Genomic DNA, 48472 nt, shown 5'->3' with positions numbered 1-48472 from the left:
CGCCAGTTCACGCGCCAGGCGCAGCTTGACCACGCGCGGGTTCAGGCCGCCATTGGCCACCTGCTCGCGCAGCTGCATGGCTTCGGCCTGGCTGATGTCGAAGGACAGCAGCTCGATCCAGCGCCACATCAGGGTGTCGTCCACCTTCATTGTCTTGGTGACGATGTCGATGGCCGGCTCGCTGATACCAATGTAGTTGCCCAGCGACTTGGACATCTTGTTGACGCCGTCCAGGCCCTCCAGCAGCGGCATGGTCAGCACCACCTGCGGCTTCTGGCCATGGTGCTCCTGCAGGCCACGGCCCATCAGCAGGTTGAACTTCTGGTCGGTACCGCCGAGCTCGACGTCGGCCTCCAGGGCCACCGAGTCGTAACCCTGCACCAGCGGGTACAGGAACTCGTGGATGGCGATGGACTGCTGGGCGGCATAACGCTTGGCGAAGTCGTCGCGCTCGAGCATGCGCGCCACGGTGTGCTGACCGGCCAGGCGGATCATGTCGGCCGCGCCCATCTTGCCGAACCACTCCGAGTTGAAGCGGACTTCGGTACGGCTGCGGTCCAGCACCTTGAACACCTGCTCCTCATAGGTACGGGCGTTGGCCAGCACGTCGTCGCGGCTGAGCGGCTTGCGGGTCAGGCTCTTGCCGGACGGGTCGCCGATCATGCCGGTGAAGTCGCCGATCAGGAAAATGACCTGGTGGCCGAGGTCCTGGAACTGGCGCATCTTGTTCAGCAGCACCGTATGGCCCAGGTGCAGGTCGGGCGCGGTGGGGTCGAAGCCGGCCTTGATCCGCAGCGGACGGCCTTCCTGCAGGCGCGCACGCAGATCCTCGAGCTTGAGGATCTCGTCGGCACCGCGGCCGATCAGGGCAAGGGCTTCTTCAATCGAGGACACGTGACTACTCCCGGCAACGCCGATTCTTGTGTGGGGTGTTAAAGCAAAGTTAACCCGATTGGCTTCACAAAAGCCAATGGGCACAAGGGTTTGACGCGGTTTTCTCAGGTGTCTATGGTAACCGGCGATCAGGCCCGCGCTCCCGGGCCGCCAGGAAAAAACCGCCGATGCACAATTCCGAACAAGGGCGCGCACGCAAGCAGCGCTTCCAGGAACGCCTCCACGTCCTGCACGACAACGCCCTGCATCGGAAGCTCAGGCAACACCTTCCCGCCGCCTTCAATGAGCGCTGGACGCGCCGCCATTGGATGCACGCCAGCCTGTTCGCGACCATCGGCGCCCTGGTGGCGACGATCGTCCCCGGTTTCTCGCACACCATCGATGCGCCTTACGCCGACAGCCACACCAGCCTGGCGCTGCCGTTGCCGCCGCTGACCATGGCCCGCCAGCAGCAGGTGCCTGGCGACAGCTGGCAGGTGCTGCGCGTGCAGCGTGGCCAGACTCTGAGCGACCTGTTCGACAAGGCCGGCATTCCGGCCACCACCCTGCACCGGGTACTGGACCATCCCGGCGCACGCGAGGCGCTGACCAAGCTGCGCCCCGGCGCCGAGATCGCCTTCGACATGCCGCTGTCCGGCGACCTGCGCAGCATCCGCTTCGACCGGGATGCCGACAACCGGGTGGAACTGAGCCTGGCCGGCGACGACATCAAGGAAAAGGTGACCAGGCGCGAGACCTCCACGCGCACCGTGGTCACCAGCGGCGAGATCACCAGTTCGCTGTATGCCGCGGCCCGACGGGCCGGGCTGTCGCCGTCGGCGATCGCGACGATGACCGACGACATCTTCAAGTACGACATCGACTTCTCCAAGGACCTGCAGCCGGGCGACCGCTTCAGCGTGGTGATGGATGAAACCTGGCGCGAAGGCGAGAAGGTGGACACCAGCAAGATCCTGGCGGCGACCTTCACCACCGGCGGCAAGACCTACTCCGGCTTCCGCTTCGATCGCAACGGCAAGTCCGAGTACTACGACATCAACGGCCGCTCGCTGAAGAAGAGCTTCATCCGCATGCCGATCCCGTTCGCGCGGCTGAGCTCGACCTTCGGCGCGCGCAAGCACCCGGTGCTTGGCAAGATGCGCATGCACAAGGGCGTGGACTACGCCGCGCGCACCGGTACCCCGATCATGGCCGCCGGCGACGCCCGCGTGCAGTTCGCCGGCGTGCAGAACGGCTACGGCAATGTGGTGATCCTCGACCATGGCCGCGGCCACACCACCCTGTACGGCCACATGTCGCGCTTTGCGAACATCAGGACCGGCCAGCGCGTGGCCCAGGGCACGGTGATCGGCTATGTCGGCTCGACCGGCCTGGCAACCGGCCCGCACCTGCACTACGAATTCCGCGTCAACGGCGAGCACCGCAACCCGCTGACCGTGACCATGCCGCCGCCGGAACCGCTGAAGGGTGCCGAGCTGGTCGCCTTCCGCGCGCAGACCGCGCCGGCCATGGCGCGCATCCAGGGCATGGAGAAGCTGATCTACGCCGATGCCAGCCCGGCACCTACCAGCCGCGACGAGGCCGCCCCCGAAGTGGCCAGCGCCAAGGACAAGCAGGCGACCGGCCGCAAGCGCGGCTGAGCCCCTGCGTTGACGAGGAAGGACGCGGCAGCCCAAGCTTGCCGCGTCCTTTTTTTATGCCTGCCATGAACACGACTGCCGACGCTGACGCCCCCCTGTACCTTGGCCTGATGTCGGGCACCAGCGCCGACGGCATCGACGCCGCGCTGGTGCAGTTCCCCGCCGGCGGTGGCTGCCGCTTCGTGCACGGCCTGACCGCCCGCTGGGAGCCGGTGCTGCGCGCGCGGCTGGTGGCGCTGGGCGAAGGTGGCCCGCTGGATTCGCTGGAGGAGCTGGGCGAGCTGGACGCGCGGATCGCGATCAACTTTGCCGGGGCCGCCAACCAGCTGCTGGCCGAGGCCGGCGTGGATCGCAGCCAGGTGCGCGCGATCGGCTCGCACGGCCAGACCGTGCGCCACCGCCCGCTGGCCAATCCCGCCTTCACCGTGCAGCTGGGCGACGGCAACCGCATCGCCGAACTGACCGGGATCACCACGGTGTCCGACTTCCGCCGCCGCGACGTGGCAGCCGGTGGCCATGGCGCGCCGCTGATGCCAGCCTTCCACCTGGGCATGCTGGGCACCGCCGATGAAGACCGCGCGGTGCTCAATCTGGGCGGCATCGCCAACCTGACCCTGATCCCGCGCGAAGGCGCGGTGCGGGGCTTGGATACCGGCCCGGCCAATGCGCTGATGGATGCCTGGTGCCAGCGCCACACCGGCCGCACCTTCGATGCCGATGGCGCGTATGCCGCCAGTGGCGCGGTGGACGAGGGGCTGTTGGCGGGCTGGCGTTCGGACCCGTGGTTCGCGCTGCCGCCGCCGAAGAGCACCGGGCGCGAGCAGTTCCACCTGGCTTGGGCCGAGGCACACATGGGGGAAGGCGAGTACGCCGCTGCCGATGTGCAGGCCACCCTGCTGGAGCTGACCGTGGCGACCGTGGCCGATGCACTGCTGGCGCAGCAGCCGCAGACCCGGCGCCTGCTGGTCTGTGGCGGCGGGGTGCGCAACCGGCAGCTGATGAAGCGACTGGCGGCGCGGCTGCCGGAGGTGCAGGTGGAGTCCAGCGCGGTGCATGGGCTGGACCCGGAGTACGTGGAGGCGATGGGCTTCGCCTGGCTGGCGCAGCGGACGATGGACGGGCTGGCGGGCAACCTGCCGAGCGTGACCGGGGCGAAGGGGCCGCGGATACTGGGTGCGATCCACCTGGCGTGAGGTGGTCATCCACGCATGGCGTGGATCTACCGGGAACGGCAGTCGAGCATGGCTCGACGCTACAAAGGCGCTAATCGAAGCCCTGCCCTGCGGGCAGGGCCTGCAGGGCGGCGATGGCGTCGGAGAGCGCGTCCACTTCGGGATCACCGAAGCCGGAGCGAACCTCCAGTTCACTGCTGAACAGGCCCTGCTCCAGCAAGGCGGCGCAGGTCTGTTCGTGGGTCCAGCCGCGGGCGACCGCGACTCGTCGGATACGTTCCAGCAGCAGCGGGTCCAGGTCCCGCAGCACAACGTCGGCCATGCTCACTTCCCCGTTCGCAAGGCACCGCCCCCTCGGCGCGTCGGGGGCGATGATCCCGCAGTCCGGGCGCGCAGGCAATCAGGCGACCGGCGGCGGCCCGCGGTCGGCGATCCGCGGCCACAGCCAGGCCAGCAGCAGCAGGGTCGGCACCACGGTGACCGAGCTGAGGATGAAGAACGTGCTGTAGGACGTGGCTTCGACGATGTAGCCGGAGACACCGCCGACGAACTTGCCGGGCAGGTTGGCCAGCGACACCAGCAGCGCGTACTGGGTGGCGGTGAAGTTGCGGTCGGTCAGCGACGACATGAAGGCGACCAGCACGGTGCCGGCAAAGCCCTGGAACAGGTTGTCGGCACTGAGTGCGGCATAGAACGCCCACAGCTTGCCCGGGTTGTGCGCCATCAGCAGGAAGGCCAGGTTGGACAGCGCTACGCCCAGTGCGGCCACCAGCAGCATGCGGCGGAAGCCGAATGCGGCCACCGCGATACCGCCCAGGAACGCACCGCCGATCCCCATCCACACGCCGAACAGCTTGGACACGGTGGCGATGTCAGCCTTGTCGAACCCCGAATCGAGATAGAACGGCCCGGCCATCACGCCGATCACCTGATCAGGGAACTTGAACAGGCCGACGAAGGCCAACAGCACCAGTGCCAGCGCCACGCCGTTGCGGCTGAAGAAACTGGAGATGGGTTGGATGAAGGCTTCGGCGATATCGATGCGGCGCTGCACGGCGGTGGCCGGGCGCTCCGGTTCGGCGCACAGCAGAGTGGTGACGATCGGCAGCAGCATCAGTGCCGCCATCGCCAGGTAGGCGACGATCCAGCCTTCGAACTGGGCCAGGTAGAGCGCGCCTGCACCGGCCAGGATCAGGCCGATCCGGTAGCCCAGCGTATAGGTGGCCGCCAGCGCCGCCTGGGCGGCCTGCGGTGCGATCTCGATGCGATAGGCATCGACGGCGGAGTCCTGGGTGGCGCCGGCGAACGACGCCACCAGCACCCACATCACCAGCGGCCAGACACCCTGTTCGGGCCGCACGAAGGCCAGTGCGACCAGGCCGACCAGTACCAGGGCCTGCGACACCAGCAGCCACGAACGGCGGCGGCCGAGCCCGCCCAGCAGCGGGAAGGCATAGCGGTCCAGCAGCGGTGCCCACAGGAACTTGAGCAGGTAGAAGAAGCTGGCCAGGCTGATCAGACCGATGCTGCCCAGGTCCAGGCCGACGTCGCGCAGGCGCGTGGACAGCGTCTGCGAAGCGATCAGCAGGAACGGCAGGCCACTGCCGAAGCCAAGCATGGCCATGGTCAGCGCCGACGGGGTACCGAAGGCGCGCTTGATTCCGGCCCAGCCCTTGTAGCTGACCGGCGTGGCAGCCTCGGTCACAGGTCGTAGTCCACGATGAACGGGGCGTGGTCGGAGAAGCGCTCGTCGCGGTAGATCGAGCAGCTGCGCAGTCGGTCACGCAGGCCCGGGGTGATGAACTGGTAGTCGATGCGCCAACCGACATTGTTGGCGCGGGCTGCGCCGCGGTTGCTCCACCAGGTGTAGTCCTCGCCGGTGGGGTTGAGCAGGCGGTAGGCATCGGCCCAGCCACGGCCGGCGCCGACATCGGTGGCCTGGCCATGGTCGGCGCACAGGGCGTTGAGCCAGTCGCGCTCTTCCGGCAGGCAGCCGGAGTTCTTCTGGTTGGACTTCCAGTTCTTGATGTCCAGCGCCGAACGCACGATGTTCCAGTCGCCGCACAGCACGTAGTCGCGGCCGCTGCGCGCCCACTCCTCGAGGATCGGCCGCAGCCATTCCATCACTTCGAACTTGAAGCCCTGGCGCAGGTCGCCCGAGCTGCCCGACGGGATATAGAAGGAGACCACGCTGAGGTTGCCGTAGCGCGCCTCGATGTAGCGGCCTTCGTCGTCGAACGGGGCCCAGCCCAGCGAGGTGATGACCTGGTCCGGCTCGCGCTTGCTGTAGATCGCCACGCCGCTGTAGCCCTTCTTGGTGATGGCGTCGCGGTAGAAGCAGTGGTGGCCGTCCGGACGGAACATCGGGTCGGTCAGCTGGTCTTCCTGGGCCTTGGTTTCCTGGATGCACAGGACGTCGGCGTCCTGGGCACGGAACCAGTCGAGGAAGCCCTTGGTCGCGGCGGAACGGATGCCATTGGCGTTGAAACTGATGATGCGCATGCGGGGGACCTGCGGCGGGAAACCGGGCAAGCATACCGGTTGCCCGCAGGGCTGCGCAGTCCGCCGGGGCGGGCCCGGACGCCTTTCACATGGCGCTGGACGAGCGCGAAACGCCCAGCTGGATTAGGATTTGTGCTCCAAATGAAGATGAATCGAGTTTTGATGAGCGACCACCGCCACCGTTTCCTGCAGCTGGCCCTGACCGCCGACGCCCTGCGCTTCGGCCAGTTCACCCTCAAGTCCGGCCGCCTGAGCCCCTATTTCTTCAACGCCGGTCGTTTCGACTCCGGTTCGCTGCTGTCGCAGCTCGGCGCGTGCTACGCCGATGCCATCGATGCCACCGGGATCAAGTACGACGTGGTGTTCGGCCCGGCCTACAAGGGCATTCCGCTGGCGACCGCGATGGCCTGCGAGCTGGCCCAGCGTGGCCGCGACCTGCCGCTGTCGTTCAACCGCAAGGAAGCCAAGGACCATGGCGAGGGCGGCCAGCTGATCGGCGCCGACATGAACGGCAAGCGCGTGCTGATCGTCGATGACGTGATCACTGCCGGTACTGCGATCCGCGAAGCGCTGGGCATCATCCGCGCCGCCGGCGGCACCCCGGCCGGCATCGTGGTGGCCCTGGATCGCCAGGAGATCGCCTCGGAAACCGACCGCCGTTCGGCGGCGCAGTCGGTGGCCGAAGAGGCCGGCATTCCGGTGATCGCCGTGGCATCGCTGGCCGATCTGCTTGATTTTGCCTCCGGCAATCCGGAACTTGTCGGTTACCGGCAGCCGCTGGAAGCCTACCGGGCCCAGTACGGCGTCCGTTCGATCCGCTGACCGACCAGGGGAAAGGTCATGTCCCGAGTTCCTGCTGTTCTCTTTGCCGGCCTGCTGCTGGCCGTGCCGTTCACCGTGCCGGCGCAGTCGCGCGACGGCGGCAAGGTGGAAAAGAAGCTGTACTGCTGGAACGAGGGCAAGGAGCGGATCTGCAGTGATTCGCTGCCGGCCGATGCGGTCAATCATGCCCGCGAGGAATTCAACGCGAAGAGTGGCCTGCGCAATGCGCAGGTCCAGCGCGCGTTGACCGACGAGGAGCGCGCCGCGGCCAGCACCGTGGCGCAGCAGCAGCAGCTGGACCTGATGGCCGAGCAGACCCGCCAGCGTACCGAGCAGGCGATGCTGTCCACCTATGGCAGCGAGGACGACCTGCGCCGGGTGTTCGCCGAACGCCAGGAAGTGCTGGACAACAACCTGAAGACCGCCGAGTACAACGTCACCAGCCTGCGCGAATCGCTGGTGGCGCTGCTGTCGGCGGCCGGTGACCGTGAACTGGCCGGTGGCAAGGTGGCCGACAAGCAGGCCGAGGCGATCCGCCAGCGGCACGTGCAGCTGCAGGCGCAACAGCGACTGCAGGCCGGGTTCCTGCAGCAGCAGCAGGCGCTGAAGGCCGAGATCGACAGCACCCTGCAGCGCTATCGCGAGCTGAAGGGCGTGGCGCAGGCGGCGGTCCCGGCGGGCTGACCCCGCTTCCGTCGCCGGGCATGGCCCGGCGCTACCCGGGGCCTGGTTACGGGTTGGCCCACGGAATTTATGCACTCTTTACGCGTCGGCCCGGTCCGGCGCGTAGTGCGTTTATGGGCGGCAGGACGACGATGACGGCCTGAGGTGGAGGGGTTCCACCAGGACGCTATTGCAATGTCCCCCTGGCTGTCGTTGTTGTGTGGCGTGCTGGTGCTGGTCGCCGCCGCCTATCTTCTTTATGTCGTGCTGCGGCCCGAGTTGTTCTGAGCGGAGCCGGCCATGACTGAGATGCTTGTGATTATTGCCGCCAGCCTCCTGCTGGCGTGGCCGCTGGGCCTGTACCTGGCCCGCGTGATGCGTGGCACGCCGATGAAGGTCGACGTGCTGTTCCACTGGATCGAGAAGCCGCTGTACAGGGTGTTCGGCGTCGATCCGTCGCGCTCGATGTCCTGGCGCGGCTACGTGCTGGCCTTCGTGCTGAGCAACGTGGTGGTCGCTGTGTTGACCCAGGCGGTGTTCATGACCCAGGCCTGGTTGCCGCTGAATCCGGACCAGATCCCGAACATGCGCTGGGACACCGCGCTGCACACGATGATCTCGTTCCTGACCAATACCAACCAGCAGCACTATTCGGGCCAGGCGCAGCTGTCCTCCCTCTCGCAGATGACCGGCATCACCGGCCTGCAGGTGGTGACGCCGATGATGGGCCTGGCGCTGGCGGTGGCGACGCTGCGCGCGTTGTTCTCGCGTGCGCCGCAGGCTACGGCGGCCACCGGTAGCGGCGATGACCGCCAGGTGGCGGTGGGCAACTACTACGTGGACGTGGTGCGCCTGTGCGTGCGCTTCCTGCTGCCGCTGTGCCTGGTATGGACCCTGTTGCTGACCAGCCAGGGCGTGCCGTCGACGATGGCCGGTGGCCCTCAGGCCACGCCGATCGACGCCAGCGCCGGCATGGCCGAACAGAAGCTGCCGCTGGGCCCGGTGGCGGCGATGGTCGCGGCCAAGCAGCTGGGTGCCAACGGTGGCGGCTGGTACGGCCCGAACAGCAGCTTCCCGCTGGAGAACCCGACCCCGCTGTCGAACGCGCTGGAAATCGTTGGCATCCTGCTGGTGCCGATGGCGGTGATCTTCATGATCGGCGCGTTCACCGGCCGGCGTCGTTTCGGCGCCCTGGTGTTCAGCTGCATGCTGGGCATGTCGCTGCTGTCCACCGGCGCGATGATGTGGAGCGAAGGGCATAGCGCCAGCGCCGCCACCCCGCTGCTGATGGAAGGCAAGGAAGTGCGCTTCGGCGCCGACGGCACGGCGCTGTGGGCGGCGGTGACCACCCAGGTCTCCAACGGCTCGGTGAACGGCATGCACGATTCGCTGGCGCCGCTGAGCGGTGGCATCGCGATGGTCAACATGCTGGTCAGCGCGATCTGGGGCGGCATCGGCTGTGGCCTGCAGCAGTTCATCGTCTATCTGCTGCTGGGTGTATTCCTGGCCGGGTTGATGACCGGGCGCACGCCGGAACTGTTCGGCCGCAAGCTGGAGACGCCACAGGTGCGCCTGCTGGCCCTGCTGGTGCTGCTGCAGCCGATCACCCTGCTGGTGTTCACTGCGATCACCCTGGCCGTGCCCGGCCTGGCCGGCACCTCCAACCCCGGCTTCCATGGCATCAGCCAGGTGTTCTACGAGTATGTTTCGGCCTACGCCAACAACGGTTCGGGCTTCGAAGGGCTGGGTGACGCCACGCTGTGGTGGAACCTGAGCTGCTCGCTGGTACTGCTGCTGGGCCGTTTCCCGCTGCTGATCATTCCGCTGGTGGTGGCCGCACAGCTGGCTGCCAAGCGCCAGGCCCCGGAGTCTGCCGGCAGCCTGCAGATCGAAACCCCGACCTTCGCCCTGACCCTGGTCTCGGTGATCGTCATCCTGACCGTGCTGCAGTTCATGCCGGCGCTGGTGCTCGGCCCGATCGCCGACCACCTGAGCCTGGGACTGCACTAAGGACACCCTGATGAGTACCCAAGCAAGTTCAACCCGTAGTACCCATGCAGCGCGCCCTGCCCTGCTGGATGGCGCCGGCCTGCGCCGTGCGCTGGTCGAAGCGGTGCGCAAGCTGTCGCCGATGCATCTGGTGCGCAGCCCGGTGATGGCGGTGGTGATGGCCGGCACGATCGTCGCCGCGATCGTCACCCTGACCGGCAATGCGCCGCTGGGCTTCGGCCTGGCAGTGACCGCGATCCTGCTGGTGACCGTGCTGTTCGGCAACTTCGCCGAGGCGGTGGCCGAAGCGCGTGGCCGTGGCCAGGCCGCCTCGCTGCGCCGTGCCCGCCAGGACCTGGTGGCACGCCGGCTGGCGGCGCCGCAGCCAGGCGCGGCAGAAGCCCAGGTGCCGGCCGCCGAGCTGCGCCCGGGGGACCATGTGATCGTCAGTGCCGGTGAGCTGGTGCCGGCCGATGGCGAGATCGTGCAGGGCCTGGCCACCATCAACGAAGCGGCGGTGACCGGCGAATCGGCACCGGTGCTGCGCGAGGCCGGTACCGACCGTTCCGGCGTGATCGGCGGCACCAAGGTGCTGTCCGACCAGATCATCGTGCGGGTGACCGCCGAGCCGGGCCACAGCTTCCTGGACCGGATGATCGCGCTGGTGGAGGGTGCCAACCGCCAGAAGACCCCCAACGAGATCGCGCTGACCCTGCTGCTGGCGGCGATGACGCTGACCTTCCTGGTGGTGGTGGCCACGTTGCCGGCCATTGGTGCCGCGGTCGGCGTCAAGGTCGATCCACTGCTGCTGATCGCGCTGCTGGTGTGCCTGATCCCGACCACCATCGGCGGCCTGCTGCCGGCGATTGGTATTGCCGGCATGAACCGTGCGCTGGCCGCCAACGTGCTGGCCAAGTCGGGCAAGGCGGTGGAAGTGGCCGGCGACGTCGACGTGCTGCTGCTGGACAAGACCGGCACCATCACCTACGGCGACCGCCAGGCCAGCCACTTCCATCCGCTGGCCGGCATCGACGCCAGCCAGCTGCGCGAGGCCGCACTGCTCTCTTCGCTGGCCGACCCGACCCCGGAAGGCAAGTCGATCGTGCGCCTGGCGCGCGAACAGGGCTGCGCCACCGCCGAGCCGGACCATGCCGACTACCTGGCCTTCAGTGCGCAGACCCGCATGTCTGGCGTCGATCTGGAACATGGCCGGCAGATCCGCAAGGGCGCCGCCGATGCGATCCGTGCCCACGTCCAGGCGCTGGGCGGCAACGTGCCGGCGGAACTGGCCGGTCGCGTCGAGCAGGTCGCGCGCAATGGTGCCACCCCGCTGGTGGTGGCCGAGGGCCGCCATGTGCTGGGCGTGATCGAGCTGTCGGACGTGGTCAAGCACGGCATGCGCGAGAAGTTCGCACAGCTGCGGGCGATGGGTATCCGCACGGTGATGATCACCGGCGACAACCCGCTGACCGCCGCCGCCATCGCGGCCGAAGCCGGCGTTGATGACTACATCGCCGAGGCTCGCCCCGAAGACAAGCTGGCACGCATCCGCCAGGAGCAGGCCGGCGGCCGCCTGGTGGCGATGGTCGGCGACGGCACCAACGACGCCCCTGCGCTGGCGCAGGCCGACATCGGCCTGGCGATGAACTCCGGCACGCAGGCGGCGAAGGAGGCCGGCAACATGGTCGACCTCGATTCGGACCCGGCCAAGCTGCTGGCGGTGGTGGAAGTGGGCAAGCAGCAGCTGATCACCCGCGGCGCGCTGACCACCTTCTCGCTGGCCAACGACGTCTCCAAGTACTTCGCGATCCTGCCGGCGCTGTTCGCCGCTGCCGTTCCGACCATGGCCGCACTGAACGTGATGCAGCTGTCGAGCCCGCGCAACGCGGTGCTTGCAGCGCTGATCTTCAACGCCCTGGTGATTCCCGCCCTGATCCCGCTCGCCCTGCGTGGCGTGCGCTTCCGCCCGGCCACCGCCACCGCGCTGCTGCGCCGGAACATGCTGGCGTACGGCCTCGGCGGCGTTCTGCTGCCGTTCGCGGCAATCAAGCTGATCGACCTCCTTCTTGTCCTGGTATTCGGCGCATGAACCGTTCTGTGTCCACCTCATCTTCCCTTCCGCGCGACGCCAAGGCCGAGGCCCGCGTGGCCAGCCTGCAGGATGGCGCCAGCTGGCGCCCGGCGATCGGCCTGGGCCTGGCTACCCTGCTGCTGGCCGGCGCGGTCTACGCCGGCATCGCCACCGGCTTTGCCGGCCTGGCCTACCCGACCCAGGCCGAAGGCAGCCTGCTGCGCGATGACAGTGGCCAGGTGCGCGGCTCGGCATGGCTGTCGCAGCCGTTCACCGGTGACGGCTACTTCCAGGCACGACCGTCGGCCGCCAACTACGACCCGATGGCCGCGGCCGGTTCCAACCTGGCGCGCAGCAACCCGGCGCTGGCCGAACGTGTTGCCGCCAGCACGGCTGCAGTGGCCGCGCGCGAAGGTGTCGCTCCGGCGCAGGTGCCTGCGGACCTGGTCACGCAGTCCGCCGGTGGACTGGATCCGCAGCTGTCGCCGGCGGCGGCGCAGCTGCAGGTGGCACGCGTGGCGCGTGCCCGCGGCCTGCCGGTGGAGCGCGTGCAGGCCTTGGTGCAGGCGAATACCGAAGGGCGCCAATGGGGCCTGTTCGGCCAGCCGCGGGTGAACGTGGTGACGCTGAACTTCGCGCTGGACCATGCGGCCAAGGCGCCGTGATGCCGGCCTGCATCGGCTGCGCGCACAATGGCGGCCATGACAGCGGCCCCCATGACTGATGCACGAACCCGCCAGGCCGACGCCCTGGTCGAAGGCCTGCAACGCGAAGCCGGCGGCAAGCTGACCGTGTTCCTTGGCGCGGCGCCGGGCGTTGGCAAGACCTACACCATGCTGACCCGCGCGCAGGAACAGCTGCGCCGCGGCGTTGACCTGGTGGTCGGGCTGGTGGAAACCCATGGCCGTGCCGATACCCAGGCGCTGCTGGAGGGCCTGCCGCAGCTGTCGTTGAAGGAAGTGGCCTACCACGGCCACACCCTGCAGGAGATGGACCTGGATGCCGTGCTGGCACGGCATCCGGCGCTGGTGCTGGTGGATGAACTGGCCCATCGCAATGCGCCCGGCAGCCGTCATGAGCGGCGCTGGCAGGATGTGATGGAGCTGCTGGACGCCGGCATCGACGTCTGGACCACGGTCAACATCCAGCATCTGGAAAGCCTCAACGACGTGGTGATGCGGATCACCGGCGTGCGCGTCAGCGAGACCGTGCCGGACGGTGTGCTCGACCGCCTGCACGACATCGTGCTGGTCGACCTGCCGCCGCGCGAACTGATCGCGCGCCTGCAGCAGGGCAAGGTCTATGTGCCGGAACAGGCCGCACAGGCCCTGCAGGCGTTCTTCTCGCCGGCCAACCTGACCGCGCTGCGCGAACTGGCGATGCAGGAAGCCGCCGACCGCGTCGACAGCAGCCTGCGCGAGACCCGCGCCGCGCGTGGCGAAGGCAATCTGCCGTTGCGTCGCGGCGTGCTGGTGGCGATCGATGGCGGCGGTCAGAGCGAATACCTGGTGCGCGTGGCGCGTCGCATCGCCGAGCGCCGCGACGCACCGTGGACGGTAGTGACCGTTCAGGGCCGCCGTCAGGATGACGCGACCCGGCGCGAGATCGATGCCGCGTTCGCACTGGCACGGCGGCTGGGCGGCGACGCCGAACTGCTGCACGGATCGAGCATCGCCGATGCTCTGCTCGACCACGCCGCACACAACGGCGTGTCGACCCTGGTACTGGGCCGGACCCGTGAACGGCCGCTGGCGCGGATGTTCAACCGCACCCTGACCCAGCAGCTGATCCAGCGCGGCGCGCATTACGAGATCACCATCATCAGCACGCCGCAGGCACGTGCGCGCTCGCGCCGCGAGGGCCTGCTGCCGCCGGTGCGCGGCATCAGCTACGAACCGGCGCAGGCACTGATCGCTACCGCGCTGGCCTGTGCGGTGGCCTGGCTGGCCGAACGCTGGGTGGGCATGGCCGACCTGTCGATGGTGTTCATCGTCGCGGTGGTGCTGGTGGCTGCGCGCACGCGCGCCAGCGTGGCGGTGATGGCGGCGATCCTGTGTTTCCTCGCCTACAACTTCCTGTTCATCGCACCCCGCTTCACCTTCGCCATCGGTGCACGCCAGGGCGTGATCACCGTGTTCCTGTTCCTGGCCGCTGCACTGGTGGCCGGGCGCCTGGCCTCGCGCCTGCGCATGCAGGTGATTGCGCTGCGTGCGGCCAACCGCCATGCACGTGCGCGCCAGCAGCTGGGCCGTCAGCTGGCCAGTGCCGCTGGCAATGGCGAGGTGGCACAGGCGGGTCGACATGCGCTGGAACAGGCGATGGACGTGCCGGCGTGGCTGCGGATCGGCGCGGATACCGCAACCGGTGGCCGCAGCCAGCCCGGTGACACCGACCTGGCCGCCGCCGATTGGGCGCTGCGCCACGGCCAGCCCAGTGGCCGCTTCACCGACACCCTGGCCGGTGCGCAGTGGTGGTTCCTGCCACTGCTGGATGGCGAAGACCGCGCGATCGGCGTGGCCGGCCTGTACCTGCCCGGCGCACAGGCGCGCCTGCTGCCCGAACAGCGGCAGCTGGCCGAAGCAATGGTCGACGACATCGCCCAGGCCGCGCTGCGCACGCGGCTGGTGGCCGAACTGGAGCAGGCGCACGTCAGCAACGAGACCGAGCGACTGCGCTCGGCGCTGCTCTCCTCGGTGTCGCACGACCTGCGCTCGCCACTGGCGGCGATGATCGGTTCGGCCGACAGCCTGGCCAGCTACGGTGCGGCGATGGACACGGCTGATCGCCGCGCCCTGCTGGACACCATACTGGTCGAGGGCGAACGGCTGGACCGCTACATCCAGAACCTGCTGGACATGACCCGCCTCGGCCATGAAGGGCTGAAGATCAACCGCGACTGGATCGGCGTGGACGAGCTGATCGGCTCGGCCGCGCGGCGTCTGCAGCGCTACCAGCCCAAGGTGCGGCTGGAACTGGACATTCCGTCCACGCTGGCGCCGATCTGGGTACACCCGGCACTGGTCGAACAGGCCGTGTTCAACGTGATGGAGAACGCGGCCAAGTTCTCACCGCCCGACGCCGCCGTGCAGGTACAGGCGCGCGAACTGGACGGCCAGCTGCGCATCGACGTGATCGATGCCGGCCCCGGCATTCCCGACGACGAGCGTGCGCGCATCTTCGACATGTTCTACAGCGTCGAGCGTGGCGACCGCGGCCGCCACGGCACGGGCCTGGGCCTGACCATCTGCCAGGGCATGATCGGCGCGCATGGCGGCAGCGTGCAGGCGCTGCCTGGACGCGACGGTCGCGGTACCCTGATCCGCATCACCCTGCCCCTGCTCAAGCCAGCCTCCCACGATGAGCCCGACCCCGATTGACGCCAGCGTGCCGGCCGCGCGCGTGCTGGTGATCGATGATGAAACCCAGATCCGCCGGTTCCTGGACATCAGCCTGCGCGCGCAGGGCTACCAGGTGCGGCAGGCGGCGACCGGCCAGGAAGGCCTGGAACTGGCCGCCAGCGAAGACATGGACCTGGTGATCCTGGATATCGGCCTGCCGGATATGGAAGGCCACGAGGTGCTGGAACAGCTGCGGCAGTGGAGCCAGGTACCGGTGATCATGCTGACCGTGCGTGCGGGCGAAGCCGAGAAGGTGCGCGCACTGGATACCGGCGCCAACGACTACGTGACCAAGCCGTTCGGCACGCAGGAGCTGATGGCGCGCGTGCGGGCGCTGCTGCGCACGCGCAGCGTGCCGACCGATGGCACACCGCCGGTGTTCGACGATGGCCACCTGCACGTGGACCTGGTGCGTCGCGAAGTCGCCCTCGAGGGTGAACCGGTGGCGTTGACCCGCAAGGAATACGCGTTGCTGTCGCTGCTGCTGCGCAATGCCGGGCGGGTGGTGACCCAGCCGCAGATCCTGCAGGAGATCTGGGGGCCGACCCATCAGCACGACACCCACTACCTGCGCATACTGGTCGGCAAGCTGCGGCACAAGCTGGGTGATTCAGCGCTGGATTCGCGCTACCTGTTCACCGAGCCGGGCGTGGGACTGCGGTTCAAGGGGTGAGGGTGTGCCGACCCACGGTCGGCACCCACCATGCGTGGATGAATATCCATCGAAGAGCATCCACGCATGGCGTGGATCTACTGTGTCGACCAAGGTCGACACCTACCAACAGCACCAGGAAACTGTCAGACGTGGGGCGGTGTCGGAGTGCGGGGTGTCAGCCGCATGGATGCGGCTGCCAAGCCTACAGGGACGTACTTGCGGCGTCCCCGCACTCCGACACCGCCCCACCATCCCGCGGATAGCCCGCTTTTGATGTTGATGTTGCTGTTGCCGTTGCTTCGGCGGGTGCCGGGCGCAGCCCGGCCCCACCTCAGAACCCCAGCGGGGTGTCGCCCAGCACCGGCTGCAGCTGGCTGCGGAACAAGGCCTTGATGCGCTCCAGTGCGGCCTCGTCGTTGCCTTCGAACCGCAGCACCAGCACCGGTGTGGTGTTGGAGGCGCGTACCAGGCCCCAGCCATCGGCGAAGTCCACGCGCAGGCCATCGATGGTCGACAGGCGGCCCCCCACATACGGGTTGTCCGGCGACTGCGCCGCCGCCACCAGCATCGCCACCAGCGCATGCGGCGTCCCGTCGGCCACCGGCACCTTCAGCTCTGGCGTGGCGACCATCTCCGGCAGTTCGCCCAGCACTTCGTCCGGGGTTTCCTCGCGCTGGGCCAGGATCTCCAGCAGGCGCGCAGCGGCGTACAGGCCGTCGTCGAAACCGAACCAGCGTTCCTTGAAGAAGAAGTGGCCGCTCATCTCACCGGCCAGCTCGGCATCGGTCTCGCGCATCTTCGCCTTCATCAGCGAATGCCCGGTCTTCCACATCAGCGGGCTGCCGCCATTGCGCAGCACGTGGTCGGACAGCTTGCCGGTGCACTTCACGTCGTAGATCACCATCGCGCCCGGATTGCGCATCAGCACATCGGCAGCGAACAGCATCAGCAGGCGATCGGCGTAGATGATCTTGCCTTCGCCGGTGACCACGCCCAGCCGGTCGCCGTCGCCATCGAAGGCCACGCCGAGGTCGGCGCCGAAGCGCTTGACCGTCTGCACGAGGTCTTCCAGGTTGGCCGGCTCGCTCGGGTCGGGATGATGATTCGGGAAGGTGCCGTCGACGTCGCAGTACAGCGGGATGACGTCGGCGCCGATCGCTTCCAGCAGCTGCGGCGCCAGTGCGCCGGCCACGCCATTGCCGGCATCGGCCACGACCTTCAGCGGGCGGTCCAGCTGCACGTCATCGCCGATGCGCTGGATGTAGTCGGCACTGACATCGCGCTGCTGGTAGTCACCTGGCTCGGCGGCCTGCACCAGGCGGCCCTCGACGATGCGCTGGTAGAGATCGGTGATGGCATCGCCGGACAGCGTCTCGCCGCCGATGACCACCTTGAAGCCGTTGTACTCGGGTGGGTTGTGGCTGCCGGTGACCGCCACGCAGGTACCGGTACGCAGGTGGAAGGCGGCGTAGTACACGAGCGGGGTCGGCGCCAGGCCGATGTCGATCACCGCGCAGCCGGCACGGCGCAGGCCCTCGGCCAGTCCGGCCGCCAGCTCGGGTCCGGACAGGCGGCCATCGCGACCAATCACCACCTCGCGCAGGCCCTGCTCCAACGCCACGGTGCCGATGGCCTGGCCGATCAGCGCCGCGGTCTTCGGTGTCAGTTCGCTGCCCACCACGCCGCGGATGTCGTAGGCGCGGAAGATACCGGCAGCCAGTTCTTCGGCCGGCACCGGGGGCGGTGGCGGCGGCGTGGCATCACCACTGCTGGCTACGGCGGCCACCGGTGGCGGCGCCTGCTGCAGGCTCTCGCTCAGGGTCGGGCCATGGTCGGCCTCGGACGCGGCGGCGCGGCGCGGCAACGGCAGCGACTTCGGCAAGCGGCCGCGACCGACCACCAGCAACACGGCAATGAACGCCAGCAGCAACGCCACAATGGCGCTGGCCAGTGCGCCCAGGCCGAGCGGACCGGCTTCGACATTCGGTACCGACGCGACCAGCCGCAGCGGCGTGCCTGCAACCGGGCGCGCCAGGGCTTCCGCACTTTCGGCCAGGCCCGCGTCGCCCTGGGTGACCAGATCGAACCCACCCTGGCGCAGGCCAAGGAAGCCGGCGGACGGCGCGCGCACCTGGTCCAGCGGCGAGGTCAGCCGCAGCAGCGGTTGGCGGACATAGACGACGGCCGGCCCCAGGCTGCCCAGCTGCACCGGCGCGGCCAGGCCCAGGCGGTTGCCGCCGCCGTCGCGGACCACGCGCAGGCTTGGCCGGGCCTCGGCCAGCGCGGCTTCCAGCAGCGCCAGGCGGGAATACCCGAAGGTGGCCGGATCGGCATAGGCGTTGGTCAGATCGGCCGCCAGCACCTCGACCTGCTCGACCCCGGTCCAGCTCTCGCGCACGGCCAGCGCCGCCGCAGCGGCATCGCCGGCCTGCAGCGCCTGCTGCACGCGATCATTCTTCAACTGCTGCTGCAGCTGCTGCAGCTGGCCCGCAGCGGCCTGCTGCAGGCCCTGCACGGCCTGGTCACGCGCCTCTTCCAGCGCCTGCCCGTTGGCCTCCTGCCGCCATTGCTGCACCGCGCTCCATCCGAACCAGCCGGCCAACAGGATCAACAACACCCCCAGTAGAGGTGCACTGCGACCCAACGACCGTCCCCGCTGTCCTTCCCCGATGCCGCTCATCGATGTCCCCTGTCAACGCACCCCGGTATGGCCGAATCCACCCGCGCCCCGCACGCTGTCGGTGAAAGTATCCACCACCTGCAGGCTCACGCGGGCGATCGGAACCACCACCAGCTGCGCGATGCGATCGCCCGGCTCGATGGTGAAGGCTTCGCGGCCACGGTTCCAGACGCTGATCAGCAGCGGCCCCTGGTAGTCGGCATCGATCAGGCCGGTGCCGTTGCCCAGCACGATGCCATGCCGATGGCCCAGCCCGGAGCGCGGCAGGATCACCGCGCACAGGTTCGGGTCGGCAATGTGGATGGCCAGGCCGCTGGGCACCAGCGCGGTGTCGCCCGGCTGCAGGGTCAGCGCGGTATCCAGCGCCGCGCGCAGGTCCATGCCAGCGCTGGCCTCGGTGGCGTACGCCGGCAGCGGCCAGCTGTCGCCGAAGCGCGGATCGAGCAGCTTGACCTGCAGCGGGTGGGAAGTGGATGCCTGGGTCATGCCTGGAGTCTCCGCGCGATCAGCGCCAGCAGTTGTTCGGCCAGCTCGCGCTTGGAGGTGGCCGGGAATACCTGTTCACCGTCCTGCCAGAAGGCAGTGGCGGCATTGTTGTCGCTCTCGAAACCACCGCCACTGATGCCGACCTGGTTGGCGATCACCAGGTCCAGGCGCTTGTCGACCAGCTTGCCGCGTGCGTACTTCTCCACGTCGTGGGTCTCGGCGGCGAAGCCGACCACCAGCTTCAGCGACTGCGTCTGTGCGGCGACTTCGGCAAGGATGTCCGGGGTACGCACCAGCTCGATCACCAGCGACTGGCTGTCGGCGGTCTTCTTCAGCTTCTGCGCGGCGACCTGGCGCGGCGTGTAGTCGGACACCGCTGCGGCACCGATATAGATGTCGGCAGGCAGCGATTTCAGCACGGCATCGCGCATCTGCGCGGCCGAGCGCACGTCGATGCGCTGCACGCCCGGCGGCGTCGGCAGCTGTACCGGGCCGCTGACCAGCACCACCTGCGCCCCCAGCGTGGCGGCGGCAGCGGCCAGGGCGAAGCCCATCTTGCCGCTGCTGCGGTTGCCGACGTAGCGCACCGGATCAATGTCTTCGTAGGTCGGTCCGGCACTGATCAGCAGGCGCAGCCCCTGCAGGGCACGGGTTTCCGGCGCGGCAACCGTCGCAGCGGCGCCGCCATTGGCCACCAGCGCGGCCACGATATCGCCGGGTTCGGCCAGTCGGCCGGGACCGGATTCACCCTCGGCCAGCGGGCCATCGACCGGGCCGATCACCTGCGCGCCACGCTGGCGCAGCAGGGCGATGTTGGCCTGGGTGGCCGGATGCAGCCACATGCGGTGGTTCATCGCCGGGCAGATCGTCAGCGGTGCGGTACTGGCCAGGCACAGCGTGCTGACCAGGTCATCGGCATGGCCCTGGGCCAGCCGGGCCAACAGATCGGCCGTTCCCGGCGCGACCACGATGCGGTCGGCCCAGCGGGCCAGCTCGATGTGGCCCATGGCCTGTTCGGCCGCGCTGTCCCACAGCGTGGTGCGGGTCGGCTGCCCGGACAGGGCCTGGAAGCTGAGGGGGGTGACGAACTGCTGGGCGCCGGCGGTCATCGCCACCTGCACCTGGGCGCCCGCGTCGCGCAGGCGTCGCACCAGTTCCAGGGCCTTGTAGGCCGCGATCCCGCCTCCGACGCACAACAGCAGTTTCTGGCCTTCCAGCGCGCGGCTGGGCGCGGGGGAAGCGTTGGGGGAGTCAGCCACCTGGAATTCCTGTGCAAACGAGGGCATTAGCTTACCCGATGGTCGGTAATGTCCCGGTGCACAACGCACATAGCGGGCGGCTATCAGCAGATGGGACTTGCACCACGGCGCTTCCGGGGTTCAAGTCACTGCGATTCGGAACTTTCCTATACCTGTAGGCCGATCACGTTTGCAGAATCGTCAGTGGCCACCGCAGGTGTGCCGCTTCGCTTTTCGAGGATTCCGCGTGCACCCGCGCATCATCATCGCCGACGACCATCCCGTCGTCCTGCACGGCATCCGCATCGTGCTGCAGACCCACCTGATGGAGGTCGTCGGCAGCGCGCGCGACGGCTCCCAGCTGCTGCAGCTGGTCGAGCACCACGGTTGCGACGCGGTACTGACCGACCTCTCCATGCCGGGCACCGGCCCGGATGGCCCGGAACTGATCGCTGAACTGCGCGCACGCCACCCGGGCATGCCCGTAGTGGTGCTTACCGGCGCCCGCCATCCCGGCCTGCTCGATGGCCTGCTGCGCGAGGGAGTCAGCGGTCTGGTCGACAAGTGCGCCGATTTCGGCGAGCTGCCGCAGGCCTTGAACGCGGCCATGGCCGGGCAGGTGTTCGTCTCGCAGCAGCTGCGCCACCACCTGCAGGCGCGCGACCTGATGTTCGCGCGTGAACCGGCGGCGCTGTCGGCCCGCGAGCAGGAAGTGCTGGACCTGTTGGCCGCCGGGCTGAAGGTGAACGCCATCGCCGTCCACTGCGGCCGCAGCCCGAAGACAATCAGCCGGCAGAAGGCCGAGGCCAAGCGCAAGCTGGGCCTGCAGAACAACCAGGAGCTGTTCGCTTATCTGCAGTCACGGCGCGACTGAGGCAACAGCCTACCCCGCCGCGCGCCCTGCCCTGATGGGACGCACTACCCGCGCTGGCGATGATGCAGGCATGCCCATCCATGACTGGCCCGAACAGGAACGTCCCCGCGAGAAGCTGATCGCACGCGGCCCCGCCACGCTGTCCGACGCAGAGCTGCTGGCGCTGTTCCTCGGCTCGGGTTTCGGTGGACGCGACGCGGTGCAGACCGCGCGCGACCTGCTGCAGGCGCATGGTCCCCTGCGCGTGCTGCTGGACCGCCCGGCCCGCGAGCTGGCCCGGTTGCCGGGGCTGGGCCCGGCGCGAAGCTGTGCACTGGCCGCCGGGCTGGAGCTGGCCCATCGCTACCTGGCCGCCGAACTGCAGCAGGGCGAGGCAGTCGGCAACAACCCGGCCGCGGTCGGCCGCTACCTGCAGCACCGCCTGCGCGGCCAGGCCCGCGAGATCTTCATGGCGCTGTTCCTGGACAACCGCCACCGCCTGATCGCCTGCGAGGAGCTGTTCCAGGGCACCATCAATGCCGCCCCGGTCTATCCCCGCGAGGTGGTGCGGCGGGCCCTGCTGCACAATGCGGCAGCGGTGATCCTCAGCCACAATCACCCTTCCGGCGACCCTGAGCCCTCCGGCGCCGACACCCGCATCACCGATGAACTGCAGCAGGCGCTGGCCCTGGTGGACGTGCGCCTGCTGGACCACTTCGTGGTCGGCGAGGGCCGTCCCGTTTCGTTTGCTGAACGGGGCCTGCTGTCCCCGCCCCAGCCGCGCCTGTTCGGCTGAACAGCCTTGGCCAAGGGCGGGCGGGCGCCCCCGCAGGCATGTTCTGGTCAGCGTGGGCGCGGGTATCTGCGCTAAAATGGGCGATTCCGCCGCTCATTCTCACAGCAGGCCTCGTGAAAAATCTCCTCCGCGCCCTGATCAGCCAAGGCATCGAAGCCTTGCGCGCCAATGGCACCCTGCCCGCCGACTCCCTGCCGCCGGACTTCGTGGTCGAGCGCCCGAAGACCCGTGACCACGGCGACTTCGCCACCAACGCCGCGATGCTGCTGGCCAAGGCCGCGCGCAGCAATCCGCGCGCACTGGCGCAGGCGCTGGTCGAGGCGCTGCCGCGCAGCGAGGACGTCAGCAAGGTCGAGATCGCCGGCCCCGGCTTCATCAACTTCCATCTGGCCCCGGCCGCGTACCAGCGCGAAACCGCCTCGGTCATCAAGGAAGCCCACGACTACGGCCGCAACCTGTCCGGCAATGGCCGCACGGTGGGCGTGGAATACGTGTCGGCCAACCCGACCGGCCCGCTGCATGTCGGCCATGGCCGCGCGGCGGCGATCGGCGACTGCGTGGCCCGCGTGCTCGATGCCAACGGCTGGAACGCCAAGCGCGAGTTCTACTACAACGACGCCGGCGTGCAGATCGAGAACCTGGCGCTGTCCACCCAGGCGCGGATCAAGGGCATCGCACCCGACCAGGACGGCTGGCCGGAAGGCGGCTACCGCGGTGAATACATCGCCGATGTCGCCCGCGCCTACATGGCCGGCGCCAGCGTCGATCTTGAAGGCAGCATCGTGGTCGGCGCCAAGGACCCGGACGACATGCAGGCGATCCGCCGTTTCGCGGTGGCTTACCTGCGCAACGAGCAGAACCTGGACCTGGCTGCGTTCGGTGTCGACTTCGACATCTACTTCCTGGAAAGCTCGCTGTACGCCGACGGCAAGGTCGCCGAAGCGGTGGCCAAGCTGCAGGCGTCCGGCCACACCTATGAGGAAGGCGGCGCGCTGTGGCTGCGCAGCACCGACTTCGGTGACGACAAGGACCGCGTGATGCGCAAGTCCGACGGCACCTTCACCTACTTCGTGCCGGACGTGGCCTACCACCTGTCCAAGTGGCAGCGCGGCTACGAGCGCGCGATCACCGAACTGGGCGCCGACCACCATGGCTCGCTGGCGCGCGTGCGCGCCGGCCTGCAGGCGATGGAAGTGGGCATCCCGCAGGGCTGGCCGGAATACGTGCTGCACCAGATGGTCACGGTCATGCGCGGCGGCGAGGAAGTGAAGCTGTCCAAGCGTGCTGGCAGTTACTTCACCCTGCGCGACCTGATCGAAGAAGCCGGCCGCGATGCGACCCGCTGGTTCCTGATCGCGCGCAAGCCCGATTCGCAGCTGACCTTCGACATCGACCTGGCCCGCCAGCAGAGCAACGACAATCCGGTGTTCTACGTGCAGTACGCGCACGCCCGTGTCTGCAGCCTGCTGCGCCAGGCGCAGGAAAAGGGCCTGGTGTACGAGCAGGGCAATGGCCTGGCCAATCTGGGCCGCCTGGCCGACGATGCCTCGCTGGTGTTGATGAACGAGATCTCGCGGTATCCGGAAGTGGTGGAAGCGGCCGGCGTGGCGCTGGAGCCGCACCTGGTGGCGCAGTACCTGCGTGAATTGGCGCATGCCTTCCACACGTGGTATCACGGGACGCCGGTGCTGGTGGACGACGCTACCGATCGCAACGCCAAGCTGACCCTGGCCTGCGCGGCGCGCCAGGTGCTGGCCAACGGCCTCGAACTCCTGGGCGTGAGCGCCCCGGAAAAAATGTAAGCATCAGGAGACGCAGTACACATGGCAGCACGACGCGGCAAAACCCAGGCACGACGCAACAGCAGCAGCCAGGGCACACCCGGATGGGTGTGGCTGGTGGCCGGTGTGGCGATCGCCGCTGTGGTGTTCCTGGCGGCGCCGAACCTGTTCAAGGGCGAAGGCGATGGCTTCCTGCGCGCCGGTCCGCAGCCGAACCCGAACGCGCAGCCGGCCCCGGTCGCTGATGCCGACAGTGATGTCGGCAGCCAGCCGGCCGCGCAGCCGGCCACGCCGAAGCCGGCCGAACCGGAGAAGCCCGCCGCGACGCAGTACGACTTCTACACCCTGCTGCCGGGCAAGGAAGTGGAAATGTCCGACGCCGAACTGGCCGCCAGCGCGCGCGCCGAGGACCAGCGCCGGGCCAAGGCCGAAGCATCGCGCGCGCAGGCCGCGCTGGAGGGCAAGCCGGTACCGCCGGCGAGCACGGCCACGCCGGTACCGACCGCAACGGCCAGCGTTGCCAGCACCGCACCGGTGACCGCAACCAACCGTCCGCTGCCGGCACCGCTGAGCGAACGCCCGGCCACGGCAACCCCGCCGGCCAGCACCGCACCGGCGTCGACCAGCACGGCGGCCGCCACCCCGGCGGCGCGTGCGGAAACCGCGCCCACCGCGCCGGCGACCACGGCCGCACCGGTGGCCGCCGACAACGCGCGTTACATCCTGCAGGCAGGTGCCTTCGGTGCGTCCGGCGATGCCGAAGCCACCAAGGCCAAGCTGGCCATGATGGGCCTGGCGGCACGCGTGGAGTCGGCGCAGATCAACGGCAAGACCGTGTATCGCGTGCGCATGGGGCCGTACGGCAGCGCCGGCGAACTGTCTGAAGCGAAGCAGAAGCTGGATGGTACCGGCCTGCAGGCGATGGCGATCAAGGCGCAGTGAGTCTGTCGATGTGAATGAAAAAGCCGGGCATTGCCCGGCTTTTTTTTGTCTGTGTAGAGCCGAGCCTATGCTCGGCTTCTGTTGAAAGCAGTCGAGCATGGCTCGACGCTACAAACGGCCATCAGCCCTCTCGGGCGACCTGGAATCCGGCGAACGACTGGCTGACCGGCATCAGCTCCAGGCGATTGATGTTCAGGTGCGGCGGCAGCGTGGCCACCCAGAAGATCTGTTCGGCGATGTCTTCGGCGGTCATCGGATTGGCGCCGGTATAGAGCTTGTCCGACGCAGCCTGGTCGCCATGGGTACGCACCACGGTGAACTCGGTCTCGGCCATCCCCGGCTCGATCGTGGTCACGCGCACGCCGGTGCCGTGCAGGTCCGAGCGCAGGCCCAGCGAGAACTGGCTGACGAAGGCCTTGGTGCCACCATATGCGTTGCCGCCCGGGTACGGGTAGACGCCGGCCACCGACGAGATGTTGATGATCGCGCCCTTGCGCTCCACCAGCTGCGGCAGCAGGCGATGGGTCAGGGTCACCAGCGCGGTGATGTTGGTGTTGATCATCGTGGTCCAGTCCGACAGCTTGGCGCTCTGCGCCGGCGCGGTGCCCTGTGCGAGGCCAGCGTTGTTGACCAGCAGATCGATCTCGCCGAAGGCCGGCGGCAGCGCCAGCAGGGCCGCTTCCATCGCGATCGGATCGCGGATGTCGAAGGCGGCCGCATGCACCACGTCCTTGCCGTAGCGCTCGACCAGCGGCTGCAGGCGTTCGCCGCGGCGGCCGGTGGCGATCACCTTCCAGCCGGCCTGGGCGAAGCGGTGAACGGCGGCGGCGCCGAAGCCGGACGTGGCGCCGGTAATCAGGACAGTGCGGGTCATCAGGCAACTCCAGGGGAAAACCAGACCCCCATTCTGGCACCGTCGGTTGGCCTCTGTGTTGCCGGATCGGCCAGATCCGGGGTCAGATCCCCCTGCTCCGCAAAGGGACCTGACCCCAGCTGCGGGGTGACCGGTACAATTGCACCATGATCAACAATGATGTCCTGCGCAGCGTGCGCTACTCCCTGGACCTGGGTGACCAGCACGTGGTGACCCTGTGCCAGATGGCCGACCCGGCCTTCGCCGTGGATGCCGAACAGGTGAAGGCCTGGCTGCGCCGCGAGGACGAAGCCGGTTTCGAGGCGATGAACGACAGCGCGCTGGCCCACTTCCTCGACGGCCTGATCGTGCACCTGCGCGGTCGCGACGAGAGCCAGCCGCAGCGTGCGGTGGAAACCCGCATCGACAACAACCTGGTACTGAAGAAGCTGCGCGTGGCCTTCCAGCTGCGCGACGTGGACCTGATGGAGATCTTCGCCAGCGCCGGCTTCAACGTGTCCAAGTCGGAAGTCGGCGCGCTGTTCCGCCAGCCCGGCCACGCCAACTACCGGCGCTGCCTGGACCAGATGCTGCGCAACTTCCTCAAGGGCCTGAGCCTGCGCCTGCGCGGCTGAGCACGGCCTCGACGAAGGCGCGCGCGGCCGGCGTCGGCAGCCGCTGCCAGACCAGGTGCACGCGCCGGGTCGGGGTCGGCTGCAGTGGAATCTGCACCACGCCCCGGAAGCCTTCGGCGATCAACGCCGGCACGATGCCGACTGCCAGCCCATGGCGGACGAAGCGCTCGACCAGTTCCATCAGGTTGACCTCGAAACGCACCGTGTGCGGCAGCCCCGCGGCGGCGAAGGCATCATCGGTCTGCCGGCGCGCACCGGTGCCGCGCGGGAAGTCGACCAGCGCTTCATCCTGCAGCGCGGTCAAGGGCAACCGTTCGCACCCGGCCAGCGGATGCGATGGCGCCAGCACCGCCACCAGATCCTCCTCCTGCAGCATGCGGTGACAGACACCGTCCAGCGCTGCCGACGGCGCCAGACCGACCAGCGCCACGTCCAGCGCACGTGACTGCACCTGCGCGATCAGATCCTCGCTCTTGTCCACCCGCAACTGGAACTCCACCTGCGGGTGCGCCTGCTGGAAGGCCGCCAGCATCGCCACCACATCAATGTCGGTCAGCGAGGAGATCTGCCCGATCGCCAGCAACCCGCGCACCTCGCCACTGACGGCAGCCACGTCGGCACGCAGATGGCGCAGGCTGGCCAGCACCTGGCGTGCGTGCACCAGCAGCGCCTCGCCGGCGGCGGTGGCCCGCACCTGGCGTGGCAGGCGCTCGAACAGCGTTGTGCCCAGTTCCTGTTCAAGATGGGCGATCTGGTGGCTGAGCGCGGACTGCACCACGTGGCAGCGCTCGGCGGCACGGGTGAAATTGCCCTCTTCGGCCAGCGCCACGGCGAATTCGAGCTGCTTGAGATTCACGCAACCATCTCATTTTCAGATGACAGGGATGATGATGATTCATTTCCATCATGACCGCAGCAGGCGGACACTGTGCACCCCGCTTCCTGGAACACCGCGTGAGCCCGTCCCTCCCCCCTCTGCACCGCTGGCAGGTGCTGCTGATGTCGGTCGCCACCGGCGTGGCCGTGGCCAGCAACTACTATGCGCAACCGCTGCTGCACACCATCGCCGATGCCTTCGGCGTGCCGTTCGGCCAGGTCGGCATGGTGGTCACCGCTGCGCAGCTGAGCTATGCCGCCGGACTGATCCTGCTGGTGCCGCTGGGTGACCTGTTCGAACGCCGCCGCCTGATCGTGGTGATGAGCCTGCTGTCAGCTGGCGGCCTGGTGATCAGCGCCTGCGCACCGTCGCTGGCCTGGTTGCTGGTGGGCACCGCGATCACCGGCCTGTTTTCGGTGGTGGCACAGGTACTGGTGCCATTCGCCGCCACGCTGGCCGCGCCGGAACATCGTGGCCGCGTGGTCGGCACCTTGATGAGTGGCCTGCTGCTGGGCATCCTGCTGGCGCGTACCGTGGCCGGCCTGCTTTCCAGCCTGGGTGACTGGCGCCTGGTGTATGCGATCGCTGCCGGCACCCTGGTGCTGACCGCACTGGCATTGCAGCGCGGCCTGCCGCGATTCCACCACAGTGCCGGCCTCGGCTACTTCGCATTGCTGCGCTCGATCGGCGTGCTGTTCGTGCAGGAGCCGGTGCTGCGCCAGCGCACCCTGCTGGGCGCCTGCAGCTTCGCCATGTTCGCGATCTTCTGGACCCCGCTCGCGTTCCTGCTGGCGCAGCCACCTTACGCCTACAGCGATGCCACCATCGGCCTGTTCGGGCTGGTCGGTGCCGCCGGCACGCTGGCTGCGGGCCTGGCCGGGCGCATGTCCGACCGTGGCCAGACCGGTCGTGCCACCGCCATCGCGCTGGTGCTGTTGCTGCTGTCGTGGCTGCCACTGGGGCTGTCGGCCCACTCGCTGCTGGCGCTGCTGGTTGGCGTGGTGGTGCTGGACCTGGCCGCACAGCTGCTGCACGTCAGCAACCAGAACCTGATCTACGCACTGCAACCGGCGGCACGCAACCGGCTCAATGCCGGCTACATGACCGGCTACTTCATCGGCGGTTCGCTGGGCTCGCTGCTGTCGGCACAGGTCTACCAGCGCTACGGTTGGACCGGCGTCTGCCTTGCCGGTACCGCAGTAGCCGTGCTGGCCCTGCTGCTGTGGCTGCCCGGCGCGCTGCGTGCGCGCCAGGCGGCATCGTCGAACTAGAAGCTGCCCTGTAGTGCCAGCTCCCACCGTCCACCGGCATTGCCCGGGAACAGGCGCTTGGCTGCACTGTCGGTGTCATGCACGGTGGCGCGCAGCTCCCATGCTGGAGCCAGTGTGGCAATGGCGCTGAGCTGGCCGTGCAGGTAGTCCGGGCCCTGCGCGGTGGCCAGCCAGTACTGGCCCACCGCTGCTTCCAGGCGGACGCGTTCGTGCAGCGGCACACGCACGCCCAGCTGGGCATAGGTTCCGCGATGGCCACCGGCCAGCGCATCGTTGGAATGCGCAACCTGCAGCCAGGCGCGCTGCTTCCAGGTCACGGTGCTGTTGAGTTCGGTCCAGTCCAGCGCACGGCCGGTACCCGGATACATGTAGCGGGTCAGGTTGGCGTCCAGTGTCCAGTCCGGTGCCAGCGCGCCGGACCAGCCCGCCACCAGGTCGAACTCGCTGCGCGCGCCATTGTCCGGTTTGAACGAAACGTTGGAACCCCAGACGCTGGCATACCAGCCCGACGGGATCGAGATCTTCGCGCCGGCCTGCACCGCCGGGTCACCATCGCTCTGCGAGCTGCCGCGCCACACGTAATCACTGGTCAGTGCTGCACTGCCACTGACCTGCACCTGTGCCTGCGCGCTGCCGATGCCGAGCAGCCCTGCCAGGGCGGCCACCACCGCCGCCATCATCCCCTTGCTGTTCACTGCACTGTGTTCCTCGTCGAATGCGGTCACGCCGCCGGGACGGCAGTGTCCAGTGCGTGGCCGTAACGAATCGAGGGTGCTGCCCGGCCTGCGGCGCAAATTCGGCGTAAATCCCGTGGATGGAGGCCACGCGCCAACGGCGCGGTATCATGGCGCCTTGTTTCCAGGAACCAACCGCGTGGACGCCATCCTGACCCCGGTATCGATCGGCGAGCTGATCGACAAGATCACCATTCTCGAGATCAAGGCCGAGCGCATCAACGATGCGGCCAAGCTGGCCAACGTGCGCACCGAGCTGGACGGCCTGCTGCCCCTGTTGCAGCAGCAGCTGCAGGCACAGCCGGCGCTGGCCGTACTGAAGCAGCAGCTGAAGGCGATCAACGAGCGCATGTGGGACATCCAGGACCAGCTGCGCGACAAGGAAGCGGCCCAGGTGTTCGACGATGCCTTCATCCAGCTGGCACGCGGTGTCTATGGCACCAATGGCGAGCGCGTGCAGGTGAAGAACGAGATCAACCGCGTGGCCGGTTCGGCGCTGGTGGAAGAAAAGCAGTACCAGGGCGAGTAACGCCGCTCATCCGCATTCCAGCAGGTGGCGGAAGCGGAACAGGTCACCGTCTCCGCGGATACCAAGCTTGCGGTAGGCCGAGGTTTTCTGCGAGCTGATCGTGCTGGCCGAGCGCCCCGATCGCAGGGCCATTTCGCTGGTGCTGAAGCCCTTCAGCACCAGCCTCAGCACTTCACGTTCGCGCTGGCTCAGCGGCGCCAGCACCGGTGCGGATGCCCGGCGTGTGCGTGGCAGCTTCAGCTCCTCACGCAGTTCCGGTGGTACGAAGCGCCCTCCTCGAGCGACCACGTCAATGGCGCGCAGCAGCGTTTCCGGTGGCGTCGACTTGGACAGGAAGCCGCGCGCGCCGGCACGCATCGCGGTGGTCACCGTGCTGGCGTTGCAGTGCGCCGACAACACCAGCACCGGCAGCGCCGGCCAGCGCTGCGACAGCACCCGCAGCAAGGCCAATCCATCGCCCACGTCGCCCATCGGCAACGCGTCGATCAGCAGCAGGTCGACGCAGCTCGGGCTGCGCTCCAGCAGCTGCAGCAGGTCGCCCTCGTCGGACAGGCTCAGCCGAACCTGCACGCCACCGTGTTGCCGCAGCAGTACTTCCACGCCCAACCGCAATACCGGGTGCGGATCCAGCAGCGCCAGGCGACGTGGCCGATCAGGAAGCAGGGGAGGAAGAATCGGCGGCATCGCGGCATGTCCAGGCAACATGGGACATCCACCGTAGGTCGGTGCCCGCAGCGGCGGAATCCAATTCCTTGCAATGCTCGGCCCGGGTGCGCCACCAGTCAGATGACATTCTGTTTTGCGACGTCACAAACGCAACAGGCCCGGCAAGAGCCGGGCCTGTCGAGGCTTCTCCAGCGCGCAATCGCGCCGGGGCAGCAATTACCAGCTGAAGCGCGGGCCGACGGTGTATTCCTTGTCGCCGTGGCGGTTCATCTTCAGCTCGCCGTTCAGGCCCCAGTTCTGGTTCAGCTTGACCTGACCACCCAGGCGGCCGTACCACTGGCCATCCGGATTGACGCCGTGCTTCTTGGCGTAGTCTTCGTAGCCGACCATGCCGTAGACCTCGGCGTGGGCGCCGAAGGCAGTGCGGATACCGGCTTCAGCGCTGTAGCCGTTGAAGTCCAGACCGTGCTTCGGGTCGAACTTCTGGTAGGCAACGCGGGCAACGAAGTCGGTGCTCGGAGCGATTTCAACGTTGTAGCCGGCACCGATCTTCCACTGGTCAACCTTCAGGTTGGTGTGGTCGATTTCCTGGCGGCTGTATTCGCCGAAGGCGTGGAAGTTCGGCAGGAAGCCGTAGGAACCCTTCACGCCCCAGCCATCCGCCTTGATGCCATCGACGTCGGTCTTGGCGTAGTCGGCTTCGGCGTAGTTGTAGGACAGGTTCTCAGCAGCCGAGGCGGTGAACGGCAGGGCAGCGGCCAGGGCCAGAGCAATCAGCGAATTCTTCATGGGGGTACACCTTTACTTTCTTATGGTGTGCAGCAGCGCCAGGGCGCCATCGCATCGGGAATGTAAATTCTCCGTTATTCGCCACAACGCTCCCTGAAAACAGCAGTCTTCGCATTGCTGAATTTTTTGCCTTGATTCAGGCTGCGTCTGGCATACGCGCGCGGCGCGCGTGCATTTGAACCCCGCCGACGATTGCAACAGGAGGTTGCCTTGCACGTGCCTGCCCCGCTGCGGTTCCCGTTCTGCGCCGCCATCCTGGCCTTCGCCGGCGTGATTTCCATCGCATCGGCGCAGCCGCTGCAGCCCGCCGACTACCAGCGCGCCGAACGCGTGCACGACAGCCATCTGCGCGGTGCGCTGCGCAATGCCTCGATCGTGCCGAACTGGCTGGCCGATGGCCGCTTCTGGTACGAACGCGAAGATACGCAGGGCCGACGCCAGGCGGTCCTGGTCGATCCAGCACAGGCCACCCGCCAGATCCTGTTCGAGCCGGACGCACTGGACACTGCGGTTGCGCCCTTCGGAGCCAGCGGGCCACGCCTGCGCCTGGCCAGCGTGCAGGTGATGGGTGATGGCCTGCGGCTGCGTTTCAGCGGTGAGATGCCGGTCGACTGCCAATGGCCACGCTGGCACTGCGTGCGGTCGCACGATGCAATGCCGCCGGCAGATGCACTGCCTTCGCCCGCTGGCGATGCCTGGCTGCAGATGCGCGACCACAATCTGTGGCTGCAGTCGCCCGGAATGGCAGCACGAGGGCTGACCACCGGCGGTGAACCCGGCCATGGTTATGGCGTACTGCCGGACTTCACCCTGCGCGGTATTCCACGCCGCCAGGGCCGGATGCCGGCACGGCCGTTCGCGGTCGGCTGGTCACCGGACGGCCGCTACGTGGCCGGCATCCGCTACGACGAACGTGCACTGCAGGACTACCCCTATCTGGAAAGCACGCCGGCCAACAGCGCGCGCCCACGCGTGCATACGGTGAAGCTGGGGCTGCTGGGCGACGCACAACAGGTACGCGACAGCCTGTATGTGGTCGATACCCGCAGCGGCCGGCAGCACGACATCACGCTGCCCGAAGGCTGGAACACCCTGAGCGAGGCCGGCATCCTGGGCTGGGACGGTGGCCGCCTGTATGCCGTGATCGCGCACTTCGGCGCGCCACGGCGCTTGCGCCTGGTGGAGATCGAGGCCAGCAGCGGTGCACTGCGCACCGTGCTGGAGGAGGCCAGCGATACCCGCCTGCAGCTCAACGTGTATTCGTACAACCGGCCAGCGGTGGCGATCCTGCCCGGGCAGGACACGGCCGTGTGGTTCTCGCAGCGCGATGGCTGGGGCCATCTGTACCGGGTGCGCCTGTCCGACGGCAAGGTGCTGCGCCAGCTGACGCGTGGCCGTTGGGCGGTGCGTGACCTGCTGGGCGTGGACGCTGCGCACGGCTGGGCGTATTTCAGCGCCGGCGGTGTCGAGGGCGGCGATCCCTACGTGCGCGGCCTGTACCGGGTTCCGCTGCGCGGCGGACCGGTGCAGCGCCTGGCCGCCGATGGCAGCGACCATCTGGCCGATGCCGGCACCGGTGCGCTGTTCGGGGGACGCGCGCCGCAGGCACTGTCGCCGCATGGGGGCTATCTGGTGGATACCGTCTCCAGCCTCGTGCAGCCGCCGCGCACCGTGCTGCGTGCCAGCGATGATGGTCGCGAAGTGATGGTGCTGGAAGAGGCGGACCACCACGCGGTGGTTGCCGCTGGCTGGCGCCCACCGCGGCGCGAACGCCTGTTGGCCGCCGACGGGCACACGCCGATCTTCGCCACCGTCTACCTGCCCCGTGACTATCGCGATGACGGCAGCTTCCCGGTGATCGATGCGATGTACGGCGGTGCCTTCATCAGCAATGCGCCGGTGACCTATGCCGAAGCCGTATCGGCGTTGAATCCCGTCTCGCGCGCCAGCCTGGCCGAACTGGGCTTCGTGGTGGTCAGCATCGATGCGCGCGGCACCGGCGGCCGCGACAAGGCGTTCCATGACAGCAGCTTCCTGCACGCTGCCGATGTGCAGCTGGATGACCACGTGGCTGCACTGCGCCAGCTGGGTGAACGCTACCGGGGCATCGATCTGCAGCGGGTGGGTATCTACGGGCATTCGTTCGGCGGCTACAGTGCGGCGCGCGCCCTGCTGCGCTACCCGGCGTTCTACAAGGTGGGCGTGGCATCGGCCGGCAGCCACAACTTCCAGGGCATGTACGGCGGCGCGTTGCACGGCATGGATCGGCTGTTCGCGGGCGTGCTGCCGGCCACGGCCATGGCCGATGGCGTGCCGGTGCCCTTTGCCGGGCTGGACAACGCAGCGCTGGCCGGCAACCTGCGCGGGCATCTGCTGCTGGTCTACGGCGAACTGGACGAGAACGCACCGCCGGCACTGACCCTGCAGCTGGCTGCGGCCCTGAACACGGCCCAGCGCCGCTACGACCTGCTGTACCTGGCCCGGCAGGACCACGAACTGTTCCGCAACGACGCCACCTACACGCACCGCATGTGGGACTACTTCGTGCGTCACCTGGCCGGCCGGGAACCGCCGGAGACGGTGCTGGCACCGCTCCCGGGTGGCCCGGGCTGAACAGGCACACGCGGGATGTCGATCCCCGACGCGCTGGTTCGTCGTGTACTTGAAGGCCGTGCATGCGGCACGGTCCATCCGGAGGCAGGCAATGAGCTACATCGATGGTTTCGTCCTGGCGGTACCCATCGCCAACAAGGAGAAGTTCCTCGCCCACGCACGCACTGGGGATCCCGTTTTCATCGAGTACGGCGCGCTGCGCGTGGTCGAGTGCTGGGGCGATGACGTGCCGCACGGCAAGACCACCGATTTCTTCGGCGCGGTGAAAGCCACGCCGGATGAGACGGTGGTGTTTTCCTGGATCGAATGGCCGGACAAGCCGACCCGCGACGCCGGCATGCAGAAGATGATGGAGGACCCGCGGTTTGATCCAGCGAAGAATCCGATGCCGTTCGACGGCGCGCGGATGATCTACGGCGGCTTCGTGCCGCTCTACGAGCTGACGCGCTGAACCCGGCGGACGTGCTCAGCGCGCGTCCGTGTCATCGCTGGCAGCGGCATGGCCGGCGCCCAGTGCGGCGCCGGCCCCCAGGCCCATGCCGGCACCCATTCCGCCGCCACCGCCGCCTCCACCCGCACGGCCGCCCTTGGCATCGCCGTCGTTGCGGCCCTTGCCGCCGCCGCTGGCACCGGGCCGGGTCGGCCCCTGCGGAGGAATCTGCAGATCGGCCGGGATTGGCGCGAGGTCCAGTGCTTCGCGCACGAAATCGCGCAGCGAGACCACCAGGTCATGGGTGTGCACCGGTCGCCCCTGCGCCAGTTCATTGGCCGCGCGCGCGGCCAGCCGTACCTGTTCGTCGGTGCCCAGCAGCAGGATGTCCGACAGCGCGGCCTCGACCGCATCGCGGATGCGCCGCGCACGGTCCGAGCGCGGCTCGGCGATGCCTTCGGCATCTTCACGCTGGCGCAGGTCACGGCGATGGCTGGGATCCACGCCCAGTTCTCCAGTGAACGAACCGCCCAGCGTCTTGTAGGCGGCCATCAGCGTGCGCAGCCGTTCATTGATCTGCCGGTTCTCGCGCTCGCGGCGCTGCTGCAGGGTCTGCATCACCAGCAGGCGGATGCCCACGCCCAGCAGGGTGATCAGGACCAGGCCGGCCAACGTGGACAGCACGCCCTGCCAGGAACTGAAGTCGATACCACGCATGCCCGGGGCTCCTGCAGGAAGAACCTGCATCTTGCCCCAGAAACGCGAAAGGCCCCACCACCCGGTGGGGTGGCAGGGCCTTCGGTCGCGGCGCGATTACTTGCGCTTGGCGACCTTGCGCACGGCCTTCTTGGCCGGAGCCTTCTTGGCGGCGACCTTCTTCAGCGGCGCAGCCTTCTTGGCGACCGTCTTGCGGGTGGCGGCAACCTTCTTGCCCACCGCCTTCTTGGCGACGGCGGCCTTCTTGCCGACAACCTTCTTGGCAGCGGCGGTCTTCTTGCCGACGGCCTTCTTGGCGACAGCAGCCTTCTTGCCGACCACCTTCTTGGCGGCCGCAGTCTTCTTGGTGGCGACCTTCTTGGTGGCGGCAACCTTCTTGCCGACAACCTTCTTCGCAGCCACGGCCTTCTTGCCAGCGACCTTCTTGGCGGCGACGGTCTTCTTGGCCACGGCCTTCTTGGCGGTAGCGACCTTCTTGCCGACCACCTTCTTGGCGGCCGCGGTCTTCTTGGCAACGGTCTTCTTCGCGACGACGGCCTTCTTGGTGGCGGCCTTCTTCACGGTGGCGACCTTCTTGCCGGCAGCCTTGGTGGCGGCCTTGGTGGTCTTCTTGGCGGCAGCGGCCTTCTTGGTCACAGCCTTGCCGGCAGCGGCCTTCTTCTTGGCCACTTCCTTCTTCAGGGCAGCGGCTTCGGCCTTGGCGTTCTTCTTGGCCGCTTCCAGCTTCTTCTTGGCGTTGGCAACGGTCTTGCCGACCGACTTGGCGGCCTTCTCGGCCTTCTTGGCAACGGTCTTCTCGACCTTGGCCACAGCCTTCTTGGCCTTGGCAACGCGGGTACCGGCAGCCTTGGTGGCGCGCTTGACGGTCTTCTTGACCGACTTCACGGCGTCTTCGGCGGCGTGGGCGATGGTCTCGCCGACGTTGGTGGCGGCTTCTTTGACGTTCTCGACGGCGTCGGTCACGACCGACACACCATTACCGTTGCTCATGTTGCCCTCCTGGGGGCCTTAAGTATCAAAACGGGGCGATGCTATACCGACATTGACGATCGTGGAACGGGGCACGCGCCCGCAATCGCATCTGATGCGACGGCCATGGTGTAGCCCACCACTGCCGCAGGAGCGGCGGGTTCACAGGAAACCCCTTTTTTTAAGGACTACGCCACATCCACCGCGTGGTCGAAGATGGCCGTTGCGTGCCGTTGCATGGATGCGGCATCCGATGCGTGTTGTGGCGCATTGCGGCACCCGGTTGCGCGGAACTGCGCAAGTATCGGTCTGTGTCCGCGCGCCCAGCGATCGTCTTCGGTGATGCAGGCGTCGCCTGTGCGGGTGTCGCCACAGCCTTGCTGCCAGCCTCCGCACCCGCCTTCTTCGGCCTGCGGTTTTCATGGCGCATTTATCCAGATCGCGACACACTCATTCAGCTTGTTTTACCGTAGGGCCGAACCGCCCCCACCCACGCCAGCGAACCGACTCCCATGCGACCGCTTCCCACCCTGCTCACGCTCGCAATCGCCGCCGCCTTCGGTGGCTTCGTTGCCACCGGCATCAATGCCCACCTGGACAACCGTGCCGACGCAGCACCGCTGCCAGCGGTGCTGCCGACCACGGCCGCGTTGCCGGCCGCGGTGGCCGGGCAGGCGGTGCCGTCGCTGGCGCCGATGCTGGAAAAGGCGATGCCGGCAGTGGTCAGCGTCAACACCAAGCAGGTGGTGCGCGTACGCAACCCCTTCTTCAACGACCCGTTCTTCCGCCGCCTGTTCCCGGACATTCCGCAGGAACGCATCAACGAATCGCTCGGCTCGGGCGTGATCATCGACGCCAAGGAAGGCCTGGTGCTGACCAACCACCATGTCATCGAGAACGCCGATGACGTGCAGGTGACACTGGCCGATGGGCGCACGGTGAAGGCCGAGTTCCTCGGTTCGGACCGTGATACCGACATCGCGCTGATCCGCATCCCGGCGCAGAACCTGACCGACATCAAGCTCGGCAACAGCGACCAGCTGCGGGTGGGCGACTTCGTGGTGGCCATCGGCAACCCGTTCGGCTTCAGCCAGACGGTCACCTCGGGCATCGTCTCGGCGGTGGGCCGCAGCGGCATCCGTGGCCTGGGCTACCAGAACTTCATCCAGACCGATGCATCGATCAACCCGGGCAACTCCGGTGGTGCGCTGGTCGACCTGCAGGGCCAGCTGGTCGGCATCAATACCGCCAGCTTCAACCCGCAGGGCAGCATGGCCGGCAACATCGGCCTGGGCCTGGCGATTCCGTCCAACCTGGCGCGCAGCGTGGTCGACCAGCTGGTCAAGCACGGCGTGGTGGTGCGCGGCACGCTGGGCGTGGAGAGCCAGAACCTGACCGCGCAGATCGCGCAGGGGCTGGGCCTGGGCGAAACGCGGGGTGCGCTGATCACCCGCGTGCTGGCCGGTTCGGCCGCTGCTGCGGCCGGGCTGAAGCCGGGCGACGTGGTGGTCTCGGCCAACGGCCAGCGCGTGGACAGCGCCGAAGCCCTGCACAACGTGGAAGGCCTGGCCGCGGTCGGCAGCCCGCTGGCGCTGGACGTCCGCCGCGAAGGCAAGCCGCTGCAGATCAAGGCCACGCTGAAGGAACAGGCGCGTGCGGTCACCGGCGAGAGCCTGGACCCGCGGCTGACCGGTGCCACCTTCGTCGACCTGCCCGAGTCGCTGCGGCAGTCGGGTGTCGGCGGCGTGCTGGTCAGCGAGGTCAAGCGCGGCAGCCGCGCGGCGACCAACGGCCTGCAGCAGGGCGACATCATCACCGACGCCACCGTGGGTGAATTCGCCGACCTGGCCAGCTGGCGAGCCAATTTCCAGCAACGCCCGCCGACCCTGGTGGTGCGCGTGCTGCGCAACAATGGCCAGCAGCAGGGCCAGCTCGTGATGCGCTGATCGCCCTGCCGTAACACCCCCTATACCCCGGCAATGCTATTGCTGTCAGTCCAGGTCGGCACCGCCGACACCCGTTCCCCCATCGCAACAGGAGTGATTCGATGAGCCCCACCAATACCGAGAACCTGAAGGAACACCTGGGTGAAGCCGGTTCCCACCTGAAGCAGGCCGCCACGGCCGCCGGCGGTGCGATCAAGGGCGCAACCGGTGCCGCGACCGACGAACTGCGCATCGGCAAGGCCAACGTCAAGGCCGAACTGTCCGACAGCGCGCTGTCTGGCCTGGCCGCCGCCGAATTCGGTGGTGCCGCTGCCAAGGAACAGGTCGACGCGTTGATGGACAAGGGCAAGGACCTGATCGACAGCGCTGCCGAGTTGATCCGTGAGCGTCCGCTGGCCTCGTTCGGCGTCGCCTTCGCTGCCGGCTGGATGATTGCCAAGCTGGCCCGCGGCAGCAGCGACAAGTAAGCCGCGGCGTGAGCGAAGACAACGCGCAAGCCCCTGATCCGGCGGCCACCCCGCCGCTGGATGAGAGCATCCGCCAGGTCGGCGCGGCCGGTCGTGCCGCTGCCGATTCGGCCAAGCATTCACTGCGGTCGCTGCGCCGCCTGGCCTCGGCCGACTTCGCGCTGGCACGCAGCGCGTTCGGTCGTGCGCTGGCCTGGGCCGGCGTGGCGATCGTGTTCGGTGCGTCGGCGTGGTTGCTGATGGCCGCCACCCTCATCGCCCTGCTGCAGAGCTGGGGCCTGAGCTGGCTGCAGGCGCTGCTGATCACCTCGTTGCTGAGCCTGGCCGTCACCGGCTATGCGATCTGGCGGGTGTCCTACTTCTTCCACCACACCGGCATGCACGCCACCCGGCGCCAGCTGTCACGCCTGGGCCTGTTCGACGAGCCCAGCGAAGATGACCCCGATGCCGATGTGCAGTTGCCGGAGGGCAAGCCATGAAGTTCGGTGCGCTGCAGCGGCGGGTGAAACGCTGCGAACAGGTGGTGACCGTGCGCCTGGTCGAGACCCAGGACCACTGGTCCACGCTCAGCCAGGTCTGGCGACAGGGCTGGTCGCCGCTGCGCATCGTGGTGGTCGGCCTGGCCGGTGGCTTTATTGCCGGCAAGCTGGAAGTGCCGGGCAAGGTCAACGGTGCCCGCTGGCTGCAGATGGTCGGTTCGGTCTCGAATCTGTTCGCCAGTGCACAGGCGGCGTTCGCCACGGCGATGGCGGCGCAGGCGGCAGCCAGCGCCGACGACGCGGCCGAAGAAGCCGACGATGCCAGCGAACAGGCACAGGCGGCGGCCTCCGCTTCCGACGCACGGCCCACACCGCGACCGGAACCCGAACCGGAACTGCGCGAACCGCGCCCGGCCGAAGCGGCCACCGAGCTGTCCGAACGTTGATCCACGGAATCCGCCGCGCCGATCGCGGCCGGCGGATAATGCGCTCCCCTTCCCGGTTGGTGCGTCGATGAGCGAGTCCCTCCTGTCCCCGTCACCGGCCGATCCGCAGGATGCGGAAGCGCCGCTGCCGCCCCCCTCGCGCCCGCGCGGGCCGATGTCGCTGGTGGTGCTGGCAACCCTGGCGGTGGGCTACACGCTGTGGGCCGCGCAGGACATCATCCTGCCGGTGCTGCTGGCGATGTTCTTCGCACTGGTCGGCAACCCGATCCTGCGCCTGCTGCAGAAGCTGTGGATTCCGCGCGCACTGGGCGCCCTGCTGATCCTCGGTGCGGGCCTGGGCGTGACCGGTTCGCTGGCGGTGCAGTTGATCGGCCCGGCGATGGAATGGGCGCAGGAAGCACCGCAGCAGCTGCGCAAAGTGGCCCGTCAGGTGCAGGACCTGACCAAGCCGGTGCAGCAGGCCAACCAGGCCGCGGAAAACTTCGCCCGCGTGGCCGGCGGTGACAGCAACCACAAGGTGCAGGTGATCCGCACCCAGCTGGACGATCCGTACCGCATGCTGACCCGTGCGCCGCGCCTGGCCGCGTCGGTGCTGGCGGTGGTGCTGCTGACCCTGTTCTTCATGATCTACGGGCAGAGCCTGCAGCGCGCAGCGATCGCGCTGTTCCCGAACCGCCAGCAGCAGCGTTTCACCACCGACATCCTGCGTTCGATCGAGCGGGAGGTCTCGCGCTATGTGCTGACCATCAGCGTCATCAACACCCTGGTCGGGCTGGTGTTCGCCGGCGTGCTGATGCTGTTCGGCATCGGCCTGCAGGAAGCCTTGCTGTGGGGCACCGTGGCTGCACTGCTGAATTTCGCCCCGTACGTGGGCCCACTGATCGGCGTGGCATTGATGCTGTTGATGGGCTTCGTGGAATTCCGCGACCCGCTGCAGGCCCTGCTGCCGGCCGCTGCCTACCTGGCCCTGCACACCCTGGAAGGGCAGATGGTGACCCCGATCGTGCTGGGCCGGCGGATGAAGCTGTCGCCGCTGGTGCTGATCCTGGCGCTGATGGTGTTCGGCTGGGCCTGGGGCATGATCGGCCTGCTGCTGGCGGTGCCGCTGCTGGTCTGCATCAAGCTGGTGCTGGCACGGCTGGACGGCATGCAGGGCTGGGCACGCCTGCTGGAATGAAAGCCCGCGCGGGCAGGCGTAGAATGGCGGGGTGAATTTTCCCGTCCAAGCCATCACTCTCGACCTTGACGACACGCTGTGGCCGTTCGCTCCGATCGGCGCCCGCATCGACCTGGTCCTGCACGCGTGGATGCGTGAACACAGCCCCGCCACCGCCGAGATGTATCCGGTGGCGGCCATGCGCGAACTGCGCGAGCGCCTGTACCACGCCCATCCGCACCTCCACCACGACCTGAGCGCGCTGCGCCGGCTGACCCTGCACGAAGCCCTGCACGGCAGCGGCGCCAGTCTCGATCTGCTGGAACCGGCGTATGAAGTGTTTTACGCCGCACGCAACCAGGTCGAGTGCTACCCCGATGCGATCGATGCGTTGGCGCGGATTGCCGCGCGGGTGCCGGTGGCAGCGCTGAGCAACGGCAATGCCGATCTGGAGCGGATCGGCCTGGCCCATCATTTCGCCTTCCAGCTGGGCGCGCGCGAGCACGGCGCAGCCAAGCCCGAGGCAAGCATCTTCCACGCCGCCTGCACCCGCCTGGGTGTGGCGCCGGCACAGGTACTGCATGTCGGCGACCATGCCGAGATGGACGTGGCCGGGGCGATCGCCGCCGGCCTGCGCGGGTGCTGGATCAACCGCGAAGCAGCCACCTGGACCCATCCGCACCTGCAGCCGGACCTGCAGTTCGACACCCTCACCGGCCTGGCCGACTGGTTGGATGCCAACCTCGACGCCGCCGCACCCCGGAGTACCTGACGCATGAGCGAGATCACTGGCTTCACCACCGACACCGCCGCAGCGCTGCCGCTGTACGTGCTGGACCGCGAGCAGTTCGCGGCCTGGAAGGACGGCCAGCCGGCCGCCACCCAGGCCTGGCTGGCGTCGCAGGGCTTCACCGCCGGCGCGCACAGCGTGGCCCTGCTGCCCGGCAGCGATGGCCTGGCCGGTGCGGTGATGGGTGTGGGTGATCGTGGTGATGCCTACAGCTATGCGCATGCCCCGCACGCCCTGCCGGAAGGCAGCGTGTGGCAGCTGGCCAGCGAACTGCCGGCCGCCGAACTGGCCCTGCTGCAGCTGGGCTGGGGCCTGGGCAGCTACCGCTTCGACCGTTACCGCAAGCGCAACCGTGCACCGGCGCAGCTGGTGGCGGCACCGTCCGGCGAGGTTGCAGACCTGATCGCCGCCAGCCTGCGCGTGCGTGACTGGGTCAACACGCCGACCGAAGACATGGGCCCGCAGCAGCTGGAAGACGCCGCACGCGCCCTGGCCGATGCGCATGGCGCGCAGGTCGAAGCGATCACCGGCGATGAGCTGCTGAAGCAGAACTTCCCGGCCATCCACGCCGTGGGTCGCGCATCGCACCGCGCACCGCGCCTGGTGGTGCTGCGCTGGGGCAAGGACACCGATCCGGCGCTGGTGCTGGTCGGCAAGGGCGTGTGCTTCGATACCGGCGGCCTGGACATCAAGCCCGCCGACGGCATGCGCAACATGAAGAAGGACATGGGCGGCGCCGCGCATGCACTGGCGCTGGCCGGCTTGGTGATGGCACGCGGGCTGCCGGTGCGCCTGACCCTGCTGGTGCCGGCGGTGGAAAACGCGATCGGTCCGGATGCCTTCCGCCCGGGCGAAGTGATCGCCACCCGGAAGGGCCTGAGCGTGGAGATCGACAACACCGATGCCGAAGGCCGCGTGATCCTGTGCGATGCGCTGACCTTCGCCGGTGAGCAGAAGCCGGACCTGGTGCTGGACTTCGCCACCCTCACCGGTGCCGCACGCATCGCACTGGGCCCGGATCTGCCGGCGCTCTTCAGCAATGACGACAGCGTGGCCCAGCAGTGGCTGCAGGCCGGCGACGCGACCCGCGACCCGGTCTGGCGCATGCCACTGTGGCGCCCCTACCTGCGTTACCTCAGCAGCGGCATCGCCGACCTGGCCAACGCCGGTTCGCGCATGGCCGGCTCGGTGACCGCCGCGCTGTACCTGGAGCGTTTCCTGGAAGAAGGCCAGCGCTGGGCGCACCTGGACGTGTACGCCTGGAACGACGGCGAACGCCCGGGCCGTCCGGCCGGTGGCGAAGCGCTGGCGCTGCGTTCGGCATGGGCGATGCTGAAGGCGCGTTACAGCTGATCGGGTGGGTGCCGACCTTGGTCGGCACGCCGTCCCCGGCAAACTTGACGAAAAATTGAATACCGGGCCTGGAAGGGTTCTGCGAGGATGTGTGGGTCGACCACCCACACGCTCCGTGAAGGCAGGACTCCGACCATGTCGCTCTTCCGCTACACCCGTGCCGGCCAGACGGCGGGCGCACCGCGCAGGCATTCGCCGCTGCCCTGGATCGCACTGATCGCGCTTATTCTGGGCGCCGTCGCACTGGCCTTTGCCTGGCTGGCCGGCTGGATTGGCGACCGCCTCACCGCGCAGCGCTTCACCGACACCATCGAGGCCACCGGCCCGGCCCATCCCGGGTTCCGTCGTGCGCACAGCAAGGGCATCTGCGTAAGCGGTTGGTTCGAACCCAGTGCGCAGGCCCCTACTCTGTCCAGCGCCCGCGTGTTCTCGCAGTCACGCGTACCGGTGATGGGCCGCCTGTCGATCGGCGGCGGTGACCCCTACGGCGCCGACAACACCGCACGCGTGCGCAGCCTCGCGGTGCAGATGGTCAGCGATGACGGCCAGGAATGGCGCATGGCGATGAACAGCTTCCCGTTCTTCGCCGTGCCCAACGCCGAGGCGTTCTACGAGCAGACGCGCGCCTCCATCCCGGACCCGGCCACCGGCAAGCCCGACCCGCAGAAGATGGCCGCGGTGCTGGCCAAGTACCCCAGTGCACAGGCCTTCCAGCAGTGGGCCAAGACCGCGCCGTGGACCAGCAGCTGGGCCGACACCACCTTCAACAGCGTCAACAGCTTCTGGTTCACCAACGCGCAGGGCCAGAAGCGCGCGGTACGCTGGCGCTGGCAACCGCAGGCGCCGGTGGTCGAGATGGATGCGGAAACGCGCAAGCAGGCCAGCATCGATTTCCTCAGCCAGGAACTGCAGCAGCGCCTGGCCAGCGGCCCGGTGCGCTGGAACCTGGTCGTGACCACCGCCGAGCCCGGCGATGCCATCGATGATCCGTCGGTACCGTGGCCCGAGTCGCGTGATCAGGTGGTGGCCGGCGTGCTCAGCCTGGACCGCATGCAGTCGCAGGAACAGGGCGCGTGCGGGCAGATCAATTTCGATCCGCTGATCCTGCCCAGTGGCGTGCGTGGCAGTGACGATCCGATCCTGGCGGCCCGCTCCGCCGTGTACTCGCAGTCCTTCAACCGCCGCGAACGCGAGCGCGCCACCGGCAACGTCGAGCAACCGAAGGAGGCCGCACGATGAGCACCGGCAACGGCCACTTCAACCTGCTCGCGCGCGTGCTGCACTGGTTCATGGCGCTGATGATCATCGCCATGCTGTTCATCGGCGTGACCATGGTCGCCTCGCTGCACCTGCGGCCGATGCTGATCGACCTGCACCGCCCGTTGGGCATCGCCATCGGCGTACTGGTGCTGTTGCGCCTGTACAACCGGCTGCGCCATCGCCCGCCGCCGCTGCCGGCGGATCTTCCGGTGTGGCAGGTGATGGCCGCCAAGGCTTCGCACTGGATGCTGTATGCACTGATGCTGGCAATGCCGCTGATCGGCTGGGCGATGCTGTCGGCCGGCGGTTATCCGATCGTGCTGTGGGGCGGCCAGCACCTGCCGCCGATCGTGCCGCATACCCCGGCGCTGTACGCCGCGTTGCGTAATGCGCACAGCCTGCTGGCCTATGTATTGTTCGCCACGGTGCTGATGCATGTGGGTGCGGCGCTGTTCCACCTGTGGGTGCGGCGTGATGGGGTGTTCCAGGCGATGGCGCGCGGGAAGGATTGAGCGGGTTCCACCTGCGCCCACGCATGGATAGCGCCGGGCCATGCCCGGCGGATCATTTCCGCGCCTGCGGAGAGGTGTCACTTTCTTTGCTCGTGCACCGCGCTGCAGGAGCAGCGTGGAACGGCGCAGCCGGCCCGTAGGGTGGCGCACATGGATGTGCGCCATCAAGAAAGTAACCAAAGAAACGCTCCGCCGGCCGCGAGCCGGCGCGCTTCGCACGCCGGTGCCCTGCGCTCCTCGGTCCGTCGAGGGACGGTGCGGGAACTCGCTGCGCTCAGACACCCGCACCTCTTCGCCCTCGCCGGACCTGCGGTGCTCGGCTCGCTTGAAGGCGGACTGGAAAATCAAGATCAACGGCAACGGCAACGGCAACGGCATCCACGCATGGCGTGGATCTACTGGGTGCAGCTGTGGCATTTGACCTTGGGTCCGCCTTGAGCGAGCCGAGCATCGCAGGGGAATCAGGGGCGAAGAGGCGCCGGTGTTTGAGCGCAGCGAGTTCGGCGCCGTCCCCTGATTCACCGAGAAGCACAGGGCACCGGTGCGCAGCACCGGCTCGCGACCTGGCGGCGTGTTTCTTTGGTTACTTTCTTGATGGCGCACATCCATGTGCGCCACCCTACGGGCCGGCTGCGCCGTTCCACGCTGCTCCTGCAGCGCGGTGCACGAGCAAAGAAAGTGACACCTCTCCGCAGGCGCGGAAATGATCCGCTACAACCACCCCTTCTGCCGCGCCAACCGGTACGCCTCGATGCGATTGGCCACGCCCAGCTTGCCGATGCACTCGGACAGGTAATTGCGCACCGTGCCGTGCGACAGCCCCAGCTGCTCCGCGATCTCGCTGGCGGTGCGGCCCTCGCCCGCAAGCCGCAGCACGCGGCGCTCACGGTCGGTCAGCGGGTCGGCCTGCGACCACGCATCCAGTGCCAGTTGCGGGTCGATCGCGCGGATGCCCTGTTTCACCTTGCGCAGGGCGTCGGCCAGGTTCTCGGCCGGTGCATCCTTCAGCAGGTAGCCCAGCACGCCCGCCTCCAGCGCGCGGCGCAGGAAGCCGGCACGGGCGAAGGTGGTCACGATCACCACCTTGATCGGCAGTTCCTGGCGGGCGATGCGCTGCGCCAGTTCCAGACCGGACAAGCCGGGCATCTCGATGTCGGTGACCAGGATGTCCGGTTGCAGCTGCTGCAGCATCCGCCACGCGGTTTCGCCATCAGCGGCGCTGCCCAGCACCTCGATATCCGGCTCCAGGCCCAGCAGCGCCGACAGTGCGCCGCGCACCATGGCCTGGTCTTCGGCCAGCAGGATGCGGATCATGCGGCACCGTCCTGCGCCAACGACGTGGACGACAGCGGCGTGGTCGCGGCCATCAACGGCACGCGCACCGTCAGCACGGTGCCCGCCCCGCGCGGCGACTGCAGCGTCAGCTGGCCACCCAGTGCTGCGGCCCGCTCACGCATGCCGCACAGTCCATTGCCCTCGGCCTGCACGCCGCCACGGCCGTCATCGCGTATCTGCATCGCCAACTGTCGTTCCTCAAGCATGAAATCCACCTGTACCCGGGTCGCCTGCGCATGGCGCACGATGTTGGTTGCCGCCTCACGCAGCACCAGCGCCAGGCCACGTTCCACGTCCACCGGCATGGCAGGTGGCGTCGTGTACTGCAGATGTACCTGCTGGCATTCCAGCAGCAGGCGTGCCGATGCCAGCTCGCCCGCCAGGTCGCTGGCGCGGATGCCGGTCACCGCACTGCGCACCTGTGCCAGCGCTTCGCGGGCGATGTCCTCGGCCTCGCCGATCTCCTGCCGGGCGCGCGCATCACCGCGGTCGTGCAGCTTGCGCGCCAGTTCCAGCTTCAACGTGATCAGCGACAGGGTATGGCCCAGCAGGTCGTGCAGGTCGCGGCCGATACGCTCGCGCTCGGCGGTGGTCGCCAGCCGCCGTACCTCATCCTGGGACAGCTGCAGTGCGACGTCGCGCTGCTGGCTCAGGGCCTCCACGTTCACCACCAGCCCGACGATGAACGAGACCGCCGGCATCCACACCATGGCCTGCCACGGATAACCGAAGTACAGCGCGGTGCCGCAGAACAGAAGGTTCAGCCCGGTGAGCTGCAGCAGGTACTGCCACCAGCCGCCGCGGCTGCTCATGCGGATCATCACGCAGCCGAACACGAAATAGCTCAGTCCCGAGGGATACCACGGCAGCAGTACCAGGGCCATCACGATCATGCCCAGCGCATAGCGCCATGCATGGTGCCGTGGCGCCAGCATCACCTTGGCGTAGAACAGCAGGAACAGCGGATAGCTGACCAGGGTCAGCAACAGCCAGCGCAGGGTGAAGCCGTTCCCCAGCACCGGGGTGAGGAAGATCCATACCGACCACAGCAGGTGGATCGCACTGCTCCAGGGCGATTTGCCACGTCGCAGCAGCTCGGCCACCGCCGAATCCGGCGCGGGGCGCAGCAGGGAGGCAAGCCAGCTCGGCGGCATGGGAGGATCCAGGCGGGGACGATCGCTGCCGATCATGCCAGTTCAGCCGATCCGGCGCAGGCGGCGCCGTGCCAACAGCAGCGCCACCACCGTGACCGCCAGCAGCACCAGCAGGTGGCCGGCGAGACTGCCGATGGATGGCAGCCCGACCACCGGCAACGCCAGCTGTGCCAGATGCCAGGTCGGCCACAGCGGTGCCATCGTCGAGAACACCGTGGGCAACGCCGACAGCGGCAGCCACAGGCCCGACAGCAGGGCCAGCGGCAGGTAGACCAGGTTGACCATCGCTGGCGCCGCACTGGCACTGACATGGCTGCCGATCAGCAGGCCGATCGCCCCCAGCGGCAGCGCCGCCAGTCCGGCCACCGCCAGCAGCTGCAGCACCTGCAGCGCGTGCAGCTGGACGCCACCGAACACGCGCGCCACGCCGATCAACAACGACGCCACCAGTAGCGCGAACATCATCGCCATGGCCAGCCGCGCCAGCAGCGGTGCCGCCGTTGGCATCGGCAGCGCGCGCTTGAGGGTCAGCAGGCCGCCTTCGCGGTCCAGCGCCAGCTGCACGCCGAAGCCGAACAGGGCCGGGGCCATCGCACCGAACACGCAGTAGGTGGCCAGCAGGTACAGCGGTGCGTGACCGCGCCCCAGCAGCACGCCGAACAGCAGGTAGAACAACACCGGAAACAGCAGCGAGGGCACCGCGAACGCTGGCGTGCGCCAGGCGCGGCGCAGTTCGGACACCAGTTCGGCACGGTAGGGGCGCAGTACCTGCCGCCACACAGGCAGCGGTTGCCCGGCGGAGCGGATCAGGGTGTTCATGCGGCCTCCCGGGTCATGTCGAGGAAGGCGTCGGCCAGCGCCGCGCCCTGTACTTCCAGTTCGCGCAGCTGCGCATCGGCGGCCAGCAGGCGGGCCACCACCGGCTCGGCCGGGCTCGCCAGCAGCTGCAGGTGTTCGCCGTCGCGCTGCACCTCCTGCACGCCCGGCCACTGCTGCACGTCCTCAATGGGCAACCCGCTGCGGCAACGAATCCGACGCGGCCGATCGGCCAGGCGCAGCTCGCTCAGCGGGGCATCGGCCAATACCCGGCCCTGCTCCAGCACCACCACCTGCTGTGCCAGCGCTTCAGCTTCTTCCAGATAGTGGGTGGTCAGCAGCACGCCGCAGCCTTCGGCCACCAGCTGCCGGATCGCCTGCCACATCGCCTGCCGCGCCTGGATGTCCAGGCCGGTGGTGGGCTCGTCCAGGAACAGCACGCGCGGGCGGCCGCACAGCGCGATGGCGAACTGCACCGCGCGCTGCTGCCCCCCGGACAGCTGGCCGTAGCGACGGCGCGCCAGTGCCTGCAGGCCAGCGCGCTGCAGCACCTCCTGCAGCGGCATCGGGTCGGGGTAGCAGGCGCTGGCCTGCGCCACCAGTTCGTCCACCTGCAGCATCGGTGGCAGGCTGGTGCTCTGCAGCATCACGCCCAGGCCGATACGGCTGGCGCGCTGCTGCGGGTCACCGCCGAGCAGCTCGACCTGGCCGGCATCGGCGCGACGCAGGCCCAACAGCACGCTGATCGCGGTACTCTTGCCGGCACCGTTGCGGCCCAGCAATGCCAGCACCTGGCCAGCGCGGACCTGCAGGTCGATGCCCTGCAGGGCGGTATGGTCGCGGTAGCGCACCTGGACCTGCTGCAGGCGGGCCAGCGACGGGGCGATCGGATCCATGGGCGGTACCGGTAGCGGGGACGTTGCCATCCTGTGCCGCCGTGGTCACGTTTCGCAGTTGCCGCCGTCAGTGTCATCGGGTGACAGCTGTCACTGCCGTCATCGCTGTGCCTGCCTTCATGCTGTGCCGCACGCTCCACCGCCGGAACCGCCGCCGTCCGCTCTTCCGGCCACACCCGCCCGAACGCCTGTGATGG

Annotated in this window: 46 protein-coding genes (1 of these 46 only partly in view); 28 read left to right on the top strand and 18 right to left on the bottom strand. The window is 68.2% G+C overall.

The annotated features are described in order from the left end of the window. Positions 1-894, bottom strand: partial view of a tyrosine--tRNA ligase gene (gene tyrS, locus ACUZUJ_RS01690; RefSeq protein ID WP_458220227.1) — the 5' portion only. 318 nt of this gene lie to the left of the window's left edge; 894 of the gene's 1212 nt are visible here — the first part of the coding sequence; its start codon is at positions 892-894; its stop codon lies off the left edge, out of view. 167 nt (positions 895-1061) lie between these two features. Between tyrS and ACUZUJ_RS01685 the strand changes: the two genes are divergently transcribed. Next, the gene (locus tag ACUZUJ_RS01685; RefSeq protein WP_014035710.1) at positions 1062-2534 is read left to right on the top strand and encodes a M23 family metallopeptidase; all 1473 of its coding nucleotides are present in this window, start codon (positions 1062-1064) and stop codon (positions 2532-2534) included. A 65-nt stretch (positions 2535-2599) separates the two neighbouring features. Continuing rightward, positions 2600-3727 (top strand): anhydro-N-acetylmuramic acid kinase, encoded by a 1128-nt coding sequence (locus ACUZUJ_RS01680; protein ID WP_458220226.1) that lies wholly within the window; start codon positions 2600-2602, stop codon positions 3725-3727. A 70-nt stretch (positions 3728-3797) separates the two neighbouring features. Here ACUZUJ_RS01680 and ACUZUJ_RS01675 read toward each other — a convergent pair whose 3' ends face one another. The 3 genes from ACUZUJ_RS01675 to ACUZUJ_RS01665 form a co-directional block, all read right to left on the bottom strand. Next, positions 3798-4028: a hypothetical protein gene (locus tag ACUZUJ_RS01675; protein WP_005420465.1), complete on the bottom strand. Its 231-nt coding sequence runs from the start codon at positions 4026-4028 to the stop codon at positions 3798-3800. Positions 4029-4106: 78 nt separating this feature from the next. Next, the gene (locus ACUZUJ_RS01670; protein ID WP_014035708.1) at positions 4107-5411 is read right to left on the bottom strand and encodes an AmpG family muropeptide MFS transporter; all 1305 of its coding nucleotides are present in this window, start codon (positions 5409-5411) and stop codon (positions 4107-4109) included. Further along, positions 5408-6208, bottom strand: coding sequence for an exodeoxyribonuclease III (locus ACUZUJ_RS01665; RefSeq protein ID WP_004153871.1), 801 nt, complete (start codon positions 6206-6208; stop codon positions 5408-5410). Before ACUZUJ_RS01665 ends, ACUZUJ_RS01670 begins: the two co-directional genes overlap by 4 nt. A gap of 162 nt (positions 6209-6370) precedes the next feature. Here ACUZUJ_RS01665 and pyrE point away from each other — a divergent pair, with 162 nt between their 5' ends. The 8 genes from pyrE to ACUZUJ_RS01625 all read left to right on the top strand — a co-directional run bounded on the left by pyrE (position 6371) and on the right by ACUZUJ_RS01625 (position 15824). Continuing rightward, on the top strand, positions 6371-7030 hold the full coding sequence (pyrE, locus tag ACUZUJ_RS01660; protein WP_010486876.1) for an orotate phosphoribosyltransferase: 660 nt from the start codon (positions 6371-6373) through the stop codon (positions 7028-7030). 18 nt (positions 7031-7048) lie between these two features. Next, on the top strand, positions 7049-7714 hold the full coding sequence (locus ACUZUJ_RS01655; protein ID WP_014035706.1) for a hypothetical protein: 666 nt from the start codon (positions 7049-7051) through the stop codon (positions 7712-7714). Between the two features lie 174 nt (positions 7715-7888). Then, on the top strand, positions 7889-7981 hold the full coding sequence (locus ACUZUJ_RS01650) for a potassium-transporting ATPase subunit F (protein WP_458220225.1): 93 nt from the start codon (positions 7889-7891) through the stop codon (positions 7979-7981). Between the two features lie 12 nt (positions 7982-7993). Then, complete coding sequence (gene kdpA / locus ACUZUJ_RS01645; RefSeq protein ID WP_458220224.1) at positions 7994-9703, top strand: potassium-transporting ATPase subunit KdpA; 1710 nt, start codon at positions 7994-7996, stop codon at positions 9701-9703. A gap of 10 nt (positions 9704-9713) precedes the next feature. Beyond that, positions 9714-11771 carry a potassium-transporting ATPase subunit KdpB gene (kdpB, locus tag ACUZUJ_RS01640; protein ID WP_101764781.1) on the top strand — a complete coding sequence of 686 codons (2058 nt, stop codon included), beginning with the start codon at positions 9714-9716 and terminating at the stop codon, positions 11769-11771. Then, positions 11768-12418 carry a potassium-transporting ATPase subunit KdpC gene (gene kdpC, locus ACUZUJ_RS01635; RefSeq protein WP_101764780.1) on the top strand — a complete coding sequence of 217 codons (651 nt, stop codon included), beginning with the start codon at positions 11768-11770 and terminating at the stop codon, positions 12416-12418. The genes kdpB and kdpC overlap by 4 nt, the downstream gene beginning before the upstream one ends. A gap of 51 nt (positions 12419-12469) precedes the next feature. After that, a complete protein-coding gene (locus ACUZUJ_RS01630; protein WP_049443450.1) occupies positions 12470-15130 on the top strand; it encodes an ATP-binding protein in 2661 nt (886 codons plus the stop codon). Next, positions 15111-15824, top strand: coding sequence for a response regulator transcription factor (locus ACUZUJ_RS01625; RefSeq protein WP_049443449.1), 714 nt, complete (start codon positions 15111-15113; stop codon positions 15822-15824). Before ACUZUJ_RS01630 ends, ACUZUJ_RS01625 begins: the two co-directional genes overlap by 20 nt. A 313-nt stretch (positions 15825-16137) precedes the next feature. Here the strand turns inward: ACUZUJ_RS01625 and ACUZUJ_RS01620 are convergent, their stop codons facing one another. From ACUZUJ_RS01620 to coaBC, 3 genes are read right to left on the bottom strand one after another with little or no spacing between them, the layout of a single operon-like run. Next, the gene (locus ACUZUJ_RS01620; protein WP_458220223.1) at positions 16138-18486 is read right to left on the bottom strand and encodes a phosphomannomutase/phosphoglucomutase; all 2349 of its coding nucleotides are present in this window, start codon (positions 18484-18486) and stop codon (positions 16138-16140) included. A 12-nt stretch (positions 18487-18498) separates the two neighbouring features. Beyond that, positions 18499-18972: a dUTP diphosphatase gene (gene dut, locus ACUZUJ_RS01615; protein ID WP_014035700.1), complete on the bottom strand. Its 474-nt coding sequence runs from the start codon at positions 18970-18972 to the stop codon at positions 18499-18501. Then, a complete protein-coding gene (gene coaBC / locus ACUZUJ_RS01610; RefSeq protein ID WP_049443447.1) occupies positions 18969-20258 on the bottom strand; it encodes a bifunctional phosphopantothenoylcysteine decarboxylase/phosphopantothenate--cysteine ligase CoaBC in 1290 nt (429 codons plus the stop codon). Before coaBC ends, dut begins: the two co-directional genes overlap by 4 nt. Before the next feature lie 199 nt (positions 20259-20457). Here coaBC and ACUZUJ_RS01605 point away from each other — a divergent pair, with 199 nt between their 5' ends. The 4 genes from ACUZUJ_RS01605 to ACUZUJ_RS01590 all read left to right on the top strand — a co-directional run bounded on the left by ACUZUJ_RS01605 (position 20458) and on the right by ACUZUJ_RS01590 (position 24582). Then, complete coding sequence (locus tag ACUZUJ_RS01605) at positions 20458-21084, top strand: response regulator (protein WP_101764779.1); 627 nt, start codon at positions 20458-20460, stop codon at positions 21082-21084. A 70-nt stretch (positions 21085-21154) separates the two neighbouring features. Beyond that, entirely contained in the window at positions 21155-21859 is a 705-nt protein-coding gene (gene radC, locus ACUZUJ_RS01600) for a RadC family protein (RefSeq protein WP_014035697.1), read from the top strand. Between the two features lie 113 nt (positions 21860-21972). Next, positions 21973-23661: an arginine--tRNA ligase gene (gene argS, locus ACUZUJ_RS01595; protein WP_014035696.1), complete on the top strand. Its 1689-nt coding sequence runs from the start codon at positions 21973-21975 to the stop codon at positions 23659-23661. 21 nt (positions 23662-23682) lie between these two features. Continuing rightward, complete coding sequence (locus tag ACUZUJ_RS01590; protein ID WP_458220222.1) at positions 23683-24582, top strand: SPOR domain-containing protein; 900 nt, start codon at positions 23683-23685, stop codon at positions 24580-24582. Positions 24583-24703: 121 nt separating this feature from the next. Here ACUZUJ_RS01590 and ACUZUJ_RS01585 read toward each other — a convergent pair whose 3' ends face one another. Next, positions 24704-25456: an SDR family NAD(P)-dependent oxidoreductase gene (locus tag ACUZUJ_RS01585; RefSeq protein WP_458220221.1), complete on the bottom strand. Its 753-nt coding sequence runs from the start codon at positions 25454-25456 to the stop codon at positions 24704-24706. A 146-nt stretch (positions 25457-25602) separates the two neighbouring features. On the opposite strand from ACUZUJ_RS01585, the gene ACUZUJ_RS01580 reads away from it, so the two are divergent. Next, on the top strand, positions 25603-26070 hold the full coding sequence (locus ACUZUJ_RS01580) for a YehS family protein (RefSeq protein ID WP_107231535.1): 468 nt from the start codon (positions 25603-25605) through the stop codon (positions 26068-26070). Here the strand turns inward: ACUZUJ_RS01580 and ACUZUJ_RS01575 are convergent. Continuing rightward, positions 26039-26926 (bottom strand): LysR family transcriptional regulator, encoded by an 888-nt coding sequence (locus ACUZUJ_RS01575; RefSeq protein WP_049444591.1) that lies wholly within the window; start codon positions 26924-26926, stop codon positions 26039-26041. The two genes, ACUZUJ_RS01580 and ACUZUJ_RS01575, sit on opposite strands and share 32 nt — an antisense overlap. A gap of 143 nt (positions 26927-27069) precedes the next feature. Here ACUZUJ_RS01575 and ACUZUJ_RS01570 point away from each other — a divergent pair, with 143 nt between their 5' ends. Further along, positions 27070-28218: an MFS transporter gene (locus tag ACUZUJ_RS01570; protein WP_236251721.1), complete on the top strand. Its 1149-nt coding sequence runs from the start codon at positions 27070-27072 to the stop codon at positions 28216-28218. Here ACUZUJ_RS01570 and ACUZUJ_RS01565 read toward each other — a convergent pair. Further along, on the bottom strand, positions 28215-28913 hold the full coding sequence (locus tag ACUZUJ_RS01565) for a TorF family putative porin (RefSeq protein ID WP_049444600.1): 699 nt from the start codon (positions 28911-28913) through the stop codon (positions 28215-28217). The genes ACUZUJ_RS01570 and ACUZUJ_RS01565 overlap by 4 nt on opposite strands. Positions 28914-29091: 178 nt before the next feature. Here ACUZUJ_RS01565 and ACUZUJ_RS01560 point away from each other — a divergent pair, with 178 nt between their 5' ends. Next, positions 29092-29481, top strand: a complete 390-nt coding sequence (locus tag ACUZUJ_RS01560; protein ID WP_049444589.1) for a DUF6165 family protein — start codon at positions 29092-29094, stop codon at positions 29479-29481. Positions 29482-29487: 6 nt separating this feature from the next. Here the strand turns inward: ACUZUJ_RS01560 and ACUZUJ_RS01555 are convergent, their stop codons facing one another. Continuing rightward, complete coding sequence (locus ACUZUJ_RS01555) at positions 29488-30186, bottom strand: response regulator transcription factor (protein WP_080347504.1); 699 nt, start codon at positions 30184-30186, stop codon at positions 29488-29490. Positions 30187-30363: 177 nt separating this feature from the next. Then, positions 30364-30936 carry an OmpO family porin gene (locus ACUZUJ_RS01550; RefSeq protein WP_014035687.1) on the bottom strand — a complete coding sequence of 191 codons (573 nt, stop codon included), beginning with the start codon at positions 30934-30936 and terminating at the stop codon, positions 30364-30366. Positions 30937-31146: 210 nt separating this feature from the next. Between ACUZUJ_RS01550 and ACUZUJ_RS01545 the strand changes: the two genes are divergently transcribed. Together ACUZUJ_RS01545 and ACUZUJ_RS01540 are read left to right on the top strand one after the other, a co-directional pair. Further along, positions 31147-33549 carry a S9 family peptidase gene (locus ACUZUJ_RS01545; RefSeq protein ID WP_101764774.1) on the top strand — a complete coding sequence of 801 codons (2403 nt, stop codon included), beginning with the start codon at positions 31147-31149 and terminating at the stop codon, positions 33547-33549. Between the two features lie 91 nt (positions 33550-33640). Further along, on the top strand, positions 33641-34000 hold the full coding sequence (locus tag ACUZUJ_RS01540) for a DUF1428 domain-containing protein (protein WP_049444583.1): 360 nt from the start codon (positions 33641-33643) through the stop codon (positions 33998-34000). Between the two features lie 15 nt (positions 34001-34015). Here ACUZUJ_RS01540 and ACUZUJ_RS01535 read toward each other — a convergent pair whose 3' ends face one another. Beyond that, the gene (locus tag ACUZUJ_RS01535; RefSeq protein ID WP_101764773.1) at positions 34016-34696 is read right to left on the bottom strand and encodes a hypothetical protein; all 681 of its coding nucleotides are present in this window, start codon (positions 34694-34696) and stop codon (positions 34016-34018) included. Positions 34697-34792: 96 nt separating this feature from the next. Beyond that, on the bottom strand, positions 34793-35686 hold the full coding sequence (locus tag ACUZUJ_RS01530; RefSeq protein ID WP_049444579.1) for a hypothetical protein: 894 nt from the start codon (positions 35684-35686) through the stop codon (positions 34793-34795). Positions 35687-36177: 491 nt separating this feature from the next. On the opposite strand from ACUZUJ_RS01530, the gene ACUZUJ_RS01525 reads away from it, so the two are divergent. From ACUZUJ_RS01525 to ACUZUJ_RS01485, 9 genes are all read left to right on the top strand, one after another. Next, the gene (locus tag ACUZUJ_RS01525; RefSeq protein ID WP_014035682.1) at positions 36178-37611 is read left to right on the top strand and encodes a Do family serine endopeptidase; all 1434 of its coding nucleotides are present in this window, start codon (positions 36178-36180) and stop codon (positions 37609-37611) included. A gap of 101 nt (positions 37612-37712) precedes the next feature. Further along, positions 37713-38078, top strand: a complete 366-nt coding sequence (locus ACUZUJ_RS01520) for a hypothetical protein (RefSeq protein WP_458220220.1) — start codon at positions 37713-37715, stop codon at positions 38076-38078. Between the two features lie 8 nt (positions 38079-38086). Beyond that, positions 38087-38557: a phage holin family protein gene (locus ACUZUJ_RS01515; RefSeq protein WP_004153834.1), complete on the top strand. Its 471-nt coding sequence runs from the start codon at positions 38087-38089 to the stop codon at positions 38555-38557. Next, positions 38554-39003, top strand: coding sequence for a hypothetical protein (locus ACUZUJ_RS01510; protein WP_049444577.1), 450 nt, complete (start codon positions 38554-38556; stop codon positions 39001-39003). The genes ACUZUJ_RS01515 and ACUZUJ_RS01510 overlap by 4 nt, the downstream gene beginning before the upstream one ends. Before the next feature lie 67 nt (positions 39004-39070). Continuing rightward, positions 39071-40180, top strand: a complete 1110-nt coding sequence (locus tag ACUZUJ_RS01505; protein ID WP_049444574.1) for an AI-2E family transporter — start codon at positions 39071-39073, stop codon at positions 40178-40180. Between the two features lie 31 nt (positions 40181-40211). Beyond that, the gene (locus ACUZUJ_RS01500; RefSeq protein ID WP_014035679.1) at positions 40212-40931 is read left to right on the top strand and encodes an HAD family hydrolase; all 720 of its coding nucleotides are present in this window, start codon (positions 40212-40214) and stop codon (positions 40929-40931) included. A 3-nt stretch (positions 40932-40934) separates the two neighbouring features. Then, the gene (locus ACUZUJ_RS01495) at positions 40935-42302 is read left to right on the top strand and encodes a leucyl aminopeptidase family protein (RefSeq protein WP_119007289.1); all 1368 of its coding nucleotides are present in this window, start codon (positions 40935-40937) and stop codon (positions 42300-42302) included. A gap of 135 nt (positions 42303-42437) precedes the next feature. Next, on the top strand, positions 42438-43541 hold the full coding sequence (locus tag ACUZUJ_RS01490; RefSeq protein WP_049444571.1) for a catalase family peroxidase: 1104 nt from the start codon (positions 42438-42440) through the stop codon (positions 43539-43541). Beyond that, positions 43538-44074 carry a cytochrome b gene (locus tag ACUZUJ_RS01485; protein WP_049444569.1) on the top strand — a complete coding sequence of 179 codons (537 nt, stop codon included), beginning with the start codon at positions 43538-43540 and terminating at the stop codon, positions 44072-44074. Before ACUZUJ_RS01490 ends, ACUZUJ_RS01485 begins: the two co-directional genes overlap by 4 nt. Positions 44075-44785: 711 nt before the next feature. Here the strand turns inward: ACUZUJ_RS01485 and ACUZUJ_RS01480 are convergent. From ACUZUJ_RS01480 to ACUZUJ_RS01465, 4 genes are read right to left on the bottom strand one after another with little or no spacing between them, the layout of a single operon-like run. Next, a complete protein-coding gene (locus ACUZUJ_RS01480; protein WP_014035676.1) occupies positions 44786-45388 on the bottom strand; it encodes a response regulator transcription factor in 603 nt (200 codons plus the stop codon). Then, positions 45385-46599: a sensor histidine kinase gene (locus tag ACUZUJ_RS01475; RefSeq protein ID WP_049444565.1), complete on the bottom strand. Its 1215-nt coding sequence runs from the start codon at positions 46597-46599 to the stop codon at positions 45385-45387. The genes ACUZUJ_RS01480 and ACUZUJ_RS01475 overlap by 4 nt, the downstream gene beginning before the upstream one ends. A gap of 6 nt (positions 46600-46605) precedes the next feature. After that, on the bottom strand, positions 46606-47382 hold the full coding sequence (locus tag ACUZUJ_RS01470) for an ABC transporter permease (protein WP_101764772.1): 777 nt from the start codon (positions 47380-47382) through the stop codon (positions 46606-46608). Then, positions 47379-48275, bottom strand: a complete 897-nt coding sequence (locus ACUZUJ_RS01465) for an ABC transporter ATP-binding protein (protein ID WP_049444561.1) — start codon at positions 48273-48275, stop codon at positions 47379-47381. Before ACUZUJ_RS01465 ends, ACUZUJ_RS01470 begins: the two co-directional genes overlap by 4 nt. Positions 48276-48472: the final 197 nt, after the last annotated feature.

Source organism: Stenotrophomonas sp. S4 (genome assembly GCF_054187805.2).
Note: the sequence above shows the minus strand (reverse complement) of the source record. Positions and strands in the feature narration are given on the sequence as shown.

Excerpts from the sequence above, each read along its gene's own strand:
- ACUZUJ_RS01685 (WP_014035710.1), top strand. The coding sequence starts at position 1,062 with ATGCACAATTCCGAACAAGGGCGCGCACGCAAGCAGCGCTTCCAGGAA.
- ACUZUJ_RS01680 (WP_458220226.1), top strand. The coding sequence starts at position 2,600 with ATGAACACGACTGCCGACGCTGACGCCCCCCTGTACCTTGGCCTGATG.
- ACUZUJ_RS01675 (WP_005420465.1), bottom strand. The coding sequence starts at position 4,028 with ATGGCCGACGTTGTGCTGCGGGACCTGGACCCGCTGCTGCTGGAACGT.
- ACUZUJ_RS01665 (WP_004153871.1), bottom strand. The coding sequence starts at position 6,208 with ATGCGCATCATCAGTTTCAACGCCAATGGCATCCGTTCCGCCGCGACC.
- pyrE (WP_010486876.1), top strand. The coding sequence starts at position 6,371 with ATGAGCGACCACCGCCACCGTTTCCTGCAGCTGGCCCTGACCGCCGAC.
- ACUZUJ_RS01655 (WP_014035706.1), top strand. The coding sequence starts at position 7,049 with ATGTCCCGAGTTCCTGCTGTTCTCTTTGCCGGCCTGCTGCTGGCCGTG.
- ACUZUJ_RS01650 (WP_458220225.1), top strand. The coding sequence starts at position 7,889 with ATGTCCCCCTGGCTGTCGTTGTTGTGTGGCGTGCTGGTGCTGGTCGCC.
- kdpA (WP_458220224.1), top strand. The coding sequence starts at position 7,994 with ATGACTGAGATGCTTGTGATTATTGCCGCCAGCCTCCTGCTGGCGTGG.
- kdpB (WP_101764781.1), top strand. The coding sequence starts at position 9,714 with ATGAGTACCCAAGCAAGTTCAACCCGTAGTACCCATGCAGCGCGCCCT.
- kdpC (WP_101764780.1), top strand. The coding sequence starts at position 11,768 with ATGAACCGTTCTGTGTCCACCTCATCTTCCCTTCCGCGCGACGCCAAG.
- ACUZUJ_RS01630 (WP_049443450.1), top strand. The coding sequence starts at position 12,470 with ATGACTGATGCACGAACCCGCCAGGCCGACGCCCTGGTCGAAGGCCTG.
- ACUZUJ_RS01625 (WP_049443449.1), top strand. The coding sequence starts at position 15,111 with ATGAGCCCGACCCCGATTGACGCCAGCGTGCCGGCCGCGCGCGTGCTG.
- ACUZUJ_RS01620 (WP_458220223.1), bottom strand. The coding sequence starts at position 18,486 with ATGAGCGGCATCGGGGAAGGACAGCGGGGACGGTCGTTGGGTCGCAGT.
- dut (WP_014035700.1), bottom strand. The coding sequence starts at position 18,972 with ATGACCCAGGCATCCACTTCCCACCCGCTGCAGGTCAAGCTGCTCGAT.
- coaBC (WP_049443447.1), bottom strand. The coding sequence starts at position 20,258 with ATGCCCTCGTTTGCACAGGAATTCCAGGTGGCTGACTCCCCCAACGCT.
- radC (WP_014035697.1), top strand. The coding sequence starts at position 21,155 with ATGCCCATCCATGACTGGCCCGAACAGGAACGTCCCCGCGAGAAGCTG.
- ACUZUJ_RS01590 (WP_458220222.1), top strand. The coding sequence starts at position 23,683 with ATGGCAGCACGACGCGGCAAAACCCAGGCACGACGCAACAGCAGCAGC.
- ACUZUJ_RS01585 (WP_458220221.1), bottom strand. The coding sequence starts at position 25,456 with ATGACCCGCACTGTCCTGATTACCGGCGCCACGTCCGGCTTCGGCGCC.
- ACUZUJ_RS01580 (WP_107231535.1), top strand. The coding sequence starts at position 25,603 with ATGATCAACAATGATGTCCTGCGCAGCGTGCGCTACTCCCTGGACCTG.
- ACUZUJ_RS01570 (WP_236251721.1), top strand. The coding sequence starts at position 27,070 with ATGTCGGTCGCCACCGGCGTGGCCGTGGCCAGCAACTACTATGCGCAA.
- ACUZUJ_RS01555 (WP_080347504.1), bottom strand. The coding sequence starts at position 30,186 with ATGTTGCCTGGACATGCCGCGATGCCGCCGATTCTTCCTCCCCTGCTT.
- ACUZUJ_RS01550 (WP_014035687.1), bottom strand. The coding sequence starts at position 30,936 with ATGAAGAATTCGCTGATTGCTCTGGCCCTGGCCGCTGCCCTGCCGTTC.
- ACUZUJ_RS01540 (WP_049444583.1), top strand. The coding sequence starts at position 33,641 with ATGAGCTACATCGATGGTTTCGTCCTGGCGGTACCCATCGCCAACAAG.
- ACUZUJ_RS01535 (WP_101764773.1), bottom strand. The coding sequence starts at position 34,696 with ATGCGTGGTATCGACTTCAGTTCCTGGCAGGGCGTGCTGTCCACGTTG.
- ACUZUJ_RS01530 (WP_049444579.1), bottom strand. The coding sequence starts at position 35,686 with ATGAGCAACGGTAATGGTGTGTCGGTCGTGACCGACGCCGTCGAGAAC.
- ACUZUJ_RS01525 (WP_014035682.1), top strand. The coding sequence starts at position 36,178 with ATGCGACCGCTTCCCACCCTGCTCACGCTCGCAATCGCCGCCGCCTTC.
- ACUZUJ_RS01520 (WP_458220220.1), top strand. The coding sequence starts at position 37,713 with ATGAGCCCCACCAATACCGAGAACCTGAAGGAACACCTGGGTGAAGCC.
- ACUZUJ_RS01510 (WP_049444577.1), top strand. The coding sequence starts at position 38,554 with ATGAAGTTCGGTGCGCTGCAGCGGCGGGTGAAACGCTGCGAACAGGTG.
- ACUZUJ_RS01505 (WP_049444574.1), top strand. The coding sequence starts at position 39,071 with ATGAGCGAGTCCCTCCTGTCCCCGTCACCGGCCGATCCGCAGGATGCG.
- ACUZUJ_RS01495 (WP_119007289.1), top strand. The coding sequence starts at position 40,935 with ATGAGCGAGATCACTGGCTTCACCACCGACACCGCCGCAGCGCTGCCG.
- ACUZUJ_RS01490 (WP_049444571.1), top strand. The coding sequence starts at position 42,438 with ATGTCGCTCTTCCGCTACACCCGTGCCGGCCAGACGGCGGGCGCACCG.
- ACUZUJ_RS01485 (WP_049444569.1), top strand. The coding sequence starts at position 43,538 with ATGAGCACCGGCAACGGCCACTTCAACCTGCTCGCGCGCGTGCTGCAC.
- ACUZUJ_RS01480 (WP_014035676.1), bottom strand. The coding sequence starts at position 45,388 with ATGATCCGCATCCTGCTGGCCGAAGACCAGGCCATGGTGCGCGGCGCA.
- ACUZUJ_RS01475 (WP_049444565.1), bottom strand. The coding sequence starts at position 46,599 with ATGATCGGCAGCGATCGTCCCCGCCTGGATCCTCCCATGCCGCCGAGC.
- ACUZUJ_RS01470 (WP_101764772.1), bottom strand. The coding sequence starts at position 47,382 with ATGAACACCCTGATCCGCTCCGCCGGGCAACCGCTGCCTGTGTGGCGG.
- ACUZUJ_RS01465 (WP_049444561.1), bottom strand. The coding sequence starts at position 48,275 with ATGGATCCGATCGCCCCGTCGCTGGCCCGCCTGCAGCAGGTCCAGGTG.